46 protein-coding genes are annotated in these 57,671 nt (G+C 41.8%); 23 read left to right on the top strand and 23 right to left on the bottom strand.

The window, feature by feature from the left end; translation table 11 throughout:
* Window positions 1-176: 176 nt before the first annotated feature.
* Window positions 177-899, top strand: a complete 723-nt coding sequence (locus tag FD725_RS02870; protein WP_179046730.1) for a TerC family protein — start codon at window positions 177-179, stop codon at window positions 897-899.
* A gap of 152 nt (window positions 900-1,051) precedes the next feature.
* Here FD725_RS02870 and ndk read toward each other — a convergent pair whose 3' ends face one another.
* Window positions 1,052-1,501, bottom strand: coding sequence for a nucleoside-diphosphate kinase (gene ndk, locus FD725_RS02865; protein WP_179046729.1), 450 nt, complete (start codon window positions 1,499-1,501; stop codon window positions 1,052-1,054).
* Window positions 1,502-1,720: 219 nt separating this feature from the next.
* Here ndk and speA point away from each other — a divergent pair, with 219 nt between their 5' ends.
* Window positions 1,721-3,736: a biosynthetic arginine decarboxylase gene (gene speA, locus FD725_RS02860; RefSeq protein ID WP_179046728.1), complete on the top strand. Its 2,016-nt coding sequence runs from the start codon at window positions 1,721-1,723 to the stop codon at window positions 3,734-3,736.
* Window positions 3,737-3,828: 92 nt separating this feature from the next.
* On the opposite strand, the gene FD725_RS02855 is transcribed toward speA, so the two are convergent.
* From FD725_RS02855 to rimO, 4 genes are all read right to left on the bottom strand, one after another.
* Window positions 3,829-4,995 (bottom strand): sugar phosphate nucleotidyltransferase, encoded by a 1,167-nt coding sequence (locus FD725_RS02855; protein ID WP_179046727.1) that lies wholly within the window; start codon window positions 4,993-4,995, stop codon window positions 3,829-3,831.
* Window positions 4,996-5,281: 286 nt separating this feature from the next.
* Window positions 5,282-5,860, bottom strand: coding sequence for a Uma2 family endonuclease (locus FD725_RS02850; protein ID WP_179046726.1), 579 nt, complete (start codon window positions 5,858-5,860; stop codon window positions 5,282-5,284).
* Window positions 5,861-6,003: 143 nt separating this feature from the next.
* Window positions 6,004-7,539 carry a DEAD/DEAH box helicase gene (locus FD725_RS02845; RefSeq protein ID WP_179046725.1) on the bottom strand — a complete coding sequence of 512 codons (1,536 nt, stop codon included), beginning with the start codon at window positions 7,537-7,539 and terminating at the stop codon, window positions 6,004-6,006.
* Between the two features lie 59 nt (window positions 7,540-7,598).
* Window positions 7,599-8,921, bottom strand: coding sequence for a 30S ribosomal protein S12 methylthiotransferase RimO (rimO, locus tag FD725_RS02840; RefSeq protein ID WP_179046724.1), 1,323 nt, complete (start codon window positions 8,919-8,921; stop codon window positions 7,599-7,601).
* A gap of 799 nt (window positions 8,922-9,720) precedes the next feature.
* Here rimO and btpA point away from each other — a divergent pair.
* From btpA to FD725_RS02820, 4 genes are all read left to right on the top strand, one after another.
* A complete protein-coding gene (gene btpA / locus FD725_RS02835; RefSeq protein WP_179046723.1) occupies window positions 9,721-10,575 on the top strand; it encodes a photosystem I biogenesis protein BtpA in 855 nt (284 codons plus the stop codon).
* Between the two features lie 131 nt (window positions 10,576-10,706).
* Window positions 10,707-11,687, top strand: coding sequence for a vitamin K epoxide reductase family protein (locus FD725_RS02830; protein ID WP_179046722.1), 981 nt, complete (start codon window positions 10,707-10,709; stop codon window positions 11,685-11,687).
* 625 nt (window positions 11,688-12,312) lie between these two features.
* Entirely contained in the window at window positions 12,313-14,502 is a 2,190-nt protein-coding gene (locus FD725_RS02825; RefSeq protein ID WP_179046721.1) for a CHASE2 domain-containing protein, read from the top strand.
* Window positions 14,503-15,115: 613 nt separating this feature from the next.
* Entirely contained in the window at window positions 15,116-15,349 is a 234-nt protein-coding gene (locus FD725_RS02820) for a hypothetical protein (protein ID WP_179046720.1), read from the top strand.
* A 213-nt stretch (window positions 15,350-15,562) separates the two neighbouring features.
* Here FD725_RS02820 and nadB read toward each other — a convergent pair whose 3' ends face one another.
* The 3 genes from nadB to FD725_RS02805 all read right to left on the bottom strand — a co-directional run bounded on the left by nadB (window position 15,563) and on the right by FD725_RS02805 (window position 18,966).
* Complete coding sequence (nadB, locus tag FD725_RS02815) at window positions 15,563-17,236, bottom strand: L-aspartate oxidase (protein ID WP_372726717.1); 1,674 nt, start codon at window positions 17,234-17,236, stop codon at window positions 15,563-15,565.
* Between the two features lie 171 nt (window positions 17,237-17,407).
* Entirely contained in the window at window positions 17,408-17,836 is a 429-nt protein-coding gene (gene psbU, locus FD725_RS02810; RefSeq protein WP_179046719.1) for a photosystem II complex extrinsic protein PsbU, read from the bottom strand.
* Between the two features lie 350 nt (window positions 17,837-18,186).
* Window positions 18,187-18,966 (bottom strand): DUF3120 domain-containing protein, encoded by a 780-nt coding sequence (locus FD725_RS02805; RefSeq protein ID WP_179046718.1) that lies wholly within the window; start codon window positions 18,964-18,966, stop codon window positions 18,187-18,189.
* A gap of 403 nt (window positions 18,967-19,369) precedes the next feature.
* Here FD725_RS02805 and FD725_RS02800 point away from each other — a divergent pair, with 403 nt between their 5' ends.
* From FD725_RS02800 to FD725_RS02790, 3 genes are all read left to right on the top strand, one after another.
* Complete coding sequence (locus tag FD725_RS02800) at window positions 19,370-20,332, top strand: undecaprenyl-diphosphate phosphatase (RefSeq protein WP_179046717.1); 963 nt, start codon at window positions 19,370-19,372, stop codon at window positions 20,330-20,332.
* A 491-nt stretch (window positions 20,333-20,823) separates the two neighbouring features.
* Entirely contained in the window at window positions 20,824-22,164 is a 1,341-nt protein-coding gene (locus tag FD725_RS02795; RefSeq protein WP_179046716.1) for a TIGR03279 family radical SAM protein, read from the top strand.
* A gap of 90 nt (window positions 22,165-22,254) precedes the next feature.
* Window positions 22,255-24,957 carry a glycoside hydrolase family 10 protein gene (locus FD725_RS02790; RefSeq protein WP_179046715.1) on the top strand — a complete coding sequence of 901 codons (2,703 nt, stop codon included), beginning with the start codon at window positions 22,255-22,257 and terminating at the stop codon, window positions 24,955-24,957.
* A 769-nt stretch (window positions 24,958-25,726) separates the two neighbouring features.
* On the opposite strand, the gene FD725_RS02785 is transcribed toward FD725_RS02790, so the two are convergent.
* The 3 genes from FD725_RS02785 to FD725_RS02775 are packed head-to-tail and all read right to left on the bottom strand — an operon-like array spanning window position 25,727 to window position 26,820.
* Window positions 25,727-26,185 carry a ferredoxin gene (locus FD725_RS02785; protein WP_179046714.1) on the bottom strand — a complete coding sequence of 153 codons (459 nt, stop codon included), beginning with the start codon at window positions 26,183-26,185 and terminating at the stop codon, window positions 25,727-25,729.
* A complete protein-coding gene (locus FD725_RS02780; RefSeq protein ID WP_179046713.1) occupies window positions 26,185-26,571 on the bottom strand; it encodes a DUF1257 domain-containing protein in 387 nt (128 codons plus the stop codon). Before FD725_RS02780 ends, FD725_RS02785 begins: the two co-directional genes overlap by 1 nt.
* A 39-nt stretch (window positions 26,572-26,610) precedes the next feature.
* Window positions 26,611-26,820, bottom strand: a complete 210-nt coding sequence (locus tag FD725_RS02775) for a DUF2997 domain-containing protein (protein WP_179046712.1) — start codon at window positions 26,818-26,820, stop codon at window positions 26,611-26,613.
* A 561-nt stretch (window positions 26,821-27,381) separates the two neighbouring features.
* On the opposite strand from FD725_RS02775, the gene FD725_RS02770 reads away from it, so the two are divergent.
* Together FD725_RS02770 and FD725_RS02765 are read left to right on the top strand one after the other, a co-directional pair.
* The gene (locus FD725_RS02770; protein ID WP_179046711.1) at window positions 27,382-28,644 is read left to right on the top strand and encodes a calcium-binding protein; all 1,263 of its coding nucleotides are present in this window, start codon (window positions 27,382-27,384) and stop codon (window positions 28,642-28,644) included.
* A gap of 20 nt (window positions 28,645-28,664) precedes the next feature.
* Complete coding sequence (locus tag FD725_RS02765; RefSeq protein ID WP_179046710.1) at window positions 28,665-29,453, top strand: SDR family oxidoreductase; 789 nt, start codon at window positions 28,665-28,667, stop codon at window positions 29,451-29,453.
* 128 nt (window positions 29,454-29,581) lie between these two features.
* On the opposite strand, the gene FD725_RS02760 is transcribed toward FD725_RS02765, so the two are convergent.
* Window positions 29,582-30,745: an AI-2E family transporter gene (locus tag FD725_RS02760; RefSeq protein ID WP_179046709.1), complete on the bottom strand. Its 1,164-nt coding sequence runs from the start codon at window positions 30,743-30,745 to the stop codon at window positions 29,582-29,584.
* Window positions 30,746-30,853: 108 nt separating this feature from the next.
* On the opposite strand from FD725_RS02760, the gene FD725_RS02755 reads away from it, so the two are divergent.
* The 3 genes from FD725_RS02755 to FD725_RS02745 all read left to right on the top strand — a co-directional run bounded on the left by FD725_RS02755 (window position 30,854) and on the right by FD725_RS02745 (window position 35,029).
* Complete coding sequence (locus FD725_RS02755; RefSeq protein WP_372726703.1) at window positions 30,854-31,261, top strand: hypothetical protein; 408 nt, start codon at window positions 30,854-30,856, stop codon at window positions 31,259-31,261.
* A 386-nt stretch (window positions 31,262-31,647) separates the two neighbouring features.
* The gene (locus tag FD725_RS02750) at window positions 31,648-33,066 is read left to right on the top strand and encodes an LCP family protein (protein WP_179046708.1); all 1,419 of its coding nucleotides are present in this window, start codon (window positions 31,648-31,650) and stop codon (window positions 33,064-33,066) included.
* Between the two features lie 289 nt (window positions 33,067-33,355).
* Window positions 33,356-35,029: a PAS domain S-box protein gene (locus FD725_RS02745; RefSeq protein ID WP_179046707.1), complete on the top strand. Its 1,674-nt coding sequence runs from the start codon at window positions 33,356-33,358 to the stop codon at window positions 35,027-35,029.
* A 327-nt stretch (window positions 35,030-35,356) separates the two neighbouring features.
* Here FD725_RS02745 and FD725_RS02740 read toward each other — a convergent pair whose 3' ends face one another.
* Window positions 35,357-35,518: a nicotinate phosphoribosyltransferase gene (locus FD725_RS02740; protein ID WP_179046706.1), complete on the bottom strand. Its 162-nt coding sequence runs from the start codon at window positions 35,516-35,518 to the stop codon at window positions 35,357-35,359.
* Between the two features lie 448 nt (window positions 35,519-35,966).
* Between FD725_RS02740 and FD725_RS02735 the strand changes: the two genes are divergently transcribed.
* From FD725_RS02735 to FD725_RS02710, 6 genes are all read left to right on the top strand, one after another.
* Window positions 35,967-37,343: a nicotinate phosphoribosyltransferase gene (locus FD725_RS02735; protein WP_179046705.1), complete on the top strand. Its 1,377-nt coding sequence runs from the start codon at window positions 35,967-35,969 to the stop codon at window positions 37,341-37,343.
* Between the two features lie 90 nt (window positions 37,344-37,433).
* Window positions 37,434-38,036, top strand: coding sequence for a nicotinate-nucleotide adenylyltransferase (locus tag FD725_RS02730; protein WP_179046704.1), 603 nt, complete (start codon window positions 37,434-37,436; stop codon window positions 38,034-38,036).
* Window positions 37,997-38,743, top strand: a complete 747-nt coding sequence (locus FD725_RS02725; protein WP_179046703.1) for an NUDIX domain-containing protein — start codon at window positions 37,997-37,999, stop codon at window positions 38,741-38,743. Before FD725_RS02730 ends, FD725_RS02725 begins: the two co-directional genes overlap by 40 nt.
* A gap of 96 nt (window positions 38,744-38,839) precedes the next feature.
* Window positions 38,840-40,555, top strand: coding sequence for an NAD+ synthase (locus FD725_RS02720; protein WP_179046702.1), 1,716 nt, complete (start codon window positions 38,840-38,842; stop codon window positions 40,553-40,555).
* A 154-nt stretch (window positions 40,556-40,709) separates the two neighbouring features.
* On the top strand, window positions 40,710-41,093 hold the full coding sequence (locus FD725_RS02715) for a hypothetical protein (protein WP_179046701.1): 384 nt from the start codon (window positions 40,710-40,712) through the stop codon (window positions 41,091-41,093).
* An 88-nt stretch (window positions 41,094-41,181) separates the two neighbouring features.
* Window positions 41,182-41,682, top strand: coding sequence for a hypothetical protein (locus FD725_RS02710; protein WP_179046700.1), 501 nt, complete (start codon window positions 41,182-41,184; stop codon window positions 41,680-41,682).
* A 322-nt stretch (window positions 41,683-42,004) separates the two neighbouring features.
* On the opposite strand, the gene FD725_RS02705 is transcribed toward FD725_RS02710, so the two are convergent.
* The 3 genes from FD725_RS02705 to FD725_RS02695 form a co-directional block, all read right to left on the bottom strand.
* The gene (locus tag FD725_RS02705) at window positions 42,005-43,756 is read right to left on the bottom strand and encodes a protein kinase (protein WP_179046699.1); all 1,752 of its coding nucleotides are present in this window, start codon (window positions 43,754-43,756) and stop codon (window positions 42,005-42,007) included.
* Between the two features lie 185 nt (window positions 43,757-43,941).
* On the bottom strand, window positions 43,942-44,838 hold the full coding sequence (locus FD725_RS02700) for a leucine-rich repeat domain-containing protein (protein ID WP_179046698.1): 897 nt from the start codon (window positions 44,836-44,838) through the stop codon (window positions 43,942-43,944).
* 218 nt (window positions 44,839-45,056) lie between these two features.
* Complete coding sequence (locus FD725_RS02695) at window positions 45,057-45,428, bottom strand: hypothetical protein (protein ID WP_179046697.1); 372 nt, start codon at window positions 45,426-45,428, stop codon at window positions 45,057-45,059.
* A gap of 254 nt (window positions 45,429-45,682) precedes the next feature.
* Between FD725_RS02695 and FD725_RS02690 the strand changes: the two genes are divergently transcribed.
* Window positions 45,683-48,025, top strand: a complete 2,343-nt coding sequence (locus FD725_RS02690; RefSeq protein WP_179046696.1) for an ATP-binding cassette domain-containing protein — start codon at window positions 45,683-45,685, stop codon at window positions 48,023-48,025.
* Window positions 48,026-48,102: 77 nt separating this feature from the next.
* Here FD725_RS02690 and FD725_RS02685 read toward each other — a convergent pair whose 3' ends face one another.
* From FD725_RS02685 to FD725_RS02665, 5 genes are all read right to left on the bottom strand, one after another.
* Window positions 48,103-48,642: a hypothetical protein gene (locus FD725_RS02685; protein ID WP_179046695.1), complete on the bottom strand. Its 540-nt coding sequence runs from the start codon at window positions 48,640-48,642 to the stop codon at window positions 48,103-48,105.
* A gap of 21 nt (window positions 48,643-48,663) precedes the next feature.
* Window positions 48,664-49,212 carry a GNAT family N-acetyltransferase gene (locus FD725_RS02680; protein WP_179051391.1) on the bottom strand — a complete coding sequence of 183 codons (549 nt, stop codon included), beginning with the start codon at window positions 49,210-49,212 and terminating at the stop codon, window positions 48,664-48,666.
* A gap of 133 nt (window positions 49,213-49,345) precedes the next feature.
* Complete coding sequence (locus tag FD725_RS02675; RefSeq protein WP_179046694.1) at window positions 49,346-50,584, bottom strand: glycosyltransferase; 1,239 nt, start codon at window positions 50,582-50,584, stop codon at window positions 49,346-49,348.
* A gap of 501 nt (window positions 50,585-51,085) precedes the next feature.
* Window positions 51,086-51,295 (bottom strand): hypothetical protein, encoded by a 210-nt coding sequence (locus FD725_RS02670; protein ID WP_179046693.1) that lies wholly within the window; start codon window positions 51,293-51,295, stop codon window positions 51,086-51,088.
* Between the two features lie 55 nt (window positions 51,296-51,350).
* A complete protein-coding gene (locus tag FD725_RS02665) occupies window positions 51,351-52,037 on the bottom strand; it encodes a phosphoribosyltransferase (RefSeq protein WP_179046692.1) in 687 nt (228 codons plus the stop codon).
* Between the two features lie 351 nt (window positions 52,038-52,388).
* On the opposite strand from FD725_RS02665, the gene FD725_RS02660 reads away from it, so the two are divergent.
* Together FD725_RS02660 and FD725_RS02655 are read left to right on the top strand one after the other, a co-directional pair.
* On the top strand, window positions 52,389-53,243 hold the full coding sequence (locus FD725_RS02660) for an RnfABCDGE type electron transport complex subunit D (protein ID WP_179046691.1): 855 nt from the start codon (window positions 52,389-52,391) through the stop codon (window positions 53,241-53,243).
* 205 nt (window positions 53,244-53,448) lie between these two features.
* Entirely contained in the window at window positions 53,449-54,810 is a 1,362-nt protein-coding gene (locus tag FD725_RS02655; RefSeq protein ID WP_179046690.1) for a DUF2330 domain-containing protein, read from the top strand.
* 198 nt (window positions 54,811-55,008) lie between these two features.
* On the opposite strand, the gene FD725_RS02650 is transcribed toward FD725_RS02655, so the two are convergent.
* Together FD725_RS02650 and FD725_RS02645 are read right to left on the bottom strand one after the other, a co-directional pair.
* Window positions 55,009-56,388, bottom strand: a complete 1,380-nt coding sequence (locus tag FD725_RS02650; RefSeq protein ID WP_179046689.1) for a cytochrome c biogenesis protein — start codon at window positions 56,386-56,388, stop codon at window positions 55,009-55,011.
* Between the two features lie 3 nt (window positions 56,389-56,391).
* Entirely contained in the window at window positions 56,392-57,132 is a 741-nt protein-coding gene (locus tag FD725_RS02645; protein ID WP_179046688.1) for a cytochrome c biogenesis protein CcdA, read from the bottom strand.
* Window positions 57,133-57,671 lie beyond the last annotated feature (539 nt).

Here is a 57,671-nt window from a genome sequence, read left to right as displayed (position 1 = left end):
CTCTCACTTACCGTGAAGCGGAATTTTTCAGCAAGCCCTATTTATATATGTGCGATCGCCTTCAGAAAGTACCGTCTACACGTTAAGCTGAATGAAAGTAGCAATTTGTTGCGCTTTTTCAATGAAAGTGGCTATCACTGCTAAATTTTAAATTTTCCCTGCTTGAGAAATCTGGAATGCTAGACCAAATTTTTGACTACCTGCACTTTCATTTCAGCGTTGAAGCGCCCATAGTCTTACTAATATTAGTATTTTTAGAGGCGGTGCTATCTGCTGACAATGCTATTGCCCTTGCTGCTATTGCCCAAGGACTAGAAGATAAAAAATTAGAAGGCCAGGCACTCAACATTGGTTTAGTCGTTGCTTATGTACTACGCATAACCTTATTGTTGACTGCCACTGAGGTACAAAAATACTGGCAATTTGAACTTCTGGGTGCGGCTTATCTCCTATGGCTGGTATTTCAACACTTTACTTCCGAAGAAAGCAAAGATGAACACCATCATGGCCCCCGGTTTACTTCCCTGTTGCAAGTTATACCTGTAATTGCCTTAACCGATTTGGCATTTTCGTTAGATAGTGTAACAACAGCGATCGCTGTTTCCCAAGAAACCTGGCTAGTGCTGACAGGAACCACAATTGGCATTATCACACTGCGATTTATGGCAGGATTGTTTATTCGTTGGTTAGATGAATTTGCCAACCTAGAAGACGCAGGCTACATTACTGTCGCTTTAGTAGGTTTACGTCTGTTATTAAAAGTAGTCAACGATGATTTTGTCCCCCCAGAGTGGTTAATGATCACAGCGATCGCTATAATTTTCACCTGGGGATTTTCTAAACGTAGTGTGATTGAATCACCCGAAGTAGAACCGGAGAAAAGTGAAGTATCGAAATGAGTTAGGGATTGGGGATTGGGGATTGGGAGCAGAGGAGCAGAGGAGCAGAGGAGCAGAGGAGCAGAGGAGCAGAGGAGCAGAGGAGAATAATTAATTACTCAGCACTCATCACTCAGCACTCAGCACTCATCACTCCCTACTCCCTATTTAAACTACTCGTGCAACCAAGGTGTTAAATGTGGCTGCCAATTGACTAGTTCTTCGTCTTTAAACCATAGTGCTACTTCTTTTTGCGCTGTTTCTGGTGCATCAGAACCGTGGATGAGGTTACGCCCAATGTTAATGCCGAAATCACCACGAATTGTTCCTGGTTCTGCTGTTAAAGGATTTGTTGCACCAATAATTTTTCTGGCAGATGCAATCACGCCATCACCTTCCCAAACCATAGCGACCACTGGGCCAGAAGTAATAAATTCCACTAAGCTGGGAAAGAATGGTCTTTCTCTATGTACACCATAGTGCTGTTCAGCTAATTCTCTGCTGACTTGAAGGAACTTTAAACCAACAAGGGTAAAACCTTTTGTTTCAAAGCGACGAATGATTTCACCAACGAGTCCACGCTGTACGCCATCAGGCTTAATTGCTAAGAATGTGCGTTCCAAAGCTATCTCCCAAAACTTAATAAAATTTTTATTTTGTCAAGAGTCAAAGGTCAAAAGTCAATAGTCTAAAAGTTTTTACTATTGACCATTGACTAATGACAACTGACTAATGACATTGACCAATCAGAGTTTATCTCAGAAATTATCTCTGAGTGCATATACGTTGGCAAATGAATGAGTTAAATTGTTTATTCGTGGGTGAAACACAGAGGTTTAGACATGGGTGTTGAGTCAACTGCTACATCAGACGAGGTGGTAAAAGTACCCGCCAATGGCAATAAGCTAGAAGGGAAAAATCACAAGCACAAAAAGCTGTTACCGCCAAGTGGTTCAGATACGCCTCGCGGTGCTTGGAAAATCGAAGACAGTGAAGCTTTGTACCGGATTGAAGGTTGGGGACAACCTTATTTTTCGATTAATGCAGCTGGACATATCACTGTTTCCCCTAAAGGCGATCGCGGTGGTTCTTTAGACTTGTTTGAATTAGTCAACGCGCTGAAGCAGCGTAGTTTGGGACTACCCTTACTTATTCGCTTTTCAGATATTCTAGAAGACCGCATTGAACGGTTGAATGCTTGTTTTGCGAAAGCGATCGCTCGTTACAATTACCCTGGTGTCTATCGTGGGGTGTTTCCTGTTAAGTGTAACCAGCAACGGCATTTGATTGAAGATTTGGTGCGGTTTGGTAAACCCCATCAGTTTGGTTTAGAAGCTGGTTCCAAACCAGAGTTAATGATTGCTTTGGCTTTATTGGATACACCAGGATCTTTGCTGATTTGCAACGGCTACAAAGACCGGGAATACGTGGAAACAGCCATGTTATCCCAAAGACTAGGCCAAACGCCCATCATCGTTTTAGAACAGGTGGAAGAAGTCGATTTGGTGATTGCGGCTAGTCATCAATTGGGGATCAAACCCATGTTGGGTGTTAGGGCTAAATTAAGTACTCAGGGGATGGGACGCTGGGGAACATCCACAGGCGATCGCGCTAAATTTGGTCTGACGATTCCCGAAATTATCCAAGCAGTTGATAAGTTGCGTGACGCTGACTTGTTGGATTCTTTGCAGTTAATGCACTTCCACATTGGTTCACAAATTTCTGCCATCAATGTAATTAAAGATGCCATCCAAGAAGCTAGCCGGATTTACGTAGAGTTAGCAACTTTGGGGGCAAATATGAAGTACCTCGATGTTGGCGGTGGCTTGGGTGTAGATTATGACGGTTCTCAAACCAACTTCTACGCCTCGAAAAACTACAATATGCAGAACTATGCCAACGATATTGTGGCAGAGTTAAAAGATACCTGTGCAGAAAAGCAAATACCCGTACCTACCCTGATTAGCGAAAGTGGTAGGGCGATCGCTTCCCATCAATCTGTACTGATTTTTGATGTTCTCAGTACTAGTGATGTCCCCCTCGATAATCCAGAACCGCCCAAAGAGGGTGAATCCCCAGTGATTAATTACCTGTGGGAAACCTATCAATCCATTAACAAAGAGAACTATCAAGAGTTCTACCACGACGCAACCCAATTTAAAGAAGAAGCTATTAGCCGCTTCAACTTGGGAATTTTACGCCTGAGAGAACGCGCCAAAGCCGAACGCCTATACTGGGCTTGTTGTCAAAAAATTCTTGACATCATTCGTCAGCATGATTATGTACCTGATGAGTTGGAAGACCTAGAAAAAATCATGGCTTCCATCTATTACATTAATCTTTCAGTGTTTCAATCAGCACCAGATTGTTGGGCGATCGATCAGCTATTCCCGATTATGCCCATTCATCGTCTAGATGAAGAACCCACACGCCGGGGAATTCTTGCAGACCTGACTTGTGATAGTGATGGCAAAATTGATCGCTTTATTGACCTGCGTGATGTCAAATCAGTCTTGGAATTACACAATTTCCAACCAGGGGAACCATACTACTTAGGGATGTTCCTCAATGGTGCTTACCAAGAAATTATGGGTAATCTGCATAACTTGTTTGGTGATACCAACGCCGTCCATATCCAACTGACTCCCAAGGGCTACCAAATTGAACACGTAGTCAAAGGCGACACCATGAGTGAAGTGGTCAGCTACGTCCAATATGACTCTGAGGATATGGTAGAACATATCCGCCAGCGTTGCGAACGTGCCTTAGAAGAAAAGCGCATTACCTTAGCCGAATCACAGCGCTTGCTACAAACCTACGAACAGAGTCTCAGAAGATACACGTATTTGAATAGTTAAGAGTCAACAGTCAATAGTCCAAAGTCGATAGTAGAACTTCCTTTACAGGTGTTTTAACTAATGACTAATGACTATTGACTAATGACTAATGACTAACTCGCATTTGTCCCCAACAATTCAGCGATCGCTTGCCGTTCTGCGGGGGTGTGTTCTGGGGGTGTCTGTCTAGCATCGGTAATTAACCAATCTAAAGCTGCTGCTTGTACGTCAATAGATGCCCCAGTTTTATCGACGCAGTAACGACCAAACACGAGCTTATCAACTAGCCTGACTCCTGGCCCCAATCGTGACCACTCAAAGATCAGGCTATTATCGACAGTTGCCCCACTGCATATCCAACAGTTAGGGCCAATCATCGCCGGGCCAACGATTTTGGCTCCATCTTCAATCCGAGTCATGCCGCCAATGTAAACTGGGCCTGTAATATCTACTTTGTCCCAATTCACGGCTACATTTAAACCAGTATAAATACCAGGTGCGACTTCATGACCGGGAATTTGCACATTCTTAATTTCCCCTAACAACACGCCTCGAATCGCCCGCCAGTAATCGGGGACTTTCCCGATATCCACCCACTCAAAATCCATCGCAATCGCGTAGAAAGGCGCACCAATTTCTACCAACTTAGGAAATAGCTGGCTACCGATATCATATTCCACACCAGAAGGTATATATTTAAACACCTCTGGTTCAAAAATGTAGATCCCTGTGTTGATGTTGGTGCTGAGTGCTTCCTCTACCGATGGTTTTTCTTGGAAGGCTTGGATGCGACTGTTTTCATCGGTAACAATCACACCGTAACTAGAAACTTCTTCACGAGGAACTGTTTTTGTAATGATAGTAGCGATCGACCCTTTCGATTTATGCCACTTCACAGCCGCTGTCAAATCTAGGTCAATCAAAGCGTCACCGCATAACACCACAAAAGTATCATCAAAAAACGGTGAAAAATCTTGAATGCGGCGCATCCCTCCCGCCGATCCTATAGCTTCCCCGACTAGTTTACCGTCATCAATCTTGCCTTCAAAAGAATAGGCAATCTGCACACCAAATCTTTGACCATCACGGAAATAATTCTCAATTTCTTCAGCCAAATGACTGACGTTGACCATAATTTGATCAAATCCGTGCTGGCGTAAAAGTTCCAGTAGAAATTCCATCACTGGCTTTTGCAGGATAGGAATCATCGGTTTGGGAGTTGTATAGGTAATCGGACGCACGCGAGTACCTTTACCTGCCGCGAGAATCATCGCTTTCATAAAAGTTATTCCTCAACCACAAGCCAGTTTACTTTCATTGAGTAGATACTTAATCATCAGTTTTTATTTCTGCTCTAAGTTACCCCTGACAACAGGGATAACAGGAATGTACTGGTTATGGCAACCAGAGATAGGGTTAGATGATCAGCGATCAGTTATCTTTTTAATTTAATCGGATTTTTGACTTGACTGATGTACTGTCGGGAAAAGGGGTGTGAGGATGTAGGTATTTTATACTAGCTCCTTTGTCCGTAACACAGAGAAGTTAAACAAAATTTATTTTTATTTACTCAAACACAGGCGGCCACAGTTCTGATACTGTCAACTCCCAATCTGGCAATAAATCAGGTAATGTCAGTTTATCGTTATTTTCTAAAATTATTGGTTCTTGGTGAAGTCTGTAAACAGTTAATGTTAACTTATCTGGGTCGATGAGAATTCCCACCGTACATCCCAGTTCTAAAAATAGTTGAATTTTTTCTTCCAAAGGCTTGATCCGGTCTGACTTGGATTTAATTTCTACCATCAAGTCAGGGACTAATTCTACAAAATCGCGTTTGCTGATTTTGAGCCTCTCCGCACGCACAAAAGACACATCGGGAGCGCGGAGATTGCGTTTTTCCTGATCAGCTATGTTACCGTTTTCCGTTTCCAGTCTGGGCAGAATAAAACCAGCACTAGAACCAGTGACCCGTCCTAACTTACGTGGGCGTACCCAATTAGCAAGTTGCCTTGCTAACTCTACACCGATTTCTTCTGAAATATAATCTGATGGCCCCATAATCAGAATACTACCGTCCACCAGTTCCATCTGCCATTCTGGATGTTCAGCTTGTAGCTGCTCTAAGTCTGAGATTGTGAACATAAGACTAGGTAATGTACATCTTTATCTATATCTATGTTCCTACAAGCTGATAGAAACTGTTAGCTACTATTAGCTTATTAGCTAAAGTCCTAGTTACATCATCAATAGTCAAAGACTAATGACTAATGACTAATGACTAATGACTAAGAAGCTGATTCTCTAGCTGTAGAACCTAACTTTTGATTGCCTGGTGCAATAGAAGACTCACGACGACCTGTGCGCAATTTGGGCTTGGGTGTACCGCGTCTGTCTTCGTCGTTGTTGTTGGACTCTGATTTGTTCCAACTGCTGCGATTTCTGTCGCCAGATGACTCACGACGTTTGTTGAGTTTAGGTTTGGGAGAGGAAACCACTTCTTCGGGAATTTCGATATCAGAACTTAACCAAGCGGGACGAGTTTGATCGTAAGCGATTTGTAATGCAGCAGCAGCGATCGCCTGAGCATCATATTTTTCGATCAATTCGCTGACAATGGGTAAGAATGAAGCCAAACGTTCGCCAGTCAAAGCTTCTCTGACTTGTCCTTGCAATTTCAGGATGTGCTGTGCTTCAATTTGCGCCCGTGTGGGAATTGACAGGAGTTGCCAATTTTGGCGGACATGACGTTCAAATATCTGCTGTTTGCGACGCTCAAAGGGTTGTACTAGGGTAATTGCTGTCCCTTCTTTACCAGCACGACCAGTACGACCAATCCGGTGTACATAGGTTTCGACGCTATCGGGTAGGTCGTAGTTGATCACATGAGATAGTTGATCGACATCCAAGCCGCGTGCAGCAATGTCTGTGGCTACCACCCAGCGCACTTGACGATTGCGGAACCGAGATAATAATCTTTCCCGTGCTTGCTGGGACAAGTCGCCATGATATTCATCTACACTATGACCAGCTGCTTGCAGTTGATTGGTGAGTTCGGCGGCGGTGCGTCGGGTACGAACGAAAATTAATGCGGTTTCTGGATCTTCCATTTCCAGAATTGGTTGTAAGGCTTTGGCTTTTGTCCAGTGACGAGGGACAAGATAAGCTACCTGATTGATTTTGTTGGGTGTGGCTTTTGGTTGCTCGACGGTGACTGTGACGGGCGATCGCAAAAACTTATTCACCAACATCCGAATCGATGGCGGCATTGTAGCTGAAAATAAGGCTGTTTGTCTGTCTTGGGGTGCTTGGGACAGAATTCTTTCCACATCATCGATAAAGCCCATGCTTAACATTTCATCGGCTTCGTCTAAGACAAACCACTTGACTTGATCAAGTTTCAAACAACCCCGTTCTAGTAAGTCAATGACTCGTCCGGGAGTACCGACAACGATTTGTGCGCCGCGTTTGAGTTGCAAGATTTGTCGATCAATTGATTGTCCACCATAAATTGCTAAGGTTTTCAATCCGCTATGACCGACAAATTGCGCCATTGCATCATGTACCTGCATGGCTAACTCGCGGGTGGGGGTTAACACTAGAGCTTGTACTGCTTTTTGCTGCCCATCTAGCCGTTCTAAAATTGGCAGTGAAAATGCTGCTGTTTTACCTGTACCTGTTTGTGATTGACCAACTACATCCCGACCTGATAACAGTTGGGGGATAGCTTGAGCCTGAATGTTAGTCGGTGCGGTAAAACCGAGTTTTTCTAAATGCTCAACACGTTCCTGGGAAATACCTAGTTCTTGAAAAGAAAGATTCATCAACTCTCCTGGATTTTGTTCTTTTTACTTTTAGACTTGTTCACTGAAACTCATTTGCTTCAGTTGAGGCTGACTACTTGACCAAACAGGTCATATTCATCAGCACTGTGAATTTTGACGGATGCGATGGTTCCTAATTTTGCCTCTCCATCGACGTAGACTTGACCATCGACTTCTGGGGAAAATCTGCCAGAACGACCAATCAATTTCCCACTTTCAGGGTTTTCTTGCTCTATCAGGACTTCAACGGTTTTGCCGATTTCCTGCTGATTTTTTCGCCAAGAAATAGGTTGCTGGAGTGCCATGAGGCGATCGCGGCGTTCATCCATCACAGCTTGTGGTAGCTGATTGGCTAATTGATATGCGGGGGTTCCCTCTTCTGGGGAAAAAGTGAATACACCCACGTGGTCAAATTCATGGCGTTGGACGAACTCTAGTAAATGCTCAAAGTGTGCTTCTGTTTCTCCTGGGAAGCCGACTATAAAGGTTGTCCGCAATACAGCGCCGGGAATGGCTGTTTTCAGGCGCTCGATAATTTCATCGTTGACACGCCCTTGCCAGGGACGGTTCATGGCGCGGAGAACTTCGGGGTGAGAATGTTGTAGGGGCAAATCTAAATAAGGTAAGACGTTGGGCGTTTCCTGAATTGCCGCTATCACATCTGGGGTCAGCCCTGTGGGATAAGCATAGTGCATCCTGATCCACGGTACATCAACTTTCCCCAAAGCACGCAACAATTCTGCTAATTTGGGCTTGCCGTAAATGTCTAAACCATAGTTGGTGGTGATTTGGGAAATCAGAATAATTTCTTGTACACCTTGTTTTACTAGCTGCTGGGCTTCAGCAACTATGGATTCTATGGTACGTGATCGCTGGTTACCTCGTAAGTGGGGAATTATGCAAAATGCACAACGGTAATCACACCCTTCTGCCACTCGCAGGTAGGCAACGCCTTCAGTAGTAGTGCGGTAGCGCGGTGTGCTTTCATCGGCAATATACATAGGTTCGGCGCTAATTTCTTTAACCCGTTCCCCTTGCTCTACTCGTTCAATGACGTTAACTATCTTATGGTAATCGCCTGTGCCAACTACAGCTACTGCTTCCGGCAACTCCTCTAGCAATTGTGCTTGGAAGTGTTGCGCCATGCAGCCTGTAATGACGATCTTTTTATTTGACTCTGCTAGTTCTACTAAAGTTTTGACAGATTCAACTCTTGCCGCTTCGATAAAACTACAAGTATTGACAATGACGTAATCCGCTAATTCTTCATTTGTGTCTACACCATAACCTGCTTCTACGAGCAGTCCTAACATATGTTCTGTATCAATCCGATTTTTCTCACAGCCCAAGTGAGAAATTGCTATTGTTGGCTTTTCACCCATATTTTGAAAAAATCTTCCGGTTTTTTCTTGTTATTAAACACAAAGTACGTAGGTTCGCTTTTTGTGCATTGCACCCCCAATTGACAGCACCTTCATGGTTTTTGTGCCACTGTCAGCCACTGCCCATCAGCCCCTGACCTTGACAATCTTAGGTCATGTTATGATATTCCTATTAGTCTGTTTCCCAGGGTTAGATGAAGTGTCTTGAAATAAATCCGACACTTTTATTTTTTTTTAACAATTTCGTCTGTTGGTATTTTACATTACCGCAGCGTGTCCTTTGTTAATTTACCCATCGGGAAGCCGCCCAAAGGGCTGGTTGTGAGAAGTCGCTACCCTCAGGGAAATCGCACTTGCGACTACGCCTAATAAAGCAGTAATGCTACCCTGAGATAGGCATGACCGACGATTAACCGTGGGCAGTGTGCCTAAACTGGGGGAAGCTGCCTTACGTGTTGTGAGTGGCAAACTCCTCTTGTAGTCAAGATTTATCTTAACATATCTTATGGTAACTTTTACGCTAAATTCTGTCTTGGGAAGGAAGCAGTAAAATAACTGGCCTAAAACAAATTTGACGCTAGGGAAGGGACTGGGGACTGGGAACTGGGGACTGGGGACTGGGGACTGGGGAAGATGAGGAGACTGTTAGAGGTCGGAGGTAGGGAGCAGGGGAGAATAATTAATAGCTAATCAGCACTCAGCACTCAAGACCAATGACTAATGACCAATACCCAATACCCAATCCCCAATCCCCAATTTCCTAATTCCCAATCCCCGACCCTCACAATAATTGAAAGACGTGGACTTACACCAACTATTTAAAACTCGCACACCTATTATCGGTGTGGTTCATTTGCTCCCTCTGCCCACTTCTGCCCGTTGGGGAGGTAGCCTAAAAGCAGTGATTGACCGTGCAGAACGAGAAGCAACGGCTCTAGCTAGTGGCGGTGTAGATGGGTTGATTGTGGAAAATTTTTTTGATGCACCGTTCACTAAAAATCAAGTAGACCCAGCAGTTGTGAGTGCCATGACTGTAGTTGTGCAACGGATACAAAATTTGGTGACATTGCCGATTGGGTTGAATGTTTTAAGAAATGATGCCAAAAGTGCAATGGCGATCGCTAGTTGTGTGCGGGCGCAATTCATTCGTGTCAATGTCCTCACAGGCGTAATGGCAACGGATCAAGGATTAATTGAGGGAGATGCACATCAGTTACTCCGCTATCGGCGAGAATTGGGCTGTGATGTGAAAATTTTGGCTGATGTTCTCGTTAAACACGCTAGACCACTCAGTTCACCTAATCTCACAGTTGCTGTCAAAGACACAATTGAAAGAGGACTGGCCGATGCTGTGATTTTATCTGGTTGGGCAACTGGTAGCCCACCGAACCAAGAAGATTTGGAATTAGCTTGTGGTGCAGCCAATGGCACACCTGTGTTGATTGGCAGTGGAGCAAATTGGGAAAATATTGCTACACTATTGCCGGCTGCTAATGGTGTGATTGTTTCCAGTTCTTTGAAACGTCAAGGTCGAATTGAGCAACCAATTGACCCTATTCGCGTCAGTCAGTTTGTGGAAGCAGCTCATCGCAGTTGGAATTCTCCAGGTGAGAATAAATCAGTTTCTCCTACCTCGGTGAGTCTACATTCTTAGGGAGTAGTGATTAGTGAGTGCTGAGTAGTGAGTAAGAGAGTGAGGAAAAAGAGTTATAAATAATTTTTTCCTTGTTCCCTTCTTTCATTTTGAATTTTGAATTTTGAATTTTGAATTAATTCTTCCCATCTATGATTCGTCGCCGTTCTACTCCTTGGATTCATAAATGGTCGCGTCTGATTATCGCCGCGATCGCTCTACTTGGTGCGTTGACTACTGGCTATATCACTGTAGAAAAGTTAACTGGCGGTAGTCCTGCTTGTGTGGCCCAAGCTGGTGTTAAAGGCTGTAATGATGTACTTTCTAGTCCTTGGGCCACAATTTTTGGACAGCCATTAGCTTTGTTTGGGCTGTTGGCTTATACAAGTATGCTGATTTTAGCTTTAGCGCCTGTTGTCTGGAAAGCTGGGGAAAACAACAGCCGCAAACCTCTAGAAAATCTGACGTGGCGATTGCTATTAGTAGGAGCGATCGCTATGTCCGTTTTTAGTGGCTATCTAATGTATTTATTGGCATTTCAAATTAAAGCTGTTTGCCCATATTGCATTGCGTCGGCGTTGTTCTCGCTCAGTCTCCTGGTGGTGACAATTGTCGGTCATGATTGGGAGGACGTTGGGCAAATTCTCTTGACTGCTCTGATTGTTGGTATGGTGACACTGATCGGTACTCTTGGTATCTATGCAGGAGTTAACCAACCAGGCGGACAATCTAGCATACCTCCTGGACAAATATCGGCTTTTGTGCCTCAAACTAATCCAAATCCCGAATTTGGCTGGGAAATTAACACAACTTCTGGAGAAGCTGAAATCGCTTTAGCACGCCATTTAGTGAAAGTAGGTGCTAAAGAATATGTTGCTTATTGGTGTCCTCATTGCCACGAACAAAAGTTACTCTTTGGTAAAGAGGCTTACCAAATAATCGACGATAGTATTAAGACGGAATGCGCTCCTGATAGCCCCAAGGGTAAACCAGAATTGTGTCAAGCTGCGAAAGTAACAAGCTACCCTACTTGGATTATCAATGGTAAAAGCTATAGCGGAGTCCAAAATCTAGCGGAGTTGGCAAAAATTACAGGTTATACAGGCCCAAGCAACTTTAAGTATTTTAAGTAATTGCTGCTAGGGATTTTGCCAGGATCAGAAAATTCCCAATTGAGAGTGTGTCAGTGCGAGAGAACCCAGCAAGATCAAGAAATTATTCGTACTGATGCACTTAACTCATGCTTAGAACTTATCATAATCAGGTTTTGCGTATATTTACTTACCGTCAATACTCGTAATTATTCTTAACTTATCTGAGTGGTTCTTGAATAGACAGTTACACCGATTTTCTTCCGAAAAAGGTGGCAATTAGAAGTTAAGGAAAATATACTTTTGTTATTCACAAACAATATTTAAACCAGTTTGCAATTACGTAAAGCACAAAATCCTAGACTCAAAATCAAGTATGAGACTATTTTGCTGCTAAATTTTGAGAGTTGACTCTAATATGGGAGTCAACAGAGAACAAACAATAGAAGTGCGATATAGATCAGAAATTGTCAGTTATACTTTGGTTCAGATCATGAGTTTTGAGCAATAATTTTCTATAGTTCTTAACAAGATGATCTGGAGGAATGTGACTGAATTTAAAAGATTCTGAGTAGATACGTTGAGTTTGTGATTGATGGTTGATAGCTATTTGATAGCTAGGCAATATTTGTATATCCAGAGAATATTCTCCCAGTGGGTAATGGGAATGAGTAAGCAACTAGGCAAGCGTCTTGTGAAATTAATTTTCGGGCTGAAACAGTCGCTTAGTCGAGGACAAAGAGAATTATTTACTGCCTCTAGCGTCGTGGTTTGTGTTCTATTGTTACGCTCTCTAGGATTACTGCAATCCTTAGAGTTAGCAGCACTAGATCAATTTTTTCACTTCCGTCCCAATGAACCACCTGATGATCGCATTACTATTGTCGCCATAGATGAAGCTGCATTAAGTCAAGGATTTCCGCTTCCAGATAGTGTAGTTGCTCAGTTATTACAAAAATTAAAAGCAAATCAACCTCGTGCTATTGGGTTAGATATTTACCGCAATTTACCAGCTAAGAATGGTTATGGAACTCTAGTAGAGACTTATAAAACCATGCCAAATTTAATTGGCACTCAGCTATTAGGACATAACCAAAATTATCAGGTTCCACCACCACCAGGATTAAAACCTGAGCAAATCGGTTTTAATAACTTACTTTATGATCCTGATGGCAAAGTACGTCGGAGTTTGTTGTATTGGCATACAGGCAAAGAGGCGCACGAAAGCTTTGCCTTAAAACTAGCTTTATTATATTTAAAAACAGAGGGTATTTTCCCAAAAGCAGCTACTAACTCTGAGTATTTGCGTTTGGGTAAAGCAGTTTTTACTCGGTTCCAAGAGAATGATGGCGCTTATGTTAGAGCTGATGCTAAAGGCTATCAAATATTGTCTAATTTTCCTAAACCACGCTACCCAAATTGTGTTGGCGAACCTTGTAGTTTCCGTCAAGTGAGTATGGTAGATGTGCTAGCGAATAAAGTTCCAAAAAGCTGGCTCAAAGATAAAATTGTGTTAATTGGTTCTACAGCACCAAGTCTGCAAGATTACGTTTTCATTCCCTATTCTAGTCGGCTAATGAAAGAAGCAAAGCCTGTAGCAGGTATTGAATTACAAGCTTATTTTATCAGTCAATTAATCTCTGCGGCATTAGAGGGAAGACCTTTATTAAAAGTTTGGTCTGATTTGTGGGAATGTTTATGGATTTTTGCTTGGGCTTATGTGGGTGCAGCGACAACATGGCGTGTCAGAAGACCTTTTCCGAGTGTTTTGACTGTTTTAGTTTCTTGTTTGTTACTGTTCTTCTGTACATATGTGGCTTTTTTCTTGGGGTGGTGGATACCGTTAATTCCATCACTTTTGACTTTTAGTGGTTCAGTAATTTGGATTACTAGTTATCTTGCTCATATGCAGGAAGAACTCAAACGTTCTAAAGAATTTTTGCAGCAGGTAATTGATACGATCGCTGATCCTATTTTTGTGAAAAATGAGCAACATCAGTGGATTGTTTTAAATGAGGCTTACTGTCGATTTATTGGCTATCCTGATAAATTACTTTTAGAAAAATCTGATTTTGATTTTTTTCCTAAACATGAAGCTGAGGTTTTTCGTCAGCAGGATGAGTTGGTGTTCTCAACTCAAAGACCCCAAGAAAATGAGGAAGAATTTACTGATGCTTACGGCAAAACCCATTTGATTGCTACTAAGCGATCGCTCCACAAAGATGTTGCTGGGAATTTCTTTTTAGTTGGGGTAATTCGAGATATTACTCAACGTAAATTAATGGAAGAGGAACTCAAGCGTACGGCGGCTGAATTGTTTCGTTCTAATAATGAATTAAAGCTCAAAGAAGACCATTTACGTTATTTAGCCTATCATGATCCCCTCACGGGTTTACCTAATCGTAAATACTTTGCAGAACAGCTTTATGAATCAATCAACTGGGCTAAAAATAATCATCTCTTACTAGGAATCCTCTTCATTGATCTAGACGGGTTTAAGCAAGTTAATGATACCCTGGGTCATGAGATGGGCGATCGCCTCTTGGTTGTGATTGCCCAACGACTCAGTAACTCTCTCCGTGCTAGTGATACAGTTTCTCGTTTAGGTGGTGACGAATTTACAGTAATTCTGCGGGCAATACCTAATGCTCAAGTAGCTACTAAAATAGCGGAAAAGATTTTAGCCAATATCACTGAGCCAATTGTTTTAAACGGATGTACCACCAGAGTATCTGTCAGTATTGGCATCAGTATTTATCCTGTAAGCAGCGAAGATGCCGATACATTACTCAAACAAGCAGATACTGCGATGTATCGCGCCAAGCATCTTGGTAAAAACCGTTTTGAGTTGGATTAACAACATCCTGTGGGTTTAAGGTTCCCAGCAACGAATAAACAGCAAGTTTTGTGTGGTGGGGTGGGAAATTAGTTACCTTTACTCATGCTCACAGGACTCAATCTTCATCAAGAATTATCCATACTGAGCTTTTATAGGCCAAATTTATAAAAAATCAATATAATAGTAATCCTACTGCCTAAAATTTACTTATTTCTGAGGCTATAAGTTTTTAGGGCAAGAATTTTCTCAGTGTTTTTACATATTTTATAAAAAAGTATGTGAGTGTTTACACTAAAGAATGTTAAAATAATGTTAAAAAAATACAGTAGGGATAATTCTCTTGTGGTAATTAATGAATATACACAATTTTAGATTTAACAATACTTCTACCCTTAGACCGATGCTAGACATCGCGTTAAGGGTATATCTCTTAGTTGTCTAGTATTTTTAGTGAAATTCTGAATGAATTTTTACTAGAGTACCAATTTTGACGACCTCTACAAAAAGTATTTCTCAGTCAAAATAAACAAATTTACCTGAATTCAATTTTTTTTGGAAAAACGTGTTCCATTCTCTGTAGATCAGATAAAACGCCAAATTAAATCAAGATTTAGAATGTGAGCTTAAATTTATGAAAACCAATTTAACGATTTTCAGTGTTTTGATATTTTGCCTCACTGCTAGCCTCATCATCCCCAAGGTGGCTGATGCTACAGGAACTTTTCGCAGGTTGTCCGCTAGTAATTTTGGCAATGAGAATTTACTTGTCAGATCATCTGATGAATACTCACAAGGCTCGCAAGGTACATACGTACCGCCTAACTATGGTGGTCCTGACAGCCAACATGGTAGCGGTACTCGCTGATCATTGCTTTTGCAGGATTGCTATTAACAAGCAAACACTCTAGAAAAGCTATGTGACTACAATGTCAAAAGCTCAGTACTTTTTATGGTTACTAGTCTACGTCACGGCTTTAGTTTTAGTAAAACCAAACATAGGTATTTTTAGTATGTTTTTTGTGTATTGCAATAGAGTATACGGAAATAAAGCACTTAGTAGAATATACTTAAGCAATATTTAAGATTTCAACAAGGAAGATTTGCTCCATTGGTGTTTTTGTACTAGTGTGTGGACTTGCCAAAGTGCATTAGGTTGAGGATAGTCCAATCGGTAGTGTCCACCCCGACTTTCAGTTCTAAAAGCAGCACTCTTAAGAATCAAATCAGCCACATCGAGTAAATTGCCTGTTTCCGCCCATAGCCGTAATTGCTGTTCAGCATCAGGAAAACTAAAGCTAACAGGTTCTTGGGGACGTAGAGATAACAAAAATTGACTCAGAGGCAATTTAGCAAAATCTTGCTGCCAAGATTCTACAGTGGCGATCGCCTCAGCTAAAACTGAATGTTCTCGACAAATCCCGGCACTTTGCCAGACTAAACGCGGTAGCTTTTTTCGTAAAGCAGCTAACTGGTTTTTTTGGCTGTACCATTCACTCGCATCAATGTTAAATTTTCGTAATGGTAATTCGGGAATTTGTACGTGTATGTTCTCATTTGCCAGTTGAATATTAGCCAACTGTGCGCCAAACACAATACATTCCAACAGAGAATTACTGGCTAGGCGGTTCGCACCATGTACTCCCGTACTGGCAGTTTCTCCCACCGCATACAAGCCGGGAATATTGGTTTGATTTTGCAGATCAGTAGCAATTCCCCCCATCCAGTAATGAGCGGCTGGGGCGACAGGGATGGGTTCATGAAAGACATCAATTCCCCAATGCTGACAAACTTTCACAATGTTGGGAAAGCGTTGCTGAATCTTATCGGCGGGAATCGGACGCATATCTAACCACACATGGGCTGTGGCAAGATCAATGGCAGTACTTTGCAGATGGCTAAAAATTGCCCGACTGACAACATCTCTAGGGGCTAATTCCCCAGCTGGATGATAGTCAAAAGCAAAGCGTCGTCCTGTGTCATCAATTAGGTGTGCGCCTTCACCACGTACAGCTTCACTGATGAGAAAACGATCAGCACCAGGTTTAGTCAGGGCTGTAGGGTGAAATTGCACAAATTCTAAGTCTCGCAAAATTGCCCCAGCCCGCCAAGCGATCGCTACTCCATCGCCTGTACTGACTGCGGGGTTGGTAGTTTGGGCAAATACCTGTCCACCACCACCAGTTGCTAGGACTACAGCTTGAGCTTTCACCCAGGTAATTTTACCTTGGTAAAACAGGCTAATCCCTTGACAGCGATTTGTCTCTGGTTCCAGCCACAAACTTAAAGCCAAAGCTTGCTGAATCACTTGGATATTTTGACGACGTAAGACTTGGGCTGTGAGGGTAGTTGTCACTTCTCTACCCGTGGTATCGGCGGCGTGAAGAACACGGTGACGGGAATGGGCTGCTTCCAGGGTTAACGCTAAGGTTTGCCCATGACGATCAAAAGCTACTCCCAAATTCACCAGAGATTGAATACAACTGGGTGCTTTTTGGGCAAGAAATTCTACTGCGGTGATGTCACACAAACCAGCACCTGCATGGAGTGTATCTTCAATGTGTAAAGCCGGAGAATCATCCGGTGCGATCGCTGCGGCTATACCACCTTGCGCCCAATCGCTAGCCGACAAAGCAACTGTTTCTTTGGTGATCAAACCGACTCGTAAAGATTCTGGCAAACACAGCGCTGTATACAGCCCAGCTGCACCAGCACCGACTACTAAAACATCAAATTGGAGAGGAATATCTGTCAAGGTTAGAAATGGGGAGTGGGGACTAGGGACTGGGGACTGGGAACTGGAGAAGAGTTTTCCCAATACCCAATCACCAGTACCCAATCACCAATACCTTTCTTCAATAATAAGACTCCCACCCCCAGAGATTTGGGAGTGGGCTGATTTTCGCTACATTAACTGCAAATTGAGTTATCTGTAGATACCGTTGTTAAAGCGATCGTCTCCTTCATTGAATACAGATTCTAGTTCTGTGACAGTGAAGTTGTCAAAGTTAGCTTGCAAAATTTGCTTTTGGCGATCGCTCAATCCTGGTAGATTCAAGATATCCTCTACCTTGCCGTAAGGAGCATTTTTGATAATTTTTCTAGCCAGAGTTGGGTATAACCCTGGATATTGTTGAAAAGCTCTTACGTTGGTATTATTCAAATCGATTTTTTTACCAAAGTCTGTTGCTAGTTTGGCATCTGCCCGATTCCGGAGTTCAGTTGCTAAAACTGGAACTTGCGGAACAACAAAATTTGAGAAACTAGCAGCTTGGGCAATCTGAGTTGTTCCCAACCATCCCCAGCAGCCTAGTAACAAACTAAATACTGTTAATAAACGCACCAATCCTTTCACGATTTTTCTACCTCTTTCCATCAAACTGAAATAAAAGTTTTAAGCAAACAGCCATCAACAAGTTAAAGTTAATCTTCTATAGCTGCGACTATAGAGTACAGATGTGCCGTAACACGTCTCTAAACTATTAACTCTTGAACAAAAGCTGATGACTTAACCAACACACAGCAGCCATCAGAAACTAATATACAGCTTATTAACGTCCACAATACTTGTACTAGAAAGTAAGGAAATGGATAAGGGGATAACAGGATAGAGGGACAAGGGGATAAGGGGATAGGGGGACAAGGGGACAAGGGGATACAGGGACAAGGAGAAGAACTTTCCCCCCATCTCCCCATCCCCCCACTTTAAGCTGCTAAAGCAGCGAATAAAAATAAACTGTCTACCAATATTGTACTTAAGACTGCACCAGCAAAAGCATACCAGTGCTTCTGTTTTTTACTGAGAGGAATCATGCCTATAGTCAGGAGTGCCAAAGCCAGAAATACTGCCCAGGATTGCCCCCAAGGTGTTTGCACTTGTCTGACTGCGGCTTGTAAAATTGGCGACACACTATCAGGTTCTACCTGCATAATTTGCCGCCAGTAAGGCATTAAATCTACTAAATAAAAATACACATCTGTTAACACTGTGCCGAGTAAAGAACCTAAATAAAACCAATTACCAACTTTGCCCCAATTTCGTGCTAGACACCAACAGGCAAAAGGCAGTCCGATAGACTCTACTGGTAAATGCCATGCAGGTTCCCAACGTAGCCAACCCCAGTAAATTGCACCCGCCAACCAACTCCAGCTAAAACCTAAGAGCAAATCCCCCCACACATATGTTGCGGAACGTGACATTAACTGAAAACTCAGCCACACCCAAAACCCTGTAATCGCTAAACTTAAACTAGGTAGCGATCGCACTAATGGCGCTTCGATAAATACTGGCACTGACACCAGAAACACTGCGGCGGCAAACACTAGCCAAGTTTGTCTGGTGACTACAACAATGGGCAAAGAAGGCGAAGCGTGCAGCGTAGATTCCAACTCCTGAATATTCTTCTGCTCAATTTCACTGGGGTGTAATTCTGTAATATTTGAAGTGGTAGAAGCTGCGTAAGAAACCAATGTATTGTTAATCAAAGTTTTAATAATTGTTACTAAAATTTATATTACTCAAGATAACATATCCGAAAATACCCCTGGGGGGGATTTATATCTTACTACACCAAGAGTGGGGATTGGGGATTGGGGACAAGGGGACAAGGGGACAAGGGGACAAGGGGACAAGGGGACAAGGGGACAAGGGGACAAGGAGAGAATAACTCTTGCCTATTCCCTATTACCTATTACCTGTTACCTGTTACCTGTTACCTGTTACCTGTTACCTATTACCTATTACCCATTACCCATTACCTATTGACTAATGACTAATGACTATGGACTATTGACTATGGACTAATGACTATTGTGTTATTTTCCTGGAAGCTTATCTTGATAGCTGTTTGTTTATTTAATTGTCATTACAGCGATCGCATTTAAACTAATGGCTTTATTGAAACGTCAATGGCTCGTGCTGGTTAGTGCAGTATCTGCGGCTTTGTCCGTGGTGGTATTTCCCTTAGAAATTGTCAGCGCCCAACCTAGTCCAGTAGGTAGCGGGGTGCAGCAGATGAATATCTTACAAGCGATTGTTTTGGGTTTTGTCCAAGGAATCACCGAGTTTTTGCCCATCAGTAGCACAGCTCATCTGAAAGTTGTACCTGTAGCGTTGGGTTGGGGTGATCCGGGGGTAGCGTTCACAGCTATTATTCAGTTGGGTAGTATTGCCGCCGTGCTGTGGTATTTTTGGGGTGATTTAGCCAGAATCGTCAAAGGAGCGACGAGAGCGATCGCTCACAAAGATTATGATGATTATGATTTGCGCCTATTGTTGGGGATTCTTTTAGGAACTTTACCAATTATCTTTTTTGGGTTGTTGATTAAAAAATTTATTCCTGACTATGATAATTCCCCCATCAGAAGTTTAGGTGCGATCGCTATTGCTTCGATAGTGATGTCGCTGTTGTTGGGGTTAGCGGAAAAACTTGGCAAACGGGAACGAGATTTTGAACATTTGACAATGCAGGATGGGTTATTGATGGGTTTAACTCAATCACTAGCCTTAATTCCTGGTGTCTCCCGTTCCGGTTCCACCCTCACCGGCGGGTTATTCATGGGCTTACAACGGGAAACAGCCGCTAGATTTTCCTTTTTATTGGGGATTCCGGCGATTACCTTGGCTGGGTTAGTCGAGTTAAAGGATGTTGTCAGTACAGGTTTAGGAGATGGTGCGCTAATTCCCCTAGTTGTGGGAGTCATTTCTGCTGCTATTTTTTCATACATAGCGATCGCGGGATTGTTACGCTTCCTGAAAACTCAAAGTACTTGGGTATTTATTTGGTATCGGCTAGCATTTGGTATTGCCATTTTAGGTGCAATTAGCGCCGGACTGTTGAACAATAGTTGAACCGTCGTCAAAAATTTAGCAGTCAGTAGGAATTAATACTGACTGCTGAGATTGCAACAAATATTGAGAAGTTCTTAGGCTAAGAGAATGTTTGAAAAGTATGAGGCGAATATAATTCGCTAATACACAAGCAAAGTATGCTTACGCAGACTCATGAAAGCTCAATTATTTTCAACTCACGTAGGTGGGTTTTGTTTGTTTAGCTGCGACTTCTAGTCGCCAAGGTACTGGCATTTTCAAGCCAAATCCCATATTTCAGTATTAACAACTAGAAGTAGAGGTACAATCAGGGTTGCAGCTGCTTTTGTTAGAAGATAATTTATGTAAAAACACTTATAGAAAATAAAACTCTGATGAATCTAGCTTTGCTCAAGGTTGAGAAACTGTAACAATAATAAGTGGAGTATCAATTCCTGATTTTCAGTAGTCATTAGTTTCTAGTCGTTCCGTTGACTATACACTTTTGACCGTTGACTTTTGACTATGGACTCATGACTAATATTCGTCCGGCTAAAATCACTAAGGTAATACCAGACTCCATTGCAGCTGAGATTGGTTTTGAAGTGGGGGATGCGATCGCTGCGATCAATGGCACACGTCCCCGTGATTTAATTGATTATAAGTTTCTCTGCTCAGACGAATTTCTGGAGTTGGAAGTTTTGGATGCGTCTGGCAAAACTCATTATATTGAAATTGAAAAAGACTACGATGAAGACCTGGGTCTAGAGTTTGCAACGGCTTTGTTTGATGGTTTAATTCAATGTAATAACCGTTGTCCGTTTTGCTTTATCGACCAACAACCCCCAGGTAAGCGTTCTAGTCTGTATTTAAAAGATGACGATTATCGTCTCAGTTTTTTGTATGGTTCTTATTTAACTCTGACTAATTTACCAGAGAGGGAATGGCAACGGATTGAACAGATGCGCTTGTCTCCTTTGTATGTGTCAGTTCATGCAACGGAAGCGGATGTCAGAATTAGATTGCTGAAAAATCCCCGCGCAGGACAAATATTAGAGCAACTGCGGTGGTTTCAGGAAAGACGGCTGCAAATCCATGCTCAAGTTGTGGTGTGTCCTGGTATAAATGATGGCAAACATTTGGAACAAACACTACGGGATTTAACGTCTTTTCATACCGGGGATGTGCCTACCGTTGCTTCAGTCGCTGTTGTACCAGTCGGTTTAACCCGATTTCGTCCTGAAGAAGACGAACTTGTACCAGTGACTAGAGAAAAAGCCCAAGAAGTGATTGCTCAAGTGCAGTTACTCACAAAAGAATTTCGGCAAAAATTTAGTTCTAATGTTGCTTGGTTAGCTGATGAGTGGTTTTTGATTGCTGGGGAGGATTTACCCAGTGAGGCTGAGTATGAAGAATATCCGCAAATCGATAACGGTGTCGGTTCGATTCGCTTATTTCTCAAGCAATTTGCCCAGACGGCGACAGAATTATTACCAGCAAAAATTGACAAACCTAAAAAGTTAACTTGGGTGGTGGGTAATGCTGTGGAAAAAGCATTTCAACCAATAGTTAAAAGGTTAAATACTGTGGCAGGTTTGGAAGTAAAAATGCAAGCTTTAGCTAGTGATTATTGGGGTCAAGCTATTAGTGTCACCGGATTAATTACAGGTCATGATTTACTGTTAAATTTACAAGGACAAGATTTAGGTGAAGGAATTTTACTCCCTAATGTCATGCTTAAACATGGGGAACTAGTATTTTTAGATGACATGAGTGTGGCAGAAGTGGCGCAGAAATTACATACAAAAATCCTACCTGTGGCAGGGGTTGAGGAACTGATCAATACTTGCATTACTGATAGTGTTAGCGTTTAGTTTTTAAATATCAGTTCTTTCGCGGAGGTAAATTATTATTAATTTACTTCATAAATAATAGGTAATAGTCAATTAATAGTGAGGGTGATAGTGAAGAATCAGGGAAAAGACCATAAAAAAAAGCTAAATTTGCCAAGCAAAAAAACCAGATTCTTCATTTTTACTGTGCAATTAATCTTGCTGAATTGTGTTGATATTTTGACAGCAAAAGCGGCAAATGCAGCACCGGTTTTAACTGTGGTGCAAAGTCAAGAAAATACTCAACATTGGTCAGGAATTACCAAACGGTTGCAAACAATTGGGGTGGAATATTGTGTGGTTCCTTTATCTACTGTCAAGAGTGCAGCAGATTGGGGCGATCGCCGGATATTATTCTTACCAAATATTGAAACCATTACACCAGCTCAGGCGATCGCTTTAGAAGAGTGGGCGAGTAAAGGCGGTAGTTTGATTGCTAGCGGTGCTGTCGGTAGTCTCTCAGCCCCAGGAGTCCGTCAGTTATTAAAATCGCTCTTGGGTAGTTATTGGGGTTTCAGTCTGAATGATAGTCAACAAATCAAACCCCCAAAAACTTCCACTGGGGTAAATAATAGTGAATTATTTGGTAATTTACGGGGTGGTGTGTTAATCCCCAATGATAGTTCTAGTCAAGCTATAGCTGTGTGGGATTCTAAAGATAATCCTGCGGCTGTGGTGTTAACTGAACGTTCCACTTTTTTGGGCTGGCGCTGGGGAACGGATGTTGCTTCGACAGCAGAATTAGATACTGCTTGGCTAAAAACAACCTTGACTCGTTACACCTCAACCAATGACACTAAAAAAATCCCTGGGGGTTCGCCAAATTGCTCTACATCGGTGGCGAACGTTCCAGAACAGAGAAGTAGAGAGCAGGGGAGCAGGGGAGCAGGGGAGCAGGGGAGAGGGAATAATTCTGTAGTGAGTAAGCCGATTCCCAAGACGGCGATTAATAACCAAGAAGCTATTGACCAACTAGAACAGACAGTACGATGGGATATTGCGCCTAACTCTAATGTACCAATTGGTAGTGGGGAGGCGATCGCTCTCCAACAAGAACTGGAAAATTTGATTAGTCGAGTAGAAAACGCCTACATAGCAGCGTCAGTCAATTCTACCAATCCCAACGAGCCTCAGTCTCTCAAGGCAGAACCAGTCCGACACACTACCAGACTCCCCAACAGAGAACAAGTTATGACACAGGCGAGGATGGTGGCTAAGAATATCCCCCAATTAGTTGCCAGTAAAAATTATGCCTTAGCTCGTCAACAATGGCTCACCACCAAAACAAATTTATGGCGACAGTTTCCTACAGATAGAAGATTAGCACCCGCAGAAATCCGGGCTGTCTGGTTGGATAGGGGAACAATTGTGCGTGCTGGTAGTGAACAAGAACTGGCTAAAATTTTTGATAGATTAGCGCAAGCAGGAATTAACACTGTCTTTTTTGAAACAATCAATGCCGGTTACACCATTTATCCCAGCCAAGTTGCACCCCAGCAAAACCCCCTCATTCGCAATTGGAATCCTCTTGCCTCTGGTGTAAAGCTAGCCCATGAACGCGGGATGGAGTTGCACGCTTGGGTGTGGACGTTTGCAGCCGGCAATCAGCGTCACAATGAATTGCTCAATCTTCCCCTAGATTATCCAGGGCCGGTACTTGCAGCTCATCCTGATTGGGCAAACTATGATAACCAGGGTAAAAAAATTCCTTCTGGTCAAACTAAACCATTTTTCGACCCCGCTAATCCCGAACTGCGGCAATATTTACTCAAGCTGTATGAGGAAATTGTCACTCAATACGATGTAGACGGTTTACAGCTAGACTATATCCGCTATCCTTTCCAAGATCCTCGTGCTGGCAGAACTTACGGATATGGACAAGCTGCAAGAATGCAGTTCCAGCAAACAACAGGTGTAGACCCAGTTAATATTACTCCCTCGCAAACAGAACTGTGGCGACAGTGGACAGAATTTCGCACCCAGCAAGTTGATAGCTTTGTCGCGCAAGTTGCCCAGATGTTGCAGCAAAAGCGCCAGAACTTGATTTTGTCGGTGGCTGTATTCCCTTTACCAGAACAAGAACGTATCCAAAAAATTCAACAGCATTGGGAGGTATGGGCAAGACAGGGAGATGTCGATTTAATCATTCCCATGACTTATGCTCAAGATACTGTGCGTTTTCAAAGTCTGGCTAGACCTTGGATAGGTTCTACTCAATTGGGTTCTAGTTTATTAATTCCCGGAATTCGCTTACTTTCCTTACCCACATTAGGTGCATTCGACCAACTGCAATTGATTCGAGATTTACCTGTGACTGGCTATGCGCTTTTTGCCGCCGAAAATTTGAATAACGAGTTACAAAGACTCTTTAGCAATACTCAAGGCAAGGGACAGTCAACTTTGAGTGAACCACTTCCTTATCGTCAACCTTTTCAAACAGCTGCAACTCGCTACGCTGGATTAAAACGAGAATGGCAATTGCTTTTACGCCATGAAAAACAGCAAGTTTCCTCTGCAACTATCCCAGATTTTGATGCTCAAGTAGAAGTAGTTCAAAATGCTTTAAATCAACTAGCTACTTCACCATCTGCAACTAAGTTATTGACAGCCAGAGCTACATTAACACGTTTCCAATCTTTATTTAGAGTTTGGATGCGTCAGCAAAACATCGATAATAACTATCAAGTCAATGCTTGGGAAAATCGGTTGACAACCATAGAAAGGCTATTACGTTATGGCGAACGCCAGCTAGAGTTAGGTGCTAAAAATCTCTAAATTGGTTATCTTCTAACTAGCACATTTTGGAAGCCTTATATGGCAAAGCTTTTAGCCCTCCTTTGAAAAATGTGCTAGTTTCATTTGTTGCTAGTGGCGTAGTCCCCTAGTTGGAGGCTCATATCTTGCACCAGGCGACTAGAAGTCGCGGCTACACAGACAAAACCCGCCTACGCGGGTTAAAAGCTTGATTTTACATTAGTATTTCTCCTCTGCTCCCTCGCTCCCCTGCCTGCCTAAATGTATCAACCTTAAAGTGATACCATTTCACGTTAATCATGATACACATGAATTATGTAGAGACGTTGCATTGCAACGTCTCTACTGTTTCACATTTAAAGGAAATTGGTATGAAACGGTATGAGTTATGGAGCAATAATACCAATTTGAATAAAGAATGCGACAGATACACATACCCAAAACCTTGTCCAGCCTGGATTCTTAATTTTGCGGAAAGTTGCGTGCGGAGAGAACTTGCGTGCGGAGAGAACTTGCGTGCGGAGAGAACTTGCGTGCGGGGGTTTCCCCCGTTGAGCAAAGTTCGGGGGGTTTCCCCCGTTGAGCAAAGTTCGGGGGGTTTCCCCCGCCCGGCAAACTTTCCAAGACGAATTTTGTTAGCGCAGCGTTAGCGAGTCCGCGATAGCGCAGCGTTAGCGACGCAGGAGCGTCGCGTCATTTTGAATTTTGAATTGGTATAAGGTGTCAGGCTAAAAAACAAAAAGGCTGCTTTTAGCAGCCTCAAAATTGATTAAAAGATTTTGTTATTCAATTAACTAGATTTCTTTACTCTGGATTTTTGCTTTCTCCGTCGCCGTTCGGTGGTTGCAACTGCGTGATCTACTGGATAACCAGCTACAGGAATTACTTGATATTTGCGCTCTTCTTCTAACTTTTTCAGTTCGCTGTAATCTACCCAATGAATACAATCAACAGGACAAGTGTCGATCGCTTCTTGTACAAGTTCTTCTGCGTCCCCATCTTGGCGAATTACGCGCGATCGCCCGTAGTCTGGCTCAATGTAGAATGTATTACGCGCCACGTGAGCGCAATGCTTGCAACCAATACAGGTAATTTCATCAACATAAACACCTTTTTGTCGCAACATCCCACCCAATTCTGGTTCAAAACCAGAACGTTCTGGAGCATCTCGTAAAAAACTCCCTAGTTCTGGTTCCAAACCGGAACGATGATCTGCTTGTTCTTCCGGCGACGGTAGAAAATCAGCCATTAAGCACTCCAGCGCTGTACAACTAGGCGAATGGAACCATCTGCATTTTTTTGTTGTTCAGCTACTTGAAAACCGACACGAGCAGTTTCTTTCACAACTGTCTGATAAGCATAACGTTGGGTAACTTGGCGCAAGAAACCATCCACTGATAAATCTTGTTGCCAGTATTGCAAGTCAGCCACTAATTCGTATTCTTTGCCATTCCATCTAAAACCGATATCATAGCCATTTTCCTGTTCAATGGCGATTTCTGCCGGATGGGTTTGACCACGATAGCCCCGGACTTCTTGTGGGCCGGGTTTCCAGTCTATGCCCAAATCACTGAGGGCATCTTGTAAAGATTCGAGGTTACGGATCTGAGTCTTAATTTGGCTAAAGTGTGACATGGTGGTTGTGAATCAACGACAATAAACTATTGGGAAAACTTACCAATCACTGTAGGTGGTTTGCGTATTTGCCGCACTAGATTGCTGTACCTGGGTGGCGAAAAATTCCGAGGTTGGCTCCTGGGTCAGTACTAGTCCTAGCTGTGCTTCTATGGCTGCTGTAACCTCAGCACAAGAAGCTCCCACAATGCCAGTGACTTTTTCTTGTACCCGACCGTCTGGATAGATAATGAACTCTAGTGTTTCCATGCTTTTAGCCAACCACGATAGTACGCTTGATTTGTACTGCCCTAGCAGCAGGTTGTATGAATGGCTCTAGGAACATTGTTACTTAGACACAAACTTGCCATTTTTTAACTAATGTTCCATCTCTCAAAATAAATATCTCAGAAAGTTTACAAAATTTATTATTCTTATAAGTCTACACATCTGTCATTAGTTAGTTTCTCTTAACCTAATCTATAAGTCAAGCTAAAAGTTGAGGTTGTAACTTAAATTGTCAAAGCCTCAAAAAGCTTTACTAGCGGTAGTATAGCTAGTCTAGTGTGGAATAAAATCATGAAAATTATTGAAAAATTTTATCATTATTATTACCTTTGACCGATTTTGTCGGCAAAGGGGAATCTGTGTGATTAATTCCGTCTAATTACTGACAGAGATAGCAATGATGTATCTCACTTCGCATTGTGATCTAGAACACTTACTTAACGGTCTTGCCGATGTATCCTTTTTCTACACTAATACAGCAGAAATACATATAAGAACAAACTCTAACCCCTAAACACTCCAAATAGAGAAGAAAAAATATTTATGGTTGCGCTATTTCACGTTCAAGTTGGCACATTACAAGACGATAGCCTTACTGGTAGTGACCACTCAGACTACATTTTTGGTTTGGGTGGTAATGACACTCTTAATGGCTTGGGTGGTAGTGATTCACTGTTTGGTGGCGACGGTGACGATATTATTGATGGCGGTGACGGTAATGACTGGTTGTTTGGTGAGAACGGTAACGATACCGTACTAGGTGGTAATGGAAATGATTACCTTGATGGCGGTGCAGGTGATGATACACTCGACGGTTGTGCAGGTAGCGATCGCTTCTTAGGTAGTGTCGGATCTGACCGCTTGATTGGCGGTACTGGTAGAGATATTGCTGACTATCGCTTTTTTGGTCAAGGCATTACCTTACGATTTGAATTCGACTTTCTCCCCAACCCATCTCCACCTGTGTTTCAGGCAAAGTCTGCCCTAAGGGTAATCAAAAATGGTGGTAGTGGTGTGCTGCCTATTCCTGTCCCTGCTTCTGGCCCTAAAGACACTTTAGAATCAGTGGAAACTATTATTGGTGCTGTAGGTAAAACTAACACCATTGATTTTGCTTTCAAAAATGGTGGAGTTAATCGCGGTGCGTTTATTCCCGCAGTTGCAGCTCCAGCCATTCACTTAGATTTAGCTGCACAAAAACTCACATACGACACAACTACTCTGAGTGTGCAGAACTTCAGTAATGCGATCGGCTCTCAAAACAACGATACCCTCCTGGGAGATAACAAAGCCAATGTTTTAGACGGGATGACAGGCACTAATGTGCTGAATGGTCGAGGTGGTGACGATAATCTCAAAACTTTTGAGAATGATATCCTCACAGGGGGTAGCGGTGCAGACCAATTTACCTTGAAAGCTAGCGGGAAAGTGATATCTGGGCGCACAGGTGTAAGCTTTCAAAGGATTAGTGCCAGTACTATTACTGATTTCACACCAGGAGTAGACACTCTCGTTATTGATAATGCTGGTAGCATTGGAGGAATTCCCGCAGGTTCAGAATCAACCCTAGACTACTTTGGATTTTCTGGCTATGGCAACTTCACAGTAGCAGATGGGCAATTAGCACCGGAGCGTTTTTTGGTGTTAGGTAGTGGTAGCATTACTAGTGAAACGCTGTTTATCTACGATGGCACAAATGGTGACTTATTCTATTTAGGTGCTTATCCTGGTTTTGGCTCGCAAGTGAAAGTAGCCACCCTCCAGGGCGCACCCACACTCACAGCTAATGATATTCTGGTAGTCTAAGTTCTCAGACAAGGCAAAGTATGGATTTGCACCTCAATGGCAAAGTAGCTCTGGTGATAGCTGCCAGTAAAGGATTAGGCAAAGCTACAGCATGGCAATTTGCCCGTGAGGGTGCAAGGGTCGCCATCTCTGCGCGGAGTGAGTTAATTAATCAAGCTGCGGCAGAGATTACCAGCCAAACTGGACAGGAGGTCCTGGCTATGCGTGCGGATGTTACCCAGCCAGCCGACATCGAACGAGTTATTGACACCACTGTCGAAAAATTTGGTGGGCTAGATATCTTAGTGACTAATGCCGGCGGGCCACCAGCAGGCACTTTTGATGATACAGATATCACAACTTGGGAAGCAGCCGTTAACTTAACATTGCTGAGTACAGTCCGTTTGATTAAGTATGCTTTACCCCACCTGCGCCAATCAACCGCACCAGCAATTCTGACTATTACTTCCAACTCGACTAAACAACCAGTCAAGAATCTGGTGTTGTCTAATTCGATTCGATTAGCCGTGATTGGTTTAACAAAAACCCTCTCTCAAGAGTTGGGTAAAGAGCAAATTCGTGTCAACAGTATCTTACCCGGTTGGACATATACAGAGAGGGTGGAAGAATTAATTAATGCTCGAATTGCTAAAAGTGGTGAAACAAAAGAAGCAGAAATTACTAGTATTAATACGGCTATTCCTTTAGGAAGGATGGGAAAACCAGAAGAATTTGCCAATGTGGCTGTCTTTTTGTGTTCACCTGCGGCATCGTTTGTGAATGGTGTGATGCTACAGGTAGATGGGGGATTGAATGCTGGAACGTTTTAACAGTGAACAGTTATCAGTGAACAGTTATCAGTCAAGATAATTGAATCAGCGTTAACTGATAACTGATAACTGATTTAAATCCCCCACCATACGCTGTGATAACTGTTTACTGTTCACTGTTCACTGTTTTAAGGTAGGGTTGGTTCGGAAATACTCAGAGTGTTTTTAGGAGTTTCTCCCGGTGCTACAGATGGTGCTATTTCTGTAGGTGAGTTTTCTGTGATTTCACTATTGACACTGGAAGGACGTAAGGCTGTTAGGGCAGTCTTAATGACGACTGCTGTGGGAACAGCCACAATTACGCCCAATAGCCCGCCAATTCTGGCTCCTGTGAGGACGGAGATTAAAATCCAGACGGGATTTAAGCCTGTGAAATTGCCCAAGATGCGAGGAGCAATCAAGTTTTCCAGAATTTGTTGGACAATGACTGCGGCAATCAATACTCTTACACCCATAGAGAAATCTTGCAGCGCCACCAGTGAGGTAGTCAGAGCAATACCGACGGAACCGCCAAATGGGACAAGCGCCATGATCCCAATAGTCAGACCAAATAATAGGCCAAATGGTACTTTTAACCACAAAAATGCGGGTATCAGGGCTGATGCCATGCAAGTAGATAAAATTAGCTGGGTGATGAAGAAATTTTGAAAGCTCAGACGTACTGTTTGAGAGAAAGGGGCGCGAAATTTGGTGGGTAGCCAATCTACGAGACTTTCCCAGAGTTCATCACCATGTTGTAACAGGTAGAAAGTTAACACCATTGTCAAGAGAAAATCTAGCAAGCTAGTGAAAGTCACGACAGCTAGATTTAAAACTTGTCCGGCGATCGCTTGTAGTTGTCCTTTGACGCGATCGTTGATTTGCACTACCAAAGCATCGAGGTTAATGGGTAAGCCAAAAACTTCGGCTTTCTCATTTAACATCATTAGTTGGGAGCGTCCAGAATCAATTAGTTCGGGAATACGGGCTACCAGTTGTTGAGCTTGGGTCAGCGCCAGGGGAAACAGCGTGACACCTAAAGCCAACAAAATCGATAAAGCCAGTAAAAAGACTAAAATAGCAACTTGCTCTCTTCTTGCGCCGTGTCGCTCCATCCAGCTTACCGGGTAGTTGAGCAAAAATGCTAAAACAGAAGCTCCGACTAAAATGACTATTAAGGAGTGGAAGTAATTAAAAATTGCGGAAATTGCCCAACCATTGAGAACAAGCAAAGGGGCGAATAGAGCGATCGCCCCAATTCTCGCTATTGGCGTTAGTGTCTGCCACCAGTTGAGTAGCTTGAGTGTCTGCATCTTGAGCCGATTGCGGAATAGAACTAAAACATTCTGAATCTATAGATTATTATCTCTAACTACATTACCGTCATTCATCCCTCTAGCTTAGGATTCGCTAAAAGTACTATGGAAAATTTTCAATCTGGGGAATTGGGGACTGGGGAACTGGGGACTGTGGACTGGGAAGGAAATTCCAGTATTCCTAAAACTCAATTGATTTTATACTTGATGCCGATTGTGGGTTTTTTCCCATCTCTATGGACGTTGTATCGTCGCCAAGGGAGCCGGGAACAACTAGCTGTTAGTCGTCTGTCTATTACTTTGGCGTTTATCTGGTTGTTAGGGTATATATTACTAGCCACTGGAGCAGCAACTTCAGAATTTTTTACACTCCGGTTACTAATTCTCAATGGCTTCTTTACATCTGGTTACTTTTTGGTAAATATTTGGTTGGTTTGGCGATTGATGCAAGGTAAGTCTGTGCGTTTACCAGGGTTTAGCCGCTTGGCGGAACGGGCATTAAGCAAGCATTAACGAAGTCGGAAGTACAGTTTTGTCACTGAGAGTCCAGAGGTTGTAGGGGCGGGTTCACAAATATGCTTCAATCATTCACGAATATCTCATGAACCCGCCCCTACCGTTTGGTGAGAAATGCTTTGACAGTATTTCTACTTGACCACCAATAAATTACAGATAATTTTCCCAATAGGCCTAGTCAAACTGAACTTATATTGGCATACTGCAATAAATCATTTAGAGATTTACCACAACAAGGAAAAATCCTGCTATAAGTGTTGTGGTTAACACCAAAGTCCAAGGTCAGCATAGTTGATGCAAAGTTAGCTATTATGGGTTGATTTATCTGAATTATTTTTAGTTGACAACATTACCTAATTTAAACAGTAAGTGTGAGGCAGTCTGTGACCAGTCAAAGAACGTCGGCAGAAGGAAACCAATCTTCAAACGCTCCTAACTCCAGTGATAAAAATTCCCCAAATGCTAAGTCTGGGCGTTGGCTGTGGTTCTGGATGGGTATGAGTGGAATTGCAATGGTGTCAGCAACCGCAGGAGCGCTACTGGCGGTTTCTTTGACTAGTACGCCGTTGCAGCAAGCCCAACTCAGCCCCCAAGAAGAAGCTGTGTTTGATGGCGATCGCATTGCTGGTGGTGGGTTACGTTTCTCAGAATTAACTCGTCCGGTGAATCTGTTGGTCATGGGAATGAGTGTTCTGCCACCAGATATCCAAAATCCTCCCAGTGACACTAAAAATCTCCGATACTTGCCCCAGGTAAACTCCTTTGATGGTTTGGCTGATGTCATGCTTTTGGTTAAGTTTGACCCAGAGACGAAAAAAATTGCGATGCTCTCTATCCCCAGGGATACTCGTACAGAGATAGAAGGGCATGGGATTAAAAAAATTAATGCGGCTAATGTGGATGGAGGGCCAGCTCTAACAGCCACCACAGTTAGTAATCTTTTAGGTGGTGCGGGGATTGATCGCTATATTCGGATTAACGTTCTCGGTGTGGCTAAACTGATTGATGCTTTGGGAGGAGTCACTGTCTATGTTCCCAAGGATTTGAAGTATCAAGATGATTCCCAACACTTGTACATCAATCTTAAAGCCGGGAAGCAGCATCTCAACGGCGATCAAGCTATGCAGTTACTGCGTTATCGTCATGATGAGTTGGGAGATATCGGCCGGATTCAACGTCAGCAGATGGTGATTCGGGCTTTAATTGAGCAAACTCTCAACCCAGTAACTGTGACGCAGTTACCAAAAATTCTCAATGTGGTTAAAGACAACATTGACACTAACTTGACAGTCGAGGAATTGGTAGCACTGGTGGGCTTTGGTGTCCGGACTAATCGCGCTAATATGCAAATGTTAATGTTGCCTGGGCGATTCAGTGAACAGGGAGAATATAACGCGAGCTATTGGCTACCCAATAAAGATGGGATTGCTAAAGTCATGGCACAGCATTTTGGTCTGGCCTCAGCTTCTGAAAACTCGTTGAGTGAACCAACTGCGATCAAAGTAGCAATTCAAGATAGCACAGGTAGCGATCGCTCTCAACTACGTCCTCTCATCTCGGCTTTAGAAAAAGCCGGTTATCGTCATATTTATATATCTAAACCCTGGTCTGAACCACTGGATGTGACTAATATTGTTGCCCAACAAGGTGATGGCAATAGCGCTGAATCTATTCGCAATATTTTAGGTTTTGGTGAAGTCCGAGTAGAAAGTACTGGTACTCTAGAATCAGATATTAGTATTAAGGTCGGTAAGGATTGGTTACAGCAAAAGTCTTTGTTAGAAAATTCTAGTAAACCTTGATTGACTCACTTCAGTAAAAGGTAAGGATACATCCGTCAGAATACAGCAGTCAGAATAGTTCAAATTCTCATATTTGATGAGTCAGCTAATATTCCTCAACCCTTATTCATTCTGAATTCTGACTTCTGAATTCTGTTCGATAATTTTGGTAACACATGGATGATCATAAGGGCGCACAGCTAGCTGTGCGCCTTTTATACTAATTTTAAAATTAATTTTGAATTCACAGATGGGGAATACTAAAGTTGTCCATTTGTGCTAGCAAACTTTCCACTGGAGGTAGATACAGATGAACATCGAATCTAGAGATGAATTCAGTGCTACCATCACCCAACTTGAGCAAGAACTGAATAAATATCGCAACTTTTCACAATTCTTTGATATTTCTGTTGATATACTTTGCATTGCCGGCTTCGATGGCTATTTTAAGCAAATGAATCTGGCGGGTGAAAAAATCCTTGGGTACTCTCAAAAAGAACTACTGTCAACTGCTTTCATGGATATGGTACATCCTGATGACCGAGCAGCTACATTGGCAGAAATGGGAAAGTTGAGTCAAGGTGTGCGGGTTTTTCGATTTGAAAATCGCTATCGTCGCAAAGATGGTTCTTACTGTTGGTTATCTTGGACTTCTGTTGCTCATGATGATTTAGTTTATGCTGTAGCACGAGATGTATCTGAGTATAAAGCCAAAGAAGCAGCTTTACATCAACAAGAAATTCAGTATCGCAGTATTTTTGAGACTGTCAGCGATGGTATTAGTGTTCTCAATTTAGATACGGGTAAAATTGTGGCTGTTAATCCGGCTTTTTGCCAAATGCACGGCTATTCTCAGGTGGAATTTTCCACGCTTAATCCTACAGATTATATTCATCCTAATTCCTATGAAACACTAGCAGAATTTATCAAAACAGTTAAGGCTGGAGGTGAGTTTCATGCTCAAGCAACAGATGTTCGCAAAGATGGCACTTGTTTTGATATAGAAGTCACAGGTAAATTGTTTGACTATAATGGCAAGCCTCACGCCCTTTCTGTGGTACGAGATATTAGTGAGCGTAAACAAATTGAAGCCCAACTCAGACAACAAACACAAGATTTAGAACAAACTCTACAAGAACTCAAACGTACTCATACACAAATGATTCAAGCAGAAAAAATGTCCAGTCTTGGACAATTAGTTGCTGGAGTCGCTCACGAAATTAATAATCCTGTCAATTTTATTCACGGTAATCTCAACTATATTGAAGAACATAGTCAAGACCTCTTACGAGTTATTCAATTTTATCAACAAAAAACTACCAATTATGACTCAGAATTTCAGGCATTGTTTGAGGAAATTGACCTGGAATACATTAAAGATGACTTACCAAAAATCTTAAACTCCATGAAAATTGGTACTCAACGCATCCGGCAAATTGTCTTGTCTTTACGTACCTTTTCGCGCATGGATGAAGCTGAGTTTAAAGCAGTAGATATCCACGCAGGTATTGATAGTACTCTGATGATTTTACAACATCGCCTCAAGGAACAATCAAACCGTCCAGGAATTCAAATTATTAAAGAATACGGTGATTTGCCATTGGTAGAATGTTATGCTGGACAACTTAATCAGGTATTTATGAATATTTTGGCAAATGCTCTTGATGCTTTAGAAGAGGGAATGAATAGTAAAGAATGGGACGTAGGAAATAGGGAAAACCCGACAATTAATATTAGGACTTCAGTGTGTAGTTCTCATTGGGTGAAAATTGCGATCGCTGACAATGGTATGGGGATGACAGAAGAAATTCAAACAAAAGTGTTTAATCCATTTTTTACTACTAAACCTGTAGGCAAAGGAACAGGTATGGGAATGTCCCTGAGTTACCAAATCATCACCGAAAAACATGGTGGAAAATTGCAATGTCACTCTCAACTTGGCCAAGGTACAGAATTTGTGATTGAGATTCCTTGGAGGCAGTGAAAATGGGTATTGGGTATTGGGTATTGGGTATTGGGTATTGGGTAATAAGCCATGAGAAAGAAAAAGGGTTGATGTGTACGCAGTTGTTTTAAATATTAAATACTTGTTTAATCACTCATTTTTGTCTCTAATCCCCAGTCCCCAGTTCCCAGTCCCCAGTCCCCAATCCCTATAATAAAAAACCTTTGGTAGGCATGAGAAACTGTGTCTACCAAAGGATAACTTGCAATCATTTTTGAATTTTGAATTTTGCGGAAAGTTGCGTGCGCGGGTTCCCCGCATTGAGCAAACTTTTCAAGACTAATTCTGGGTAAACTACTGTTTTGTTTACCAAGCATCTGCTGTGCGTTTTTTGTATGGCGAACCTGTAAATGGTTGTACGCCTATATTTGGATAAGCATCATCTGTGGGGCTAAAAATCCGCATTATGGCCGCAGAAATATCTGAAATATATTGAGCGATGCCAGCAAGCATTTTAGAAATAGCCATATTATTTGACTCCTTTTTGAGTCAGTTTCTCTTGATTTCTTTACTTTAATGCCAATTCTCTTTTTTAAATCTAGTTCTCAATATATTGAGAACATATGCAACAATTTTTCAGATAGGTTTGCAATACTTAAAACTGTAGTTGCTTGACAGTTTCTATTTAGATTTTAACCCAAAAACATGAGTTTTTAAAGTCCTAAGAATAGACATATCTCTACAAACCCATAACCAAACATCAAAATTCTTTGTGATCTCGTTTCTCACCCTTTGAGCCAATAATATTATCAATATTAACTATTAAAATATATAAATTAATAGATGGATTTATCATTTCAAGGTGATGAAAGCCTGATTTTATCGTGACTTACATTCTGATTATTTTTATACTTGACAATATTTATGGTAAAAACTACCATAATAAGGAGAAGCATTCTTTTAAGGAAGCTCTGCCATGATGACTTTCCCCACCAGGGATATCCACCAGAACTCAGAACTCAACGTCTCTGCTGCTGATTACAGCCTGTTAACCGACTTGTATCAGTTAACAATGGCGGCTTGTTATGTAGGCGAAGGCGTAGAACAAAAAAGGGCTAGCTTTGAGTTATTCGTTAGGCGATCGCCAGAAGGTTTTGGCTATTTAATAGCGATGGGTTTAGCACAAGCCCTGGAATATTTAGAAAAGTTAAGCTTTAGCCCAGCACAGATAGCTGCATTACAAGCCACAGGCATTTTTGCCCAAGCAGGTGAACAATTTTGGTCATTGCTAAGAGAAGGACGTTTTACTGGGGATGTCTGGGCAGTTCCGGAAGGGACAGCAGTGTTTGCCAACGAACCACTGTTACGGGTGGAAGCACCGCTTTGGCAAGCACAGTTAGTAGAAACCTATCTATTAAATACACTGAACTACCAAACCTTAGTAGCCACAAAAGCAGCCCGTATCCGGGATGTAGCGGGTGAACAAGCCACACTTTTAGAATTTGGCACAAGACGAGCATTTAGTCCCCAAGGCTCTTTATGGGCAGCACGAGCAGCCTTAGCCGGCGGATTAGATGCCACCTCCAATGTGTTAGCAGCGCTACAACTGGGACAACAACCAAGTGGTACGATGGCTCACGCCTTGGTTATGGCGTTGTCAGCGATGGAAGGTAGTGAAGAACAAGCCTTTACTGCATTCCATCGCTATTTTCCCGGTGCGCCATTATTAATTGATACTTATGATACGGTGGCGGCTGCCCAGAAATTAGCAACACAAGTCAATGCTGGCAAAATGACATTATCTGGTGTCAGACTGGATTCTGGCGATTTAGTGGACTTATCAAAAAAAGTGCGATCGCTCCTACCAGAGGTGACAATTTTTGCTAGTGGTGACTTAGATGAATGGGAAATCGCCAAACTCAAAGCCGCAGGTGCAGAGATCGATGGTTACGGACTAGGAACCAAACTAGTCACAGGTTCCCCCGTCAATGGAGTCTATAAACTCGTAGAAGTTGACAACATTCCCGTGATGAAAAAGTCCAGTGGTAAGGTAACATACCCAGGACGCAAACAAATTTTTAGGTCATTTACAGACGGACAAATCAAAGCCGACAGACTGGGATTAATTACCGATACACCCCACACTGGCGAAACACCCCTGTTGCAACTAGTAGTCAAAGCAGGACAACGACTCCAACCACCAGAAACCATAGCTGCAATTCGCCAACGCACAGCTAATTCAGTAGCCAGCCTACCAGAACAAACAAGACATCTAAATCATCCCATCTCAGTACCAGTGGAGATTGCCAGTACGTTAGGTGATTTGACAGAACAAACGAGTAAAGGGGAGTGAGGGGTGCAGGGGAGAAGAAGAAATGCTAATGACCAATGACTATTGACTATTGACTATTGACTATTGACCATTGACCATTGACTAATAACTATGAACAAAATCGCTTTATTTGGGACTAGTGCAGACCCGCCGACGGCTGGACATCAAAAGATTCTGCGGTGGTTGTCTGAGCATTATGATTATGTAGCAGTTTGGGCTGCTGATAATCCGTTTAAATCTCACCAGACATTGTTAGCACATCGGGCGGCGATGTTGCAACTGTTGATTGCGGATATTGACACACTGAGACAGAATATTGCGCTAGAACAGGAATTAAGTAGCTTTAGAACCTTGGAAACATTGGAAAAAGCGAAATTACGCTGGCCTGTAGAGACAGAATTTACTTTGGTAATTGGTTCAGATTTATTGAGTCAGTTACCGCGCTGGTATCGAATTGAAGAATTATTACAGCAGGTGCAACTCTTGGTTGTACCGCGACCAGGATATGCAATGGATGGGTCTAGTCTAGAAACCTTACAACATCTGGGAGGCAAAATTGCGATCGCCAGTCTCACTGGTTTAGATGTTTCCTCTAGCGCGTATCGTGAACACGGAGATACGGAAGCCCTCACACCCCCTATAGCTGCTTATATTCATCAACAGCATTTGTACAAATGCCAGGACGCACTCACAAAAAGTTTTCAACTCCGTTAAATCAACAACCTTTGGCCGATTTTAAGGTTGGTGTAGATAATGTAATTTTCTCTGTGGATACTGACAAGAATCGGCTATTAGTTCTGTTAGTAATGCGACAGCAAGAACCATTTTTAAATTATTGGAGTCTTCCTGGTACTTTGGTACGACAAGGAGAGTCTTTAGAAGATGCTGCTTATCGCATTATGGCTGAGAAAATTAGAGTGAAAAATCTCTATTTAGAACAGTTATATACCTTTGGCGGCCCGAATCGCGATCCTAGAGAAGGAATTGATAGTTACGGTGTACGTTACTTATCAGTTAGTTACTTTGCCCTTGTCAGATTTGAAGAAGCCGAATTAATCGCTGATGGTGTGACTGGTATTGCTTGGTATCCAGTGAAAGAAGTCCCCAAATTAGCTTTTGATCATCAGGAAATTTTAGCTTATGGACATAGAAGATTACGCAACAAATTAGAGTATAGCCCAGTTGCTTTTGAAGTCTTACCAGAAATGTTTACGTTGAATGATTTATATCAGTTATACACAACAGTTTTAGGGGAAAACTTCTCAGATTACTCCAACTTTCGGGCGCGGCTTCTCAAGTTAGGATTTTTATCGGAAACCGGCATTAAAGTATCACGAGGCGCAGGTCGTCCAGCCAGTTTATACAAATTTAACGCCGCAGCTTTTGCCCCCTTTAAAGATAAGCCTTTGGTATTTATTTAGGAATGAGGGAGTGGGGGAGTGAGGGAGTACTGAATGCTGACCAATGACTAATGACTATTGACTATTGACTATTGACCAATGACTATTGACTAAATTATGAAAATTGCGATCGCTCAAATTAACCCCATCATTGGTGACTTATCTGGAAATGCCCAGAAAATTCAGGAAATGGCACAACGGGCAGTCAAAGAAGGTGCGAGACTTTTATTGACACCAGAACTTTCTTTATGTGGCTATCCTCCACGGGATTTATTACTCAATCCTAGTTTTGTAGACGCTATGGCAATGACTCTACAGCAATTAGCGAGGGATTTGCCTGTAAATTTAGCTGTGTTAGTTGGTACGGTTGCACCAAATTGCCAAGCAGATATTACTGGTGATAAGTCTCTATTTAATAGTATGGCTTTATTGGAAAATGGCCAAATCAAGCAATCATTTCATAAAAGATTATTGCCAACTTATGATGTCTTTGATGAACATCGCTATTTTGCAGCCGGATTAGAAGCTAATTATTTCACTCTAGATAATATTCAAATCGGCGTAACAATTTGCGAGGATTTATGGAACGATGAGGAATTTTGGGGTAAGCGGAGTTATGCAGTTAATCCTATTGCTGAGTTAGCAGTTTTGGGTGTGGATTTAATTGTCAATTTATCGGCATCACCTTACAGTTTAGGTAAGCCGCGCTTTCGAGAAACCATGCTGCAACATAGCGCTATCAGGTTTCAGCAACCACTAATTTATGCTAACCAAGTCGGTGGCAATGATGATTTGATTTTTGATGGTCACAGTTTTGCTGTGAATCGTCAAGGCGAAACCATATGTCGTGCTAATGGTTTTGCCACCGATTTAGTAACTGTAGAATTTGACGCAGGGCAACGCGATTTACAATTAAGTTCTGTTGTTCCGGCATCTCCATCAGAAGATGAGGAAATTTGGCAAGCTTTAGTTTTAGGAGTACGAGACTATGCCGAAAAGTGTCGTTTTTCTCAAGTATTGTTGGGTTTAAGTGGGGGGATCGATTCTTCTTTAGTAGCGGCAATTGCCACTGCGGCATTAGGCAAAGAAAATGTCTTGGGTGTGTTAATGCCTTCTCCTTATAGTTCTGAACATTCTATTAGTGATGCTTTAGCACTGGCAGAAAATTTGGGCATCAAAACCCAAATATTACCCATAGGGGAATTGATGCAAAGCTTTGATCATAGTTTAGCCGGGTTGTTTGCTGGTACAGAATTTGGTTTGGCTGAGGAAAATATTCAGTCACGGATTCGGGGTAATTTATTAATGGCGATCGCTAATAAATTTGGCTACCTATTATTATCCACCGGCAACAAGTCAGAAATGGCAGTCGGTTACTGCACCCTCTACGGTGACATGAACGGTGGTTTAGCCGTCATTGCTGATGTCCCCAAAACTCGTGTCTACTCTCTGTGTGACTGGCTAAACCGCAACGGTGAAATTATTCCCCAAAACGTAATTACCAAACCACCAAGCGCTGAACTCAAACCCGGTCAAGTTGACCAAGATTCCCTACCTCCCTATGAAATATTAGACGACATTTTGCAGCGCCTGATTAATCACCACCAATCAGCAGCGCAAATAGTCGCCGCCGGTCACGAAGTTGTGGTGGTCAACCGAGTTATACAAATGGTGGCCAGGGCAGAATTTAAGCGCCGACAAGCACCTCCAGGTTTAAAAATCACCGACCGCGCCTTCGGTACTGGCTGGCGAATGCCAATTGCTAGCAACTGGGTAGGTATAAAAAATACTGATCAAAATACCTCTATCTCTACTCCTACCGTTGGCTGTTGAGATAGTATTCTGCACGGATGCTCATTTGACCTCTATATATAGCCAATTACATTAAGTAAGCTTCACGGAAAAATCGTATAAAATTAGACAAAAATACTGAGGTTGTTAACAATTGCTAAAAGACATGATTTAAAAAAGTATCTGGTAAAGTTTTATGTCTAGAAAGTTAGCTATGGCAGCAGTTGGAGTTATTACAGCAGCTTTATCTTTGGTAAATGGAAGTGTTTTTGCTCAAGACTCTCGATATATCAAAGTAGGTGAAACGGAGAAAGGTGAATATCTTTTTTTAGATACAGAAAAGATTGAAGGAACTTACTTTAAGCTGTATACCCTAACTGACACAGCAATGTATGAACTTTCCTATTATGCTTCCTGTGGAGAAACTAGACTATTTTACGAAGGTGGTGCGGCTTATAGCCGTAGTGGTCATCTACTGACAGAGAAAAAAGAAAGTGAGGAAATGTCTTTTTCTCCAAACTCTCCTGCTGGTAAAGCAATGGTTTATGTTTGTAGAAGTGTACACGCAAGAGGTTGGTAAAAGTCTCTAGTGAATACTTTTTACTCTCATTAATCTCTGTCTGTATTTGGCGAATTTAAAAATATAAAAAGCTAGAATTAGGAGCATTATGCCTACCAAACATTTTTGTTCATGTATTCGTATCGGTAGTTATAGGTTAATTATTTCATTAATATCTATTGCTACTATTTTATCTCCCATGTCACAAAGAGCCGTAGGGGAAGATATTCCCTACTGTTTTATGGAAGACTCTCAAGGAAATTTAATTAATTTAAATGGAATGTGCGGAGTATCTTCAATTAATAAACAATCTACTATTGCTCCCTCTCCTATATCGCAATTTCAACCTCAGAAAAAACCTTCTGTTCAAATAACACAAGAAAAGTTGGGTGGTTTTGCTTATATATATGCTGAACAATATTGTGATTGGAGAGAGGCTGGTGGTAGAAGCCGTAATGAGTCAAAAAATAGTGCAATTAAAAAACTTACTGATATGATTATTCAACTTTATGGTGTTGATGGTGCAAATCAGGTTGTAGACCGTCTAGACGTTAATTTTTTTAAGACTACTGATAGATTAATTCAACAAATTTGTCCAAAACATAAATAGGAATCACACCTTTGAAATTGTTGAATTATGTAACTTAATTCAACAAACTTGCTTTATCATTATGTTGTAAGCTAATAAAAGCTATTATAGCGATTTTCATGCCGAGGAAATACACCAGTCTAGTCCAGAGGTCGTAAGGGCGGGTTAAGTGAAATATTAGTGAATCATGTCAGCATATTTGTTAACCCGCCCCTACTGCTTCTGAGAAATGCGGGTAGCCTCTGTTGACTAAAAAATATGTACATCGCTTAACTGGGAAACGCTATAAACCTCCCAGTAAGATTTTTGTACAAGAGATTTAATAATGAAAACTAGCCTCTTGTCAACACTGTTTAGCTGACGACGGACTGACAAAATCATGTAAATCTGCATCCCAAATACTGATGTAAATCAAATCACAATTTTGCCGCACGATCTGCCCTTTCACTGCACCTGCACTAAAACTAAAATTATCTAACTGGCGTTGTTGTATTTGTTGTAATCCTTGCTGTATTTTGGTGCTGGCTTGTCCATTTAACATCCCATTTAACGTAGCTTGCATGACTTGGGGATCTACAGATTGGGCAAAACTGACTTCTGTTTGTTTTAGTACACCAGATTGACGATCAAATAAATAGCCCAAGTCAACTTGGTTAGGAACTAATTCATAAACGACAGCACGGGTATTACCCCAAACGCCTCGTAAATCTCTATTTGGCTTTCCGAGACTTGCCTCTACCGTGCTTCTTGATGTCCCTGTGGGAAATGCGGGGACGCTTGGCCTGTTTGTACTTGCTTGGTTTTCGTTTTGAGGCTTTTTTGGTGATGGTAAATTAGCCTCCGTTGTAGGTACGACAACAGTGCGGTTTTCTATTTCTGGTGGTGATGTTGGTTGGACTGGAGATGTGGGATTATCTGTGGTGATGGGTTCGTTTTCTGGTGTTGATATCGGGGGAGGACTGGAGTTTATAGGACGGTTTTGACGTGGTGATAAAGTACTACTTGGTTCCTGAGTAACAACAGCAGGGGTTGTGGATGTGGCAATGGGAGTCGGAGATGCTGGTGAGGGGATAGCATCATTGACAATAGGTGCTTCAGATGGTGATTGACGAGTCAGCGTAGATAGAGCTACCCCAGCTATTAAACCACCTATGAGTAAACTAGCAAACATCCAAATCGACCTTTGTTTGTCGCGTTGAGGCTGGATTTGGGGAGTAGCTAATGCTTGGGTTTGTTGGGTGGGTGGATTAGTGGGAGGGATGGTTGCAGGTGTAGTGGTAGATAAAGCATACAGCATTTTACTGGCAGTACTGTAGCGATCGCCTGCTTGGGGTTTAATTGCCTGATTTAACACCATTGCTAAATCAGCAGAAATATGCGGTGCATAATTTTGCCAGAGAATCTCCCCAGTTTGCAAGTTAGTTTGTAGTTCTTCTGGGTTTTTGCCAGTTAATAGATAAATTGCTGTCAAACCTAAACTGTAGATATCGCTGGCGTACACTGGTCTACCGATGGCTTGTTCACTAGGCATATATCCTGGTGTCCCAATCACCAGCGATCGCGTAACATATCCTGGAGAACTAGCTACTGATCGAATCGTTTCCTTAACTGCACCAAAATCAATTAAAACTGGTTTTTGATCAACACCACGAAGAATAATATTATCAGGCTTGATATCCCGGTGAATAATGCCTTTACTGTGGACGTAATCTAATACTGACAACAAACTCAACAAAATCGCCCGCACAGTACTTTCACTCTGATATCCGTTGGTGTCAACCAAATCTCTCAAGGTTTGACCATGAACCCATTCTTGAACTAAGTAAAACTGCCCATTCTCTGAAAAATAAGCATGAAGTCTGGGAATTTGGTCACTATGTTCACCCAGAAACTCTAAAGTTGCGGCTTCCCTCTCAAACCTCTGTTGCATCATTTCATAGGTTTGTGGGTCATTAGCGATGGGTTTGAGTTGCTTAATCACGCAGCGACGGCGGGAAGGCATATGGGTATCTTCCGCCAAAAAGGTTTCTCCAAACCCACCAGCACCGAGTACCTGAATAACTTGATAGCGATTGTTCAGCAGAATAGATGTCATGTATCTTAAAAGGCGTAGACACGCAGGGTCTTGTTGTTAGACATTACCCTTTCTCAATGTACATCAGATACTCTGACGAATTATAGCGTTTCTCGCTTTAGCGAGGTAAATTTCTTGAGGCATCTCCTCAAAGGAATTCTATAAATCAGAACAAAAGAGACTATCCGAATAACTAAAATCATCACCTAATCAAACCTACAGATAGAAAAAGCCGGAAACTTAGGGGAAGTAGCTTTTCTTTCAATTGGACAAGTTTTGTCAGAGAGTGGGTTGTTACGTGCATGAAGCTGTTCTAATTTATGCAAGACTGCTAGCGGTCGTAAATCAGTAATCTGGTTGTCGTTGAGAATGAGTTCTCTCAAGCTTCCACTCAATACAGCTAGTGGTTTAACATCACTGATACGATTTTTTTCAAGATTAATTGTACTCAATCCACTCATACTAGCCAGAGGCTGCAAATCGCTAATCTCATTGTTATTCAACATGATATAGTAGACATTACTCAAGCCTGTCAGTGGTCGTAAATCTCTAATCTGATTATTACTGAGATAGACAGCACTCACTTTAGTTAATCCTGCTACTGGTTTGAGATCGCTGATGCGATTATTCTCAAGCGAGAGTGAGGACAAATTACTTAAACTAGCTAGTGGTGTAAGATCGCTAATCTCATTGTTACCGAGATAGAGATAAATTAAATTCTTCAAACTAGCTAAGGGGCTGAGATCGCTAATCTCATTATTTCTGAGATCGAGGAGGGTAGCCGATCTCAGTCTAGTATCTGCTGATTTGCAGTCATTAGTTTTAGCTATTTTCAGCAATACATCGATTGTATGCTTAGTAGCCGCGTGAACAGAATTTTTGCGTTCGCACCATTGGGCAAAACTTTGAGGTGGCGTGGACTGTGCAGCAATTGCTGTAGTCATGATGGGGCTACTGGCGTATGAGGGAGAAGCTTCAGTTGGGGGCGACTTAGACTGGGGGACTGCACAGCCAGCAGTGTGCGAGAGCAGGGCGATTGCCAGGCTGAAAAATAACGGCTTAAAGCAGAATAATCTCTTGTATAATCCAAAGACTTTCTTCATATCTTTAGTGATTGTTGAATGAGAAATCTGGCTTCGCCAATAAAGACTACAAGAGTATAAGTAGCAGCACTATACATAAGTAAGTTAGCATAATCAAACCAAACTAGCTAGATAAAAATGAAATAGTCTACCCTATCGCCCATTACCAATTATCAATTATCAATGATTCATTCTTGAAGATCATTTTCTGCTTTGTCTGGCACAAGACTATAAATATTTCATACCGTAGTGGAGACAAAAAGTAAAACTTCTAAGCAAAATCCTAATTCATAAGTAACTAAGATCAAACCTTGTCCTTTTTTGACGATGCCATCATCAATTTTGGACTTGAGCGTCAATAACAAAATCAAGCTAATCCCTCTCGAACCATCTGGTGCGATCGCACTCCTTTTTGCTTTAATAAAACTAGTTCCTAAACCAACCAGACTCGCAACAATAGCCATAACGGCTAAAGGTTCCCCTGGTATTTTCTGTCCTTTTGTTCCTCTTCCCCCAAGACTCGGTTGCTTAACACTTGTACCCGTCGCTAACTGAACACCATTTAACGTTATAATCTCTTGTTGCTGACAAGAAAGTTTAGTGAATGGCAAAAAAAGCAGATTAATGTGAGACTAAATAGGGCTGGAGAAATCTTTTTAGCTGCATTTTTATCAAATAATATTATATTTAAAAATTAAAAAATCTTAGCATATTTGAATAGATTCTCAACAAAATATATACTTTTATCAATCATATAAATGATTAAAGTTTAATTTGATAAAAAACATATTTTTAGATAAAAATCAAGCAAATAAACAAAATTCTACAAACTGTTAATTCTACGAATAAAAATAAAAACGGTAACATGACTAACCCATATTTAACCCTAGAAAAACAAGGCAGCATATTACAATTTGAACTGAATAAACAACAGCATATAATTGGACGCGATCGCACTGTTGCAGATTTAGTTGTCTCGGAAGATTGGCAAGTTGTTGGCAGATTTCAAGCTTTGTTACAAAGAGAGGGGGAAGACTATCGGATTTATGATGGCGATGGTCAAAAACCCAGCACCAATGGCCTGTATATTAATCATATCCGCATCACTTCTGACTCTGGTTACTCTCTCCAACACGGGACAGAGATTAGCATTAGTCAAAATCCCGAAAATCAAGTCATCTTGAAATATTACAATCCGGCGAATTCGCTAGTCAGTCATGCACCCAGTTCGCAAAGGATTTCCCTGAAAAACAGGTCGGTGTTATTGGGACGAGATAGCGATGCTACCTTACCTCTAGATGCACCCACAGTTTCTCGTCGCCACGCCACCATTGACGCTGATGCCGAAGGACGCTACGTTCTCCGCGACTATAGTACCAATGGTGTCTTCGTCAATGGACAACGAGTTAACAGTTCTATAGTCTTACAGCCTGGTGTGATGATTCGCATTGGGCCATTTACTTTAGTATTGCGTGGTGATGAGTTACAAATACTTGATCAAGGGAATCAAATTCGTTTAGATGCTTGTAACTTAGTGATTCAAGACCAAGACAAGCGACGTTTGGATGACATCTCTTTAGCCATTGAACCAGGACAGTTTGTCGCTTTAGTGGGTGGTAGTGGTGCAGGGAAGTCTACTTTAATGCGGACGTTGTTAGGCACAGAGAAAACCACCACAGGTGTAGTTTATTTGAACGGTGAGAATTTACGCCACACTTACAATATTTATCGTACCCATATTGGTTATGTTCCTCAAGATGACATTATTCACCAAGAATTAAAGGTAGGGGAAGTTTTGACTTACGCTGCCAAGCTGCGACTCCCGCCTGATACTGATGTGGCAAAGGTGGTAGAAAAGACTTTACAAGATGTGGAAATGTCCCATCGTCGCAGTGCTAAGGTGTCACAACTGAGTGGTGGACAGAGGAAGCGGGTCAGTATAGGTGTAGAATTATTAGCTGATCCTAAGCTCTTTTTCCTAGATGAACCGACTTCAGGACTTGATCCGGGGTTGGATAAAAAGATGATGCAGCTATTACGGAAATTAGCTAATCAGGGACGAACGGTAATTTTGGTGACTCATGCTACGACTAATATTAAATTGTGCGATCGCGTCGTCTTTTTAGGACAAGGTGGACGCTTATGTTACTTTGGCCCTCCTGATGAATGTTTACGGTTTTTTGGTGTCAAAGATGACTTTGCAGATATCTATAATCAGTTAGAAAAACCGGAAAATGTCATTGATCAAGCGCTCAAATTTCAGCAATCTGGTGATTACCAAAAATATGTGAGTAATCACCTCAGTCCAGGCAATCAACACTCAAAGCCACAGATTATCAAGTCTCAGAGTCCTAGTGCTTCTTTTGGCAAACAATTTAGCATTTTGTCCCAACGTTATTTGCAAATTCAACAGCGAGACACGATTAATTTATTGCTAGCATTATTAACTGCACCCATCAGCATTAGTTTAATGACACTGGCAATTAGTGACCAAAATCCTCTAGTATTGGGAGATAAACCCGATGCTGGTCTTGCGCCTTTAGCGTTACGGGTGTTGTTTGTCTTTACTTGTGCTGCATTATGGGTAGGACTGTCTAGTTCCTTACAAGAAATTGTGAAAGAATCGGCAATTTACCTGCGAGAACGGCTTGTCAATTTAGGTTTGTTTGCCTATTTGGGTGCTAAAGTTGCTATTCTTTCTGGTTTAGCCATCTGCCAAACATTATTAATGGCAATTGTGATCTTTATCTGTTTTAAATCACCACAACCAGATTTAATTTCCTGGCCATTGGGATTAGGAATTACCACATTTCTGACTCTATTAGCTAGTAACAGCTTAGGTTTACTGGTTTCCGCATTTGTCAAAAATGTCAGTCAAGCCAACAGTGCTTTACCGTTACTATTACTACCTCAAATTATCTTTTCTGGGGTCTTATTTAAAATTACAGGTACAGCTAGTGTCGTCTCTTGGTTAATGCTCAGTCGTTGGTCAGTTGCTGCTTATGGCGCTATAGTTAACTTGAATGCTATGGTTCCCGCACCCATTCAACTACCAGATGGAAGTACTGTTCCTCAACCCTTTGAACCAACATCTATTTATGATGCTACATGGTCTAATTTAAGTTTAAATTGGAGTCTTTTGTGCGTACACACAATAATGTACTTGGCAGTGACATTTTATCTGCAAAAGCGCAAAGATATTTTTTAATTCTGAAAATATCGCCAATTACCCGTGATAGTTTAGCAGCATCGAGGCTTAACTCTTTTAGACGTTATATTTACTATTTACGCCGAAAGTTTTGCAGAAAAATTCATCTGCGACATAACTTGTGTCCGTATTGAATTAGCAGCCTTCTCGGCAATTTCTTCTCTATCAGAATCAGTAAGAAGTACTGCAAGTAATGATTTGAGAGCTTCGCGGTTAGATATAAACTCTTCACCGTACAAATCATCTTGCCGCAGGGTGGCTTCCAAGTGAGGTATTAGTTCAGGCGAAGGAGATAGTAATCGCTCTTTAATGCGTGTCCTTGCAGTTTCTATTGCAGAAGTTGTACCTATACCTAAATTCCATGTTTCAATTATTAGCCTGGTTTCGTGGTTGAGAGATACACGCAGCGTTGATAGGCGACCAAATAAAGGAAGATTGAGCATTAAAGGTGCTAACGCAGTACCCCAGTCTAAACCAGCACCTATTGTGCAATTTGCTTCATCTTCGATAGAAACAGCCTCATCAAGCCATCCTTCACCAAAAAGTAAATCTACAGCTTCTTCGGCTGTTATTGAATCACTTACCTCAGAATTATTATTTTGTTGTTGATGGTTCATAAATGTTTACTTTATCAGCCCTTATCTTCGTCTCATTACACCATACTCAAAATAAACTAAATTATCATATTCTTCTTCAGACCCGCAGTTCAACATATTTTGTTTTTCGTAAAATCCTTCAGACCTTGGTAAGGAATGCAACCCAACTCTACCTTCATACCCTAACTCAACACTTCTAATTCTGGCGAAATTTAAAAGTGCTTGACCAACACCTTTGAATTCTGGCGGGCGTTGAATCTCAATTCTATTAGTGGGGGCAGTAGCAATGCTATTAATATAAACTAGCCTTTTCCCAATATTCAACCGAGAACCATACATTTGCGTTTCTATTATCATTAATCCTTGAGTTTTGTTTTGGCACTCAACCGCGTATCCTTCAAGAGTTTCTTGATTTGAAATGTATCTTAACTTGAATACCCAGTCCCAGTATTTATCTGCCTGACTAAATAACCTTAACTTTTCCACCCAATCATTAACATAATCATCCACGTGTCTTTGTTCTAAATCTATCAGATATGCTTCAATAGATGTATTATCAACACCCCTTTTTAATTCAATTTTTAGTTGCACCATTAGCTTCTAATTGTCAACTGATTATTAAAGCTTGTGGCTGCTATTTGACTGGTAGATAAAAAAATCAATTGATTCAGATGTTGGGTTGCGCGTTACTCCACCCAACCTACATCCTACTGTTACCTGTTACCTACTTCACTTGAGTCACTCGCCAGCTAAGTTGGAGGTTAACCCAGAAGTTCCAGACAGTTGCAATAGCGATCGCAATTAAGTTAGCAATATAACGGTTAGGAATGAGAAAATTAAATACTAGATTCAAAATCAACACATTCAGCACTAACCCAGCCAGGCAAACAATGTTAAACTTTATAAACCGCTTGATACGCTGATGCCAGTGTTGTTGCTGCATTGCTACATCAGCAAATGTCCAAGCATCATTCCACAAGAAGTTATTGATAATTGCCACTTCTGAAGCGAGAATTTTACTGCGGGTGAGTGGCCAAGCTAAGGTGCTGGGGTCACTCAGCAGATAAAGTAATACCATATCGACGAATACACCGCTTAATCCCACTAAACCAAAGCGGATGAATCTATCAAGGGGAAAGCTTTGACTAATTTTTTGCAGTCTGCCTGTGGAAACTCGTAACCGGATTAAGTGGTGGATGTAATCTATATACTGTTTCCAGGTTACTTTACTTTCACCCTCTTGACGCTCACAGAATACATAACCGACTTCAGCAATTTCCCTGATCTTACCCCGACCAATGACCTCTAACAGGATTTTATAACCTACAGGATTAAACGTGGCATTTGTAATAGCGTCACGACGCACCATAAAATAACCACTCATGGGGTCAGAAACTCTCCCCAAAACTCTAGGCAAAATCATTAACCCTAACAATTGTGCGCCACGAGACAGAAAACGTCTGATAAAACTCCAACTACTGACACCACCCCCATCTACGTGACGGCTAGCTACTGCTAAATCTGCACCTTTGTGAATTTCGCCTAACAGTTGCAGTAATACATGAGGTGGATGTTGTAAGTCTCCGTCAATTACTCCTAAAATGCTACCTCTAGCTGCTTGCCATCCTCGAATTACTGCTGTAGACAGCCCGCGTTCTTGCTGTCGTCGCATTACCTGTAATTGTGGATATTCGGCTACCAACGACAACGCCACGTCCCAAGTGCCATCTGGACTGTCGTCATCTACTACAATCAGTTCATAATCACCGGGAATATACTCATCGAGTATCTGAGTCAGTCTTTCAACCACGTTCCTCACATTCCCACTCTCTTTGTAAGTGGGAATAATTAGAGAAAACTGGATTTGCTGTCTAGTAACACCCGAATTACTAAGTGGAAACTCAGGAACTTGTAAATCACCGACGGGTACTGGTAACAATGACTGAGTTCTGTTGGTAGTCATTCAAATTTAGGTAGTAGAAGATTCTTCTACGAGATTAACTGTTTTTGCTAAGTATACCTAGATTTCCAGACAATCTTTACTGATTCTTAATATCTTTTGTGGTGAAATCAGCTACAGATTTCCTCTGCATCAACTGTGTATAGTATTGTTACTTATCGATGAATCTAAGTGAAAACTACCTATTACCAGGGAAACTCAGTCTCATTTTTGCTGCTGTTCCAGAGCTAGTTAAGTATTCCTCTATAAATTCTTATCGAATTTGCCATTTCAATGCTTGACAAAAATAGCAATAAGTTGTCTGATTTTTTGGCAACACAGCCTTAAACCTCTAACCTGCATTTCTCACAAAACGGTAGGGGCGGGTTCACAAATATGCTTCCATCATTCACGAATACCTCATGAACCCGCCTCTACAGCCTCTGGACTTCGGTTTGTTGACTATTGACTATTGACAAAAAAACAGAAAATTTAGTGCCACTGCGTAAGTCCTACAGATGTCTTTTAGTTTTTCTCTTGTAGTTGTGTGTTGGTTTGCGGATGAGCATTTTCGAGATGGTGAATCAGAGATTCTGCCATTTCTACTGCTGTTAAAATCAATTGCTGTTCCATCTGCCCATAGCCACCTTCTTGGCTAACTTGGGGATAAATGTGAGGATTTGAGAGTAGTGCTGCTAGTAGTTGGGATGCTGTTTGCTTTAATTCGCTGTTCATAATTGTCGGAAAATTATGTGATGTAGAGACGTGCCGCTACAGCGCCTCCATGAGTTTATTTACTTGAAAATAAGGGTTGATGATTGTTAGATGTTTTGAGCAGTTCGCAGACTTCACTATCTGTAGTTTGGGGAAACTCTTCGTACCAAAGACCTACACTATAGAATGGGCTAGGTGTGGTAGTACAGACAATTTTTTCTACCTTGGTTTGCAAATCTTCGCAGGTTTCAGCAGCTGCCACTGGTACAGCAATGATAATCTGTTGGGGTTTTTGTTGCCTGACAGCCATTGTGGCAGCCCACATGGTTGCACCTGTGGCTAAACCATCATCCACCAAAATAATAGTCCGTCCTTGCAAATTTGGGAAAGGGCGATCGCCTCGATACAAAGTTTCTCGTCTTTCTAGTTCCCTTTGCTGTTGCATCGCAATTCTGGTGATGACTGCATCAGGAATTTGCATTTGATTGACAATTTCTTGATTCAGTATCCGCACACCACCTGTAGCAAAGTCTGTTCCGGGAAGCTTCGCTAATGCTCCCATCGCTAGTTCTTCGTTATTAGGCACACCGAGTTTACGTACCACTACCACATCTAAGGGAGCATTCAAAGCTTGAGCCACTTCAAAAGCTACAGGAACACCACCTCTGGGCAAAGCCAGCACCAGCACATCTGGACGGTTGGCATAATCTGTTAATATTTGAGCGAGAATTTTCCCTGCATCTGTGCGGTCTTTGAATCGCATGGTGTCACCTCTTGGTAGCATAATTCGTAATTTTTGGTGGTTTAGGCTGTGAGACATCAGCTGATCATGAAATACGGACACCAAACGACTTAACAGCCTATTGCCTATTCCCTGTATTGTTTAATTCTAAAAAGCTAAAAATTAAATTTCCTCTGACTAACGAAGCGGTATTTTTGCTCGTCAATATGCCTGATGGCTGAGTCCCCGATATATTTAATTTACTGCTTTGAGAACAATATTGGCTGGTTCAGCATCTTTTTGTAACAGAATTTGTAACAGCCAGGTTATTTGTCGTTGTCGTCGCTTAAATTAAGAAAAAAATCTACGGGGAATCCCTGATTAAAAAGTTTAATGTTACTCAAAGATGTACGGGATTATCAAATTCTCTTTCTGAGTTTGTTTCTCTTGTTAGGGATGGCTACAAGAGATTGGACATTAAAACTGGAAATGATCACAGTAGCGATCGCCACTTGTTTATTAACACAGTGGTTATTGTCATGGCTGAAGAACCAACACACACAAGACACTGATCATCCTCTGAGGTCCTTGCCCTACAGCCTTTTGCCACCAGAGATTAATCTCCGCAGTCCTTTAATCACTTCCTTGGGACTCAGCTTATTATTGCGGGCTGATCATTGGACAACAATGGCCTTAGCCGCAGCTAGTGCGATCGCTAGTAAATTTATCTTTCAAATCAATGCTAAACATTTCTTTAATCCAGGCAATTTCGGGATTATTACAGCTTTAGTGTTAACCCCAGATGCGTGGGTATCCCCTGGACAGTGGGGTGAAGACTGGTGGTATGGGCTGTTATTTGTCGGCGCAGGGGGCATGATTTTGCAACGCATCGGGCGTTGGGACACAACAGCCGCTTTTTTAGGGTTTTACGCTTTTCTAGAAGCTATACGTAATATCTGGCTGGGCTGGACTTGGGATGTTTATTGGCATCGCTTAATGAGTGGATCTTTACTGTTATTCGCCTTATTCATGATTACCGATCCTCGCTCAATTCCCAATGCCAGGATTGGACGGATTATTTGGGCAATCACTATCGCCATCATTACGTTTATTCTCCGCAATTATTTCTTTGTCCCCACCGCAGTCTTTTGGGCTTTATTCGCCTTTGCTCCCTTGACAGTTTTGTTAGATATTCTCCACCCATCTCTCAGGTTTTCTTGGTTCGAGATGGATAAGAGAGAGTGCTGAGTGATACCAATTCAAAATTCAAAATTCAAAATTCAAAATTCAAAAATAATGACTAATGACCAATGACTAATGACTAATGACTAATGACTATTGACTATTGACCATTGACTAATGACTAATGACTAATGACTAATGACTATTGACCATTGACCATTGACCATTGACCATTGACCATTGACCATTGACCATTATCAAGAGGTATAAAATGAAATCTTTCAAATTCATTATTCCCTTATTACTAGGAATCTTGGCTGTGCTGTGTTTTGCACCTACGGCTTGGGCGTTTTGTGGATTTTATGTTGCTAAGGCTGATTCTAAATTGTACAACAAAGCTTCCCAGGTGGTGATTGCGCGAGAAGGCGATCGCACTGTTTTGACTATGGCTAATGACTATCAGGGACAAGTTAGAGATTTTGCGATGGTTGTACCTGTACCAACAGTCATTACCAAAGAGCAAGTCCGTGTGGCTGAACCGAAGATTATTGAACGGTTGGATGCTTTTAGTGCGCCGAGATTGGTAGAATATTTTGATGATGATCCTTGCGCTCCAGTTTACAAACGTGGATTATTGCAAGCAGTACCTTCAGCTACTGTTAACGAAGCTGGAGATAGATTACGCGATCGCTCTTTAGGTGTCACGGTCGAAGCACGTTTCAGTGTTGGCGAATACGATATTTTGATTTTGAGTGCGAAAGAATCCGGTGGCTTGGAAACTTGGCTGCAACGCAATGGATACAAAATTCCCAAAGGCGCGAACCAGTTACTGAAACCTTATATTCGCTCTTCCATGAAGTTCTTTGTTGCTAAAGTCAACTTAGATAGATTTGAGCAAGCAGGTTATCAGTTTCTTCGTCCCTTACAAATTTCATACAAATCTCCCAGATTCATGCTGCCAATTCGTTTGGGGATGATCAATGCTACCACTGAGCAAGATTTATTGATCTATGTGCTTTCACCCAAAGGACAAACAGAAATTACTAACTACCGCACAGTCAAAGTCCCCTCTGATGTCAACATCCCTCTATTTATCAAAGATGAATTTGGTAATTTTTATAACTCTACCTTCCAAACTGCATATACCAAAGAAGGTAAAAAAGTAGCTTTCTTAGAATATGCTTGGGATATGAGTAGTTGCGATCCTTGTTCTGCTGAACCTCTAACGACAGAGGAACTCAAGCAAGCAGGCGTATTTTGGCTAGATGACAATTCTAGGAATTCTATCTCCCCCAGTCGCCGTTCCTTGCCAACAAATAATGTCTTTATCTCTCGCTTACACGTCCGCTACACTCGTGATAAGTTCCCCGAAGATTTGATGTTTCAAGAAACCTCTAACACACAGTCTTTTCAAGGAAGATATGTTTTACAACATCCATACACAGGTGAACTCAAATGTCAAGCTGGTAGAGAATACAAACGTTCTTTATTCAACCGCTTTGAACAAGAAGCCCAAACCCTAGCCAGACTAACTAATTGGAATATCCAAGACATTCGCCAAAAAATGAAATTGACAACCACTAATCTCACAAGTTCCTGGTGGGAAAATTTCTTAACTTGGTTGGGAATATAGGAATAGGAAAGAGGTATTGAGTATTAGAGATTGGGGATTGGATATTGACAGAATGTAGAGACGTTGCAGTGCAACGTCTCTACAAGGATTTTGGGCAATGCAGGATTAAATTCGGTCGATGTCTAATGCTACTAATACACAAATTTAGCCTTGCCATGCTATTTGGGTGCGTTAGACTTAGTTAACGCACCATCAAAACTAGATATTTACTTTTGGTGAGGAAATTAGCCGATTTAAAATATCTAAAATTTCTTGTTCAAAGGCGACTTGAGCGCGATTGGTTTTGCCACCGATGTAGAGGCGATCGCCTGTTTGTAATGCCCAAATTTGCGAATGAGAAAAGTAACTCATGATGACACCTAGCATTAACACAGCGAAGCCGGTGTAAACAATCGGGATACCAGGATCGGCTTTAATTTGTAAGCCAGTGCTACCAACTACATCTAAGATTTTCAGTGTCACTCCATTAACTTGAGTGGACATTCCTGTACGGACGGTATCAACTAGTTTACCTTGAGCATCATAAATTAATACCATCCCTTGTAAGTCTTTAGCTAAGAGCGAGACACCTTCACTCATATCTGGTTTTGTGGGAATCCAAGTCCCCCAAATTCGCCCTTGACCTTTGGTATCTAATAATGCCATTGGTATTTGAAAGACTGGGCTTTTGTTAACGCGGACACGAACAGATGAAATACCCCAATCAGTTTGATAGAAAGTCACGCCATGATAACGCAAAGGTTGATTGACAAAAATCTTTTTGTGGTCAACTTCTTTTCCTTGATCATCTAAGACAGACATATCTGAGTAAAATTGGTCAATGCCGCCTTTAGGGGTATAATCAATCCAGAAACGATTGACTTTTACCGACCAATCTTTTGGGACTGGGGCTGCTAAAGGGCCAGCATCAATAATATTATTTACTTGAAATGTCTCACCACTGGGAATCATTTCTTGAGCAATAAATCCCGTCATTGCTCCCCAAATTGACCCCAACAGGATAGTCACAAGACCGATATGGACAATAATCGGGCCGATGCGTCCAATTATGCCTTTACGAGCGTAGAGGATATGATCTTTTTCTTGAAAAATTTTATAACGACGGTTTTGTAATAATTGGTGGAAGGAATTGAGCGAACCTGCATCTAATTCTGCGCTTAAAGCGAGTTTTTGAAATTGTTTTGGTTCTTCGTAATATTTCCAGCGTTGAGCTGCTTTTAAGGCTGGTAACTGACGGGTAAAAGTACAAGCAGTCAAGCTAGTACCAAAGAGGACTAATAAAGAGAGAAACCACCAAGTCCGATAGACATGATCTAAACCGACGACTTGGATAACTTTCCAAGAAAGGAAACCAAATAAAGCTGGATGTTCTGGGTAATTTGCTTGGTAGAATGCAGGTGATTGACCTTGTTCGATGACAGTGCCACTGACACTGAATAGAGCAATGATTAGTAACAGAGCGATCGCTAATCTTAAATCTGTGAGTACGGGTAAAAACTCTCTTCGTAAGAATTTCCCCGGTAATGACCACCAAGGGGATGCTGGGGATGCTGAATTATCAATATTGTCTATAGTCATTGCTTAAAAAGTGCCAAGGGGAATCCGAGAAATTAGAGAAAATACGCCAAATCCTACCAATAATGCTCCACTAACGGGGTTAATCCAGCTAGACCAGCGTCGCAATTCGAGTAACTTTTTGATCGTTGCCGTAAACGTCCCTGCCAAAATCAAGGGGGTGACGTAGCCAGCTGTGTAAGAGAGTAGCAACACAGCACCTAAAATTAAGTCTTGAGTATTAGCAACCCAACCAAGAAGACTGGCTAGAACAGGTGTGCTGCAAGGAGATGCGACTAAACCAAAAGTTAAGCCAATGCCGTAAGCACGCACTCCTGGTGGTAAATCCTGTGAAATCCAATTAGTATCACCAAAGGAGGGGAATTGCAGAGGTAGAGCTTCTAGTAAGTTTAACCCCATGAGAATGGCAATAATACTGACAATGATCGGCAAACCAATGCCAATTTGACCGTAGACTTTCCCCACTAAACCAGCGATAATGCCCATGCCTGCCAGGGTAGTAGCTAATCCTAGCGCAAACCATGTGGACTGAGCTGCTGCTTGCCAACGGTTTTGGGTTTCATAACCGCCAATATAGCCAATTGTAATTGGCAGCATGGAAAGCATACAGGGTGTCAGGCTGGTAAGTAAACCTGCGGCAAAAATGATGCCAATACTCAGCAAACTCAGGTGGGTCAATTGCTGAGAGACGAGGGTGTTAGCAAATTGTTCGAGTTGATAAATTTGGGCTTGCAGATTCTCCAGCATGGGGTTTTTGTAGGCGGAAATGCTTGTTCTGCTTACATCTTAGCTTATTTTATTGAGTGTACCTTGCTTGGCGACGAGAAGTCGCAGCCACACCAACAAAACCCACCTACGTGGGTTGAAAATACTTGAGCTTTCAAGAGTCTGCGTAACCACGACTTACACTCGCTTGGTGGAAGATATGAGAAGACAAACATCTTGCGTAGTCACTCCAGATCAGCGAAACTTAATGTTGTCTTTTTTACCGATTGATTTACCTGAGAAATTCATGAAAGAGCAAGACTTTTACCGTGCTGATCCCTTAGCCTACTGGCTAATTGAAAAATGCCATTTGACACCTTTGGGTTTAGGAATATTGTTTGGGTGCACTCCCCTTCTCAGTTATTAATTTCCTAAATCTCAGAGGACGTTGGAAAAGTCTGTTTCTTTGTCATGTTGAATGCAGCGTAGCGGAATGAAACATCTCGGTATGTGCCACAAAACCTAGATTCTTCCTGACGCGGAGCGTAAGGAAGAATGACATTTTTATACCTACTGAAACT

The organism is Nostoc sp. TCL26-01 (assembly GCF_013393945.1).
GTDB lineage: Bacteria > Cyanobacteriota > Cyanobacteriia > Cyanobacteriales > Nostocaceae > Trichormus.
The sequence above is the reverse complement of the archived record's forward strand: the minus strand, read 5'-3'. Positions and strand labels throughout refer to the sequence as shown.

Excerpts from the sequence above, each read along its gene's own strand:
- FD725_RS02870 (WP_179046730.1), top strand. The coding sequence starts at position 177 with ATGCTAGACCAAATTTTTGACTACCTGCACTTTCATTTCAGCGTTGAA.
- speA (WP_179046728.1), top strand. The coding sequence starts at position 1,721 with ATGGGTGTTGAGTCAACTGCTACATCAGACGAGGTGGTAAAAGTACCC.
- FD725_RS02855 (WP_179046727.1), bottom strand. The coding sequence starts at position 4,995 with ATGAAAGCGATGATTCTCGCGGCAGGTAAAGGTACTCGCGTGCGTCCG.
- FD725_RS02850 (WP_179046726.1), bottom strand. The coding sequence starts at position 5,860 with ATGTTCACAATCTCAGACTTAGAGCAGCTACAAGCTGAACATCCAGAA.
- FD725_RS02845 (WP_179046725.1), bottom strand. The coding sequence starts at position 7,539 with ATGAATCTTTCTTTTCAAGAACTAGGTATTTCCCAGGAACGTGTTGAG.
- rimO (WP_179046724.1), bottom strand. The coding sequence starts at position 8,921 with ATGGGTGAAAAGCCAACAATAGCAATTTCTCACTTGGGCTGTGAGAAA.
- FD725_RS02830 (WP_179046722.1), top strand. The coding sequence starts at position 10,707 with ATGATTCGTCGCCGTTCTACTCCTTGGATTCATAAATGGTCGCGTCTG.
- FD725_RS02825 (WP_179046721.1), top strand. The coding sequence starts at position 12,313 with ATGAGTAAGCAACTAGGCAAGCGTCTTGTGAAATTAATTTTCGGGCTG.
- FD725_RS02820 (WP_179046720.1), top strand. The coding sequence starts at position 15,116 with ATGAAAACCAATTTAACGATTTTCAGTGTTTTGATATTTTGCCTCACT.
- FD725_RS02800 (WP_179046717.1), top strand. The coding sequence starts at position 19,370 with ATGGCTTTATTGAAACGTCAATGGCTCGTGCTGGTTAGTGCAGTATCT.
- FD725_RS02795 (WP_179046716.1), top strand. The coding sequence starts at position 20,824 with ATGACTAATATTCGTCCGGCTAAAATCACTAAGGTAATACCAGACTCC.
- FD725_RS02785 (WP_179046714.1), bottom strand. The coding sequence starts at position 26,185 with ATGGCTGATTTTCTACCGTCGCCGGAAGAACAAGCAGATCATCGTTCC.
- FD725_RS02780 (WP_179046713.1), bottom strand. The coding sequence starts at position 26,571 with ATGTCACACTTTAGCCAAATTAAGACTCAGATCCGTAACCTCGAATCT.
- FD725_RS02775 (WP_179046712.1), bottom strand. The coding sequence starts at position 26,820 with ATGGAAACACTAGAGTTCATTATCTATCCAGACGGTCGGGTACAAGAA.
- FD725_RS02770 (WP_179046711.1), top strand. The coding sequence starts at position 27,382 with ATGGTTGCGCTATTTCACGTTCAAGTTGGCACATTACAAGACGATAGC.
- FD725_RS02765 (WP_179046710.1), top strand. The coding sequence starts at position 28,665 with ATGGATTTGCACCTCAATGGCAAAGTAGCTCTGGTGATAGCTGCCAGT.
- FD725_RS02760 (WP_179046709.1), bottom strand. The coding sequence starts at position 30,745 with ATGCAGACACTCAAGCTACTCAACTGGTGGCAGACACTAACGCCAATA.
- FD725_RS02755 (WP_372726703.1), top strand. The coding sequence starts at position 30,854 with ATGGAAAATTTTCAATCTGGGGAATTGGGGACTGGGGAACTGGGGACT.
- FD725_RS02745 (WP_179046707.1), top strand. The coding sequence starts at position 33,356 with ATGAACATCGAATCTAGAGATGAATTCAGTGCTACCATCACCCAACTT.
- FD725_RS02740 (WP_179046706.1), bottom strand. The coding sequence starts at position 35,518 with ATGGCTATTTCTAAAATGCTTGCTGGCATCGCTCAATATATTTCAGAT.
- FD725_RS02735 (WP_179046705.1), top strand. The coding sequence starts at position 35,967 with ATGATGACTTTCCCCACCAGGGATATCCACCAGAACTCAGAACTCAAC.
- FD725_RS02730 (WP_179046704.1), top strand. The coding sequence starts at position 37,434 with ATGAACAAAATCGCTTTATTTGGGACTAGTGCAGACCCGCCGACGGCT.
- FD725_RS02725 (WP_179046703.1), top strand. The coding sequence starts at position 37,997 with ATGCCAGGACGCACTCACAAAAAGTTTTCAACTCCGTTAAATCAACAA.
- FD725_RS02720 (WP_179046702.1), top strand. The coding sequence starts at position 38,840 with ATGAAAATTGCGATCGCTCAAATTAACCCCATCATTGGTGACTTATCT.
- FD725_RS02715 (WP_179046701.1), top strand. The coding sequence starts at position 40,710 with ATGTCTAGAAAGTTAGCTATGGCAGCAGTTGGAGTTATTACAGCAGCT.
- FD725_RS02710 (WP_179046700.1), top strand. The coding sequence starts at position 41,182 with ATGCCTACCAAACATTTTTGTTCATGTATTCGTATCGGTAGTTATAGG.
- FD725_RS02705 (WP_179046699.1), bottom strand. The coding sequence starts at position 43,756 with ATGACATCTATTCTGCTGAACAATCGCTATCAAGTTATTCAGGTACTC.
- FD725_RS02700 (WP_179046698.1), bottom strand. The coding sequence starts at position 44,838 with ATGAAGAAAGTCTTTGGATTATACAAGAGATTATTCTGCTTTAAGCCG.
- FD725_RS02690 (WP_179046696.1), top strand. The coding sequence starts at position 45,683 with ATGACTAACCCATATTTAACCCTAGAAAAACAAGGCAGCATATTACAA.
- FD725_RS02685 (WP_179046695.1), bottom strand. The coding sequence starts at position 48,642 with ATGAACCATCAACAACAAAATAATAATTCTGAGGTAAGTGATTCAATA.
- FD725_RS02675 (WP_179046694.1), bottom strand. The coding sequence starts at position 50,584 with ATGACTACCAACAGAACTCAGTCATTGTTACCAGTACCCGTCGGTGAT.
- FD725_RS02670 (WP_179046693.1), bottom strand. The coding sequence starts at position 51,295 with ATGAACAGCGAATTAAAGCAAACAGCATCCCAACTACTAGCAGCACTA.
- FD725_RS02665 (WP_179046692.1), bottom strand. The coding sequence starts at position 52,037 with ATGCGATTCAAAGACCGCACAGATGCAGGGAAAATTCTCGCTCAAATA.
- FD725_RS02660 (WP_179046691.1), top strand. The coding sequence starts at position 52,389 with ATGTTACTCAAAGATGTACGGGATTATCAAATTCTCTTTCTGAGTTTG.
- FD725_RS02655 (WP_179046690.1), top strand. The coding sequence starts at position 53,449 with ATGAAATCTTTCAAATTCATTATTCCCTTATTACTAGGAATCTTGGCT.
- FD725_RS02650 (WP_179046689.1), bottom strand. The coding sequence starts at position 56,388 with ATGACTATAGACAATATTGATAATTCAGCATCCCCAGCATCCCCTTGG.
- FD725_RS02645 (WP_179046688.1), bottom strand. The coding sequence starts at position 57,132 with ATGCTGGAGAATCTGCAAGCCCAAATTTATCAACTCGAACAATTTGCT.